Source organism: Stenotrophomonas sp. SMYL86 (genome assembly GCF_036320025.1).
Classification (GTDB): Bacteria; Pseudomonadota; Gammaproteobacteria; order Xanthomonadales; family Xanthomonadaceae; genus Stenotrophomonas; species Stenotrophomonas maltophilia_A.
This window is the reverse complement of the sequence record NZ_JAWIRU010000020.1, coordinates 43056-87545: the sequence shown is the minus strand read 5'-3', so window position 1 is coordinate 87545 and position 44490 is coordinate 43056. Positions and strand designations below refer to the sequence as shown.

Sequence of the window (44490 nt, the reverse complement as noted above, 5' to 3'; positions counted from 1 at the left end):
TACATGGGTGAGGGCGCTTTGCTTGCGAAGCACTGCTTCGCAAGCGCCCGAACGCACAGCCGCCAGCGGCTGGGCCGGGCCCCGGAGGGGGACTTGCAGCGTCCCCCGCAACCGGACCCACCCCGCCTACCCACGGATAGTCAGCTGTTGCTGTTGCTCCGGCTGTTGCCTTGCCTTGGCTTGGAGCAGGTGCAGGGCGCAGCCCTGCCGAATTCCCCTCTCATGCTGCGCCGCAGAATGCATTCGGCTGAACCTGCATGCTCTACTTGAATCGATCTAAATCCACGGTCTGGTGGGTCGGGCGTCATTCCAGGGGGAGCTCTCTGCAGGTCAGGGCAGGGCTCAGCGGAACGGTGCCGGACGGCCCCGGCCGTCTGCCTCCGCCTCATCGACTACAGGAACCCGACATGCGTCCAGTGCCGTCCGCTCCCGCCGTCCCAGTGTCCTCGCGCCCGCTGCTGCGCCTGGCCTGCCTGCTCGCACTGTCGTCAGTGCCGGTGCTGCTGCAGGCCGCGCCGGCTGCGCTGGAGCGCGAGGTCAACACCTTCATCGGCAGCAAGGACGACGGCAACACGTTCCCGGGCGCGTCGGCACCGTTCGGCCTGATCCAGGTCAGCCCGATCGGCAGCCACTATTCGGGCTGGCGCTACGACGACGAGAAGATCCGCGGTTTCGGCCACTCCTTCATCTCCGGCGCAGGTTGCTGGGAGCAGGGTGGCCAGGTGTCGGTGCTGCCGGTGACCGGTTCGATCGGTCCCGGCGGCGATTTCGATACCGGCAACGCGAAGAAGTTTGACCACAAGGCCTATGCCGCGTCGTACACGCATGACGGCGAGATCGGCCAGGCGGGCTATTACAAGGTGCGGCTGACCAGCTACGGCGGCATCGATGCCGAGACCACCGCGCGTACGCGTGCCGCGGCCGAGCGCTACACCTTCAGCCAGCGCAGTGGCGATGGCCACGTGCTGGTCAATGTCGGCCAGGCGAACGAGCGCCACTCGGTGATCGGCAGCGTGGTCGATGTGGTCGGCGACCGCGTGGTGGAAGGCAAGCTGGTCACCAAGAGTTTCTGCGGCGGCCATCAGTACACCACCTGGTTCCGCATCGAGTTCGACCGCCCGTTCAAGGCGCATGGCACCTGGGGTGAGGGCGGTGGCCTGCCCGGCGCGCGCCACAGCATGGAAGGCGAGCAGAAGCCGAACGGCGCCTGGCTCAGCTTCGACCTGGCCAAGGGCCAGTCGGTGACGGCGGTCAGCGCGATCTCGCATGTGGACGCCGAAGGCGCGCGCATCAATCTGCGCGCGGACGGCATGCAGGGTGGGGCGCTTCTCGGTTTCGACCGCATGCGCACACTGTCCCAGCAGGCGTGGCGTGAGCAGCTGGGTCGGGTGCGTGTGCAGGGCGGTACGTCCGATGACCGCACCGTGTTCTACAGTGCGGCCTACCACGCGCTGCTGCAGCCGATGACCGGCAACGATGCCGACGGCCGCTATCGCGGCTATGACGATGGCATCCACCGTGCCGATGGCTGGACCTATTACGAGTACTTCTCGCTGTGGGATACCTACCGCGCGCAGAACCAGTGGCTGGCACTGACCCGCCCGGACGTGGCGCGTGACATCGGCCGTACCCTGCTGGCGATCGACGAGCAGGGTGGCTGGCTGCCGCGCTGGGGCTATGCCAACTTCGAGACCAACATCATGACCGGCGATCCGGTCACGCCGTTCATGGTCGACCTGTGGCGCTTCGGTGCGCTCAAGGGCCGTGAATCGCAGGCGTGGGATGCGCTGCGCCGCAACGCGTTCGGCACGCCGCCGCTGAACTCGCGGATGGCCGGCCGTTCCGGCAACCCGACCTACCTGGACAAGGGCTACGTGGTCTACGACCGCGCATTCCCATCCAAGGGCATGGACGTCGATCCGCACCACGGCGGTTCGGCCACGTTGGAATACGCGCTGGCCGACTGTGCGCTTTCGCAGATGGCCGATGGCCTCGGCCACGCGCAGGACGCGGCGACGCTGCGTGAGCGCGGCCGCAACTGGCGCAAGGTGTGGGACCCGCAGGTGCGCGATGCCGAGACCGGCTTCACCAGTTTCCCGCGCCCGCGTACCGAGGACGGCCAGTGGTACACGCCGGCCGATGGCCATTACAGCCCGCGCTCGCACCATGGTTTCCATGAAGGCACGGCGTGGCAGTACCAGTGGCTGGCGCAGCAGGACGTGCCGGGCCTGGTCGAAGCGATGGATGGCCGCGAGCAGGCCGGTCGCCGCCTCGATGCGTTCTTCGCGATGGACGCGCTGCAGGCCGATCCGCTCAATGCCGCCCGCAAGGAGTGGGTGGTCGGGCCGTACAGCTACTACAACCAGTTCCGCTACAACCCGAACAACGAGCCGGACCTGCACTCGCCGTGGCTGTACACGCTGATCGGCCAGCCGTGGAAGACCGCCGCCGTGGTGCGTGCCGCGCAGCAGTTGTTCACCAATGCGCCGAATGGCGTGACCGGCAATGATGACCTCGGCACGATGTCGGCCTGGTACCTGTTCAGTGCCATCGGCGTGTATCCGGCGGTGCCCGGCAGCGGCCAGTTCCTGCTGCACACCCCGCGTTTCAGCAAGGTGGAAGTGGACATGGGCAATGGCCGCACCCTGCGCATCGACGCGCCGGGGGCCGATGGCCGCCGCCTGCAGTACGTGCAGGGTGTGAAGGTCGATGGCCAGGCGCATGCGCCGGTGTGGCTGGATTGGAACCAGCTCCAGCAGGGCCCGCGCCTGCAGTTCGCGCTCGATGCGAAGGCGCCGGAGCAGGGCTGGGGCACGGCGGTGAAGGACCTGCCGGTGTCCTGGTGTGCGGCACCGGGTAGCCAGCTGCGCTGAGACGGACTGTGCCGTTCGCGGTGACCCAGCGAACGGCACGGCACGACAGGGCCCTGATCCATTAGGCTTGAGCCTCCAGCGGAGTCCGGGAAGACGATGAACGACAACGGCAGCAGTCCCAGCAAGCGCGCCGGCAAGGCGGTGACGGTGACCGACATCGCGCGTGCCATCGGCGTGTCACGGGCAACCGTATCGCTGGTGCTGCGCGGCAGCCCGCTGGTCAACGTCGATACCCGCGCCAAGGTCGAGGCCGAACTGCGCCGCCAGCGCTATGTCTACAACCGCGCGGCGGCCAACCTGCGCCGGCGGACCTCGTCGAGCATCGCGCTGGTGATCAACGATCTGTCCAACCCGTTCTTCGCCGAATTCGCATCGGGCGTGGACGAGGCGCTGGGCGGACGCGGTTACGTGACCCTGCTCGGCAGTACCGGTGAATCGCCGGAGCGGCAGCAGGCGGTGCTGTCCACGTTGATGGAGCACACGCCGGCCGGCCTGATCCTGTCGCCGGCCGAGGGCAGCGATACCGCGCTGCTGCGGCAGGCACTAGGTGCCAATGCCAACGTGCTGCTGTTCAACCGCGAGCTGGACGGGGCCGACTGGGATTTCCTGACCCTGGACAACCAGCACGGCGCCTATCTGGCCACGCGCCACCTGATCGAACGCGGCCATCGCCAGATTGCCTTCTTTGGCGGCCACGCTGCATCGAGCTCGTGCCACCAGCGCCGTGCCGGTTTCCAGCAGGCGCTGGCCGAGGCCGGTCTGTCGCTGCCGCCAGGCTGGATGATCGAGTCGGCACCGAACCGCCTGGAAGCCGCAGCGCGCACCGATGAGCTGTTTGCCGATGGCCATCGGCCGAGTGCAGCGGTCTGCTACAACGACACCGTCGCGCTGGGCCTGATGCTGGGCTTGAACTCGCGTGGCATCCGTCCGGGTGGCGACTTTGCCGTTACCGGTTTCGACGACATTTCCGAGGCGTCGGTCGCGGTGCCGCCGTTGACCACGCTCACTGCCGATCCGCGCGAGCGGGGCCGGCAAGCTGCCGCGCTGTTGCTGCAACGACTGGACGAGCCGGATGCGCCGCCACGGCGCACGGTTGCGCCGGTGCAGCTGCGCATCCGCGAAAGCAGTGCCTCACGACCGAACTGATTCCTCCGTACACCCCTTCCACGCAACAACGACCTTCCGCGCATCGAGGCGCGTACCGCATGCCGATCTCCGCAACGCCCCGTCCATCGGGTACCTCCAGCAGCCAGGCGCCGGTCATGAATGTCCGTGCTGCTCTGGCGGTTGCCACCACCATATTCTTCATGTGGGGCTTCCTGACCAGCCTCAACGACGTGCTGATTCCGCACCTGAAGGCGGTGTTCGAACTGAATTACACCCGCGCGATGCTGGTGCAGTTCACCTTCTTCGGCGCGTACTTCCTGATGTCGGTGCCGGCCGGTCGGCTGGTGGCCCACCTGGGCTACAAGAAGGGCATCATCGCCGGCCTGCTGATCGCCGGCGTGGGCGCGCTGGGCTTCTGGCCGTCGGCTGCATTGCGCACCTATGAAGCGTTCCTTGGTTCGCTGTTCGTACTTGCCACCGGCATTACCGTGCTGCAGGTGGCAGCCAATCCCTACGTCGCGCTGCTGGGCCCGGAACAGACCGCATCGAGCCGTCTGACCCTGGCGCAGGCACTCAACTCGTTGGGTACCACGCTGGCGCCGCTGTTTGGTGGTTTCCTGATTCTGAGCACCGCAGTGAAGAGCGGCGACGAGATCAACGCGCTGCCCGTGGCCGAACAGATTGCCTACCGTACCGCCGAAGCGCAGTCGGTGCAGGGCCCGTACGTGGGCCTGGCCATCGCACTGGTGCTGCTGGCAGTGTTCGTCTACCTGTTCCGCCTGCCCAGCCTGACCGAGACAACCGAGCAGGCCGACAGCGGCCACCACACGCTGCTGGATGCACTCAAGCATCCGCACGTACTTTTCGGCGTGCTGGCTATTTTCTTCTACGTCGGTGCTGAGGTGTCCATCGGCAGCCTGATGGTGAACTACCTGGCACTGCCGGAGATCGGCGGCATGACTGAACAGCAGGCCACGCACTATGTGTCGGCCTACTGGGGCTGCGCCATGGTTGGTCGCTTTGCAGGTGCGTGGCTGCTGGCCAAGTACTCGCCGCGCGGCCTGCTGGCCGGATTCGCAGTGGCCAATGTGGTGCTGCTGGGCGTCACGCTGGCGTCGGGTGGCAAGGTCGCGCTGTACGGCATCGTGGCGACCGGTCTGTTCAATTCCATCATGTTCCCGACCATCTTCTCGCTGGCCATCGAACGCCTGGGCCCGCTGACCAACAAGGCGTCCAGCCTGTTGATCATGGCCATCGTCGGCGGCGCGATCATCCCGCTGCTGCAGGGCATGCTGGCCGACCGCATCGGTCTGCACCTCAGCTTCGTGCTGCCGGTGGTCTGCTACGTCTACATCATCTTCTACGGTCTGGTGGGTTCGCGCCCGCCGGCTTCCGCAACGCAGGGAGGCTGAGTCGGAAATGGGTGCCATTGTCTGCTTCGGCGAAATTTTGATCGATCTACTAGCGCAGCCGCCGGCCTCGGCCGATACCCCGCGCGCGTTCCTGCAGTACGCCGGCGGTGCGCCGGCCAACGTCGCGGTGGCGGCTGCGCGGCTGGGGGCGAAGACCCAGTTCGTCGGCATGCTTGGCCGCGACATGTTCGGTGACTTCCTGGCCGACAGTCTGGTCGAGCACGGCGTGGGCACGGATTACATCGTGCGCACCGACGCCGCCAAGACTGCGCTGGCCTTCGTCGCGCTGGATGCCAGTGGCGAGCGCAGCTTCAGTTTCTACCGCCCGCCGGCGGCTGACCTGCTGTTCCGTGACAGTGACTTCCAGGCGGAGTGCCTCGACAGCGCGCAGTGCTTCCACGTCTGTTCCAACAGCCTGACCGAGCCGGCCATCGCCGAGGCGACCTTCGCCGGCATGGAGCGCGCCCGTGCCGCCGGTGCGGTGGTCAGCCTGGACCTCAACCTGCGCCCGGCTCTGTGGCCAGCCAACGAAGATCCGACGCCGCGCCTGTGGCAGGCGCTGGAGCGCGCCGACCTGGTCAAGCTGTCGCGCGAGGAGCTGGATTACCTGGCGGCACCGCTGGGTGCCGATGGCGAGTCAGTGGTGCTCAAGCGCCTTCTGGCCGCGCAGGCGCGCTGGGTCATCGTTACCGATGGTGCGGCCACGCTGCACTGGTACACGCGCGACAACCACGGCACGGTCACCAGCTTCCGCGTGGCCACCGTCGATACCACGGCCGCCGGCGATGCCTTCGTCGGTGGCGTGCTGGTCGGCCTGCTGGAGCGTGGTGGGGCGGGCGCAGGCTTTGCCGCGTTCTGCCAGGACCCGGAGGCGATCACCGCCACGCTGCGCTTCGGCGCCGCCGTGGGTGCGCTGGCTGTTACCCGCAAGGGCGCGTTCGCCGCGATGCCCTCGCTCGATGAAGTGCAGCAGCTGCTGCAGGCCCAGGACATTACCGCATGAGCACCTCGCCCGATTTCCGTTCGCCCGCGTTCCTGCGCGCGCATATCGCCGACACGATGGCGTTCTACCACCCGCGCTGCATCGATCCGGACGGCGGTTTCTTCCACTACTTCCGTGATGACGGCAGCATCTACGATGCCAGCCACCGCCACCTGGTGAGCAGCACCCGCTTCGTCTTCAACTATGCGATGGCCTACCGCGAGTTCGGCAATGCCGAATACCGGGAGGCTGTCGAGCATGGCGTGCGCTATCTGCGCGAGGTGCACCGTAACCCGGCCACCGGCGGTTATGCCTGGACCCTGCGCGACGGCAAGGTCGAGGACGATATGAACCACTGCTACGGCGTGGCCTTCGTGCTGCTGGCCTACAGTTGCGCGCTGAAGGCCGGCATCGAGCAGGCGCGCGACTGGATGGACGAGGCCTGGCAGCTGCTGGAAGCGCGCTTCTGGGAGCCGCAGCACGGTCTGTACAAGGACGAGGCTGACGGCCAGTGGAACTTCACCGGCTACCGCGGCCAGAACGCCAACATGCACATGTGCGAGGCGATGCTGGCCGCGTTCGAGGCCAGTGGCGAGCAGCGCTATGTCGAGCGCGCGCTGCAGCTGGCCGACAACATGACCCGCCGCCAGGCCGCCAAGGCCGGTGGCCTGGTCTGGGAACATTACGATGTGAACTGGGAAATCGACTGGGACTACAACCTGGACGATCCCAAGCACCTGTTCCGCCCGTGGGGCTTCCAGCCGGGGCATCAGACCGAGTGGGCCAAACTGCTGCTGATCCTCGATCGCCACGTGCAGGCCGACTGGCTGGTGCCGACCGCGCAGCATCTGTTCGACGTCGCCATCGCACGCAGTTGGGACGACACCCGTGGTGGCCTGTACTACGGCTTCGCACCGGAATCGCGCCGGCAGCCCGGTATGGACGGCGCCCCGATCGGCGGCGACAGCTTCGTCTGCGACGACGACAAGTATTTCTGGGTGCAGGCCGAAACGCTGGCGACCGCCGCGCTGATGGCCAAGCGTACCGGCGATGACCGCTACTGGCAGTGGTACGAACGCATCTGGGCGTATTCGTGGGAGCACTTCGTCGACTACCAGTACGGTGCATGGTTCCGCATTCTCGATGCCGACAACCGCAAGTACAGCGACGAGAAAAGCCCTGCCGGCAAGGTGGATTACCACACCATGGGCGCGTGCTACGAAGTGTTGAACGTCGTGCGTTGAAGATCGTTCGAATGCAGTAGTGCCAGGCCATGCCTGGCAATCCGAAATCGGTAGCGCCGGGTCACGCCCGGCGGAAAAACAGGAGCGCCACGTGCATCGCCTTTCCCTCGTTGTCCGTCTGCTCCTGCTGCTGATCGCAGCGTCCGCTTTCCCGGCAACTGCGGCGCCTCTGCAGGCACAGTGGGAGTTCCGCATGCTGCCCGGCGACGCCGAGGGTGCAGCCCACCCAGGCCTGCAGCAATGGCGGGCGGCGAAGGTGCCGGGCAGCATACACACCGACCTGCTGGCGCATGGGCTGATCCGCGATCCCTATGTCGGTGCACCCGAGGCCGAGCTGCAATGGATCGGCCTGGCTGCCTGGGAGTACCGCGCCCGCTTTGACGTGGATGCGGCGACGCTGGCCAAGCCGAACGCCGAGCTGCGTTTCGACGGGCTGGATACCTACGCCGAGGTCAGCCTCAACGGCAAGCCGCTGCTGCGCGCGGACAACGCGCACCGCACGTGGCATGCACGTGTGGACGGGCGCCTGCGCGCGAACGGCAACGAACTGCAGATCGTGTTCCGCTCACCGATCCGCACGCTGCTGCCGGGCGTGCAGGCAATGCCGCACAAGATCGCTGGCAATTACCCGTCGCCCTATGGCGATGAGCCGAAGGAGGCGATGGTCGGCAACTTCGCGCGCAAGCCGGCCTACCACTTCGGCTGGGACTGGGGCCCGCGTTATGTCACCGCCGGGGTCTGGCGCGGGGTCGACCTGCAGGCCTGGGACGCGCACCGCCTGACCGATCTTGCCGTGCGTACCGATGCATTGAGCGCGGAGCAGGCGAAGCTGGCGGTGTTGCTGCAGGTGGAGCAGGGCAGCACTGCCGGTTCTGCGATGGTCACTGTGGATGTGCAGGATCCGGAAGGCCGCAACGTGGCCCAGGTGCAACGCACGGTGTTGCTGAAGCCGGGCCAGAATACGGTTGAGCTGCCGGTTGAGCTGGCCACGCCGCGGCGCTGGTGGCCGGTGGGCCATGGTGCGCAGGATCGCTATACCGTGAAGGCTGGCCTGGATGGTGGCGGCGATGCAACGCTGGCGCGCGAGCAGCGCATCGGCCTGCGCACGGTCGAACTGCGCCGCGAGGAAGACGGCAAGGGAGGGCAGGGCTTCGCCTTCGTCATCAATGGTGTGGAGATCTTTGCCAAGGGCGCCAACGTCATTCCGTTCGATGCCTTCCCCGCACGCGTCGATGCCGCACGCCTGCGCCAGGTGCTGACCGCCGCGCGCGATGCCAACATGAACATGCTGCGCAACTGGGGCGGTGGCTACTACGAGGACGACGCGTTCTTCGACATCGCCGACGAGCTGGGCCTGCTGGTCTGGCAGGATTTCATGTTCGGCGGCGGCATGCAGCCGGGCTACGATCCGGCATTCCGTACCAGCGTGGTGGCCGAGGCGCGCGACAACGTGCGCCGGCTGCGCCATCACCCCAGCATCGTGCTGTGGTGTGGCAACAACGAGGAGGAAACCGCCTGGAAGGACTGGGGTCACGGCCGCGACCTGAAGGCAGCTGACCCGGCATTTGCGGCGAAGGTCTGGCAGGGCTACGTCGACCTGTTCGGCAACGACCTGCGTCAGCTGGTGGGCGAGGAAGGGCTGGGCGTGCCGTACTGGTCCAGCTCGCCCAGCAACGACCTTGACGAGAAGGCCAACGATTCAACGCGTGGCGACAAGCACTACTGGCAGGTCTGGGGCAATCCGGCGTTGCCGGTGCAGGCCTACCTGCGCGAGACCCCGCGCTTCATGTCCGAGTACGGGCTGCAGGCGTGGCCGTCGGTGGCGACGGTGGACCAGATCGCCACCCGCGCCGAGCAGCGCATCGACAGCCCGGTGATCCGCGCGCACCAGAAATTCATGGCCGGCGAGGGCAACAGCCGCCTGCTGCACTACATCGAACTGGGCTACGGCACGCCGAAGGACTTCGAGGACTTCGTCTACCTCAGCCAGGTGATGCAGGCCGATGGCATCGCACTGGCGGCGCTGCATCATCGCGCCTCGCGGCCGTACACGATGGGCTCGCTGTACTGGCAGCTCAACGACGTCTGGCCAGGTGCTTCATGGTCCAGCGTGGACTACTTCGGTCGCTGGAAGGCGCTGCACTTCGCCGCGCGGCGTTTCTTCGCGCCGGTGGCGGTGGCGGCGTTGCGCGACGAGGGCAGTACGCGGGTGCGCCTGATCAACGACGGTGCCGCGCTGGATGCACGCTGGCGGTTGCGGGTGATGGATGTAGACGGCAAGGTGCTTCGCCGCCGCGAGGAAGCGGTGACCCTGGCCGCTGCCGGTGTCACCTCGATCGGTGATTTCCGCGACGCCGAATTGCTGGCCGGTGCCGATCCAAAGCGCACGGTGGCCGTGTTCGAACTGCTGCAGAACGGGGCGGTGAGTGCCCGCCAGGTTGTCGGCTTCGTTGAGGCCAAGGATCAGATCCTGCCGCGGCAGAAGCTCAAGGCCAGCCTGTCCATTGAAGGCGACCACTACCGTCTGCGATTGGAAAGCGCGGCCTACATGCGTTCGGCGTGGATCGACTTCGGTGAATTGGACGTGCAGGTGGAAGACAACCTGCTGGATCTGCTGCCGGGCGAAACCCGCGATATCGCGGTGCGCGGTCCGGTGGATCTGACGACGCTGCGCGAAGCGCTGAAGGTAAAAACCCTCAACGATCGTTGAGGGCGGCGCATCCTGTTTTGGTAGGTGCCAACCTTGGTTGGCACACCCCGAACATGCCAACCAAGGTTGGCATCTACCAGAAGCGGAGACGGGTAGGTGCGGACCGTTGGTCCGCACACATCTTTTCTTTACAGCTGGATCTGCTGGAAATTCTCGACGCGCTCGTGGCCGTTGACGGCCTGGCCGGTGCGCGGCAGCGGGTAGTCGTCCAGGCGGTCGATCAGGCGGGTCTGCAGGCCGGCTTCGCGGGCAGCATCCAGTTCTTCCACTACATCCGACAGGAACAGGATCTCGCCGGCCGGCACGCCAATGGCCTGCACGATGCGGCGGTAGCTCTCGGCCTCGCGCTTGCCGCCGATCTCGGTGTCGAACCAGCCCGACACCAGCGGGCTGAGGTCACCTGCGTCGCTGAAGCCGAAGAACAGTTTCTGGGCCGGCACCGAACCGGAGGAGTACACGTAGAGCGGCAGGCCGGAGGCGTGCCAGCCGTTCAGTACCGGCGCCACCTCCGGGTAGAAATGCGCGGTGTAATCGCCGCGGCGGTAGCCTTCGTCCCAGATCAGGCCCTGCAGCGCCTTCAGTGCAGTGTGCTTGCGGTCCTGGTCGATCCAGCCCTGCAGCGTCTCGGCCACCAGGCTGTCCTGGCAGGCGCCGCCGATCTCGGTGGCCACCGCATCCAGCCAGCGGCGGACTTCCGGCTGCTGGCCGTGCTCGGCGACGAACGCGGGCAGCGCCTTGCGGGCATAGGGGAACAGCACGTTCTTGACGAACGAGATGCTGCTGGTGGTGCCTTCGATATCGGTCAGGATGACGCGGGGCTGCATGGATCAGGACGCCTGGGTAGGTACGTAACGGGGGAATTTCTGCGCGATGTCGGTGCCGGTGAAGTGACCGACCCAGCCATCCGGCTCGGTGAAGAAGCGGATCGCGACGAAGCTGGGCTCGTCGCCCATGTCGAACCAGTGGGTGGTGCCATCGGGTACGGCGATCAGGTCGTCCTTCACGCACTCGATCTCATAGACCTTGTCACCCACGTGCAGGGTGAACAGGCCGGAGCCTGCCACGAAGAAGCGCACCTCGTCTTCCTTGTGGAAGTGTTCGTCGAGGAACTTCCTGCGCAGCTCGGCGCGGTTCGGGTTGTCCGGGGCGATCGAGGCCACGTCCACGCTCTTGAAGCCGCGCTCGGCAACCAGGCGGTCGATGTCGGCGCGGTAAGCGGCGAATACTTCATCCTGGCTGGCGCCCGGTGCGACCGGTGCGGTGGCCTGCCAGCGCTCGAAGGTGACGCCGATCTTCTGCAGCTCGGCAGCGATGATCGCGCCGTCCTGGGTATCCAGCAGCGGCGATTCGGGGCGGGTGTCGTCGTAGATGCGCAGTCGGCTCATGGCGGCAGCTTGAACGTCTCGGGGGGAAGACAGGGTAGCAGGGTGGGCACGAGGTGCAGATTCCGGATCGGCATCTGCACCTGCGTGCGGGTTCAGCCGCGCAGCTTGCGCAGTTCCAGCTCGCAGTGGAACAGGAACTCGAACGCTTCCAGGTGGCGGCGTGCCTCGGCCATGTCGCGGCCCCAGGCATACAGGCCGTGGCCGTCGATCAGGTAGCCCCACAGGTTCTGACGGTCGAGCAGGTCATCGACCTGCTTCGAAAGCACGTTCATGTCCTGGGTGTTGGCGAACACCGGCACGTCGATGGCCATCTCGTGGGTGCTGTTGCCGGCGAAGGCCTTCAGCAGCTCGTAGCCTTCCAGGCGGATGTGGCCCTGCGGCGCGTACAGGCGTGAGGCGACGGTCTGCACCGGCGAGTGGGTGTGCAGCACGCAGCCGATTTCCGGGAAGCGGCGATACAGCTGGGTGTGCAGCAGGGTTTCGGCGGACGGGCGCAGCGGGCGGCCGACGGCCAGGCCGTCGAAGTCCACCACCATGATGTCGTCCTCGATCAGGCGGCCCTTGTCCTTGCCGGAGACGGTGATCGCGGCGTGGCGGTCGTCCAGGCGGTGGGAGAAGTTGCTGCTGGTGGCCGGGGTCCAGCCGGCGTGGGCCAGTTCGCGGACGTTGTCGATCAGCAGCTGGGCCAGTTCGCTCAGGCGCGCGGTGTCGTACGGGAAGGTGGGGGCGTTCATGCCGTCGATTTTACTGGATTCGGCCAACGGCTGAGCCCCTCGTGGCTGTCTCGCCGGGCTGGATTTCTTGCTTTGGCCGGGCGGGTGGGCTGTGCCGGGCACGAGGTACACCCGTCGATGGGGGCTTGGCCGCGGCATCCATGCCGCGGACACCCCTGCACAACCCACCCGCCCGACCACGGACAGGTTCCGTGCGCGTCAGCCACGGAGTGAAGAAGGAAAGGCAGAAGCGGGTCGCGGCGCTGCGCTTGCTCGGAGCCGAGCATGGCTCGGCTCTACAGAGAATTCATTTCCCAGACCGAATTCATCCACGCATGGCGTGGATCCACCGGACGCGCCGGGAGAGTGTCAGGGGTGGGGAGGCATGGGTTCGCGGGGGTGTCCGCGGCATGGATGCCGCGGCCAAGCCTCCAGGGATGGATTCACGGCGTCCCCCGCGAACCCATGCCTCCCCGCCAAACCCTCAGCCCAGCTCTTGTCGTTGCTCCGGCTTCAAAGGCGGGTGCAGGGCAGCAGGCCCTGCAATCCCTTTACTTACCCCGCAGGCGGCTGTGCCTGAAGCCGTAGCAGAAATAGATCACGAAGCCGACGAACGTCCACACCCCCATCAGCATCCAGTTGTGCATCGTCATCGCCGACAGCAGGGCAAGGCAACTCAGCACGCCCAGGCTGCAGATCAGCCACGCCATCGGCATGCGGAACGGACGCGGCAGGTCCGGCTGGGTGCGGCGCAGGATCAGCACGCCGGCGCACACGGCAGCGAACGCGATCAGCGTGCCCATCGAGGTCAGCTCACCGAGGATATCCAGCGGGAACAGCGCCGCCAGCAGCGCGATGCCGATACCGGTGATCACGGTGTTGATGTGCGGGGTGCGGTACTTCGGGTGGATCTTGGTGAACACCGGCGGCAGCAGGCCGTCGCGCCCCATGATCATGAAGATGCGCGGCTGGCCGATGATCATCACCAGCACCACCGAAGACAGGCCGACCAGCGCGCCGACCTCGACCACCCAGCGCAGCCAGCCCAGCTGCGGATGCGCGGCCACCGCGGTCACCACCGGCTCGTCGGTGCCCAGCAGCTGGAACGGCACCAGGCCGGTCATCACTGCGGCCATCGCGATGTACAGCACGGTGCAGATCACCAGCGACAGCATCATGCCGAACGGCATGTCGCGCTGTGGATTCTTCGATTCCTGCGCCGCCACCGACACCGCCTCGAAGCCGATGTAGGCGAAGAACACCATCGCCGCACCGCGCAGCACGCCTTCCATGCCGTACTTGCCGGGGCCTTCGTTGGCCGGAATGAACGGGGTCCAGTTGCTGGTGTCCACGTACTTCCAGCCGACCACGATGACGAGCACGATCAGGCCGGTCTTGAGCACGACCATCGCCATGTTCATCGCCGAGGACTTGCTGATGCCGACGTAGCACAGCCAGGTCAGCAGCAGCACCAGTGCGGCGGCGGGCAGGTTGGCGATCGCGCCGGTCGGGCGCAGCTGTGCATCGAGTGGGGCACTGACCAGCGCCGCCGGTAGATGGATGTCGAACTGGCTGAGCAGGCTGAGGAAATAGCCGGTCCAGCTGACCGCGACCGCCGAGGCGGAGACGCCGTACTCGAGCACCAGCATCCAGCCGATGAACCAGGCCGAGAGCTCGCCGAAGGTGGCGTAGGTGTAGGTGTAGGCGCTGCCGGAGACCGGCACCATCGAGGCGAATTCGGCGTAGGCCAGCGCGCAGAAGGCGCAGCAGATGGCGGCCAGTACGAAGGACAGCATGATGGCCGGGCCGGCGTGGTTGGCGGCGGCCTGGCCGGTGATGACGAAGATGCCGCCGCCGATCACCGCGCCGATACCCAGGGCAGTCAGCCCCCAGGGGCCGAGGTGGCGGCGCAGGCTCAGGCCGTTGGCGTCTTCATGGGCGGCATGCGGGTGCTTGGTGGCCCACAGTTGCTTGAACATGTGTGGTGGTCTTGTCGAAGCGCGCCATGACCGGCGCGCGGGGAAAACGGACGGGCCGGCGCGAGGCCGGCCCGTAGGCGGATCAGGGCGACTTGGCCAGCTTGCTGTTGCGGATGCCGTAGCCCAGGTAGATCAGGAGGCCGAGCAGCGTCCAGCCAACGAACAGGTGCCAGTGCACCACGAACGCCTGCCAGAACAGGAACAGGCAGGTGGCTGCGCCGAGCGGGCAGATGATCCACACCGCCGGCACGCGGAACGGGCGGTGGATCTCCGGCTTGGTATAGCGCAGCACCAGCACGCCGATGCAGACCGTGGCGAAGGCCAGCAGGGTGCCCATCGAGACCAGTTCGCCCAGCACGTTCAGCGGTACCAGGCCGGCCAGTGCCGCGGCGATCACGCCGACCACGATGGTGGCGACGTACGGGGTGCGGAAGCGGGCGTGGACCCTGCCGAAGAACTTCGGCAGCAGGCCGTCGCGGGAGATGGTGTAGGCGATGCGGGTCTGGCCCATCATCATCACAAGCACCACCGAGGACAGGCCGGCGATGGCGCCGATCTCAACCAGGGTCTTCAGCCAGGACAGGGTCGGGTAGGGTTCCAGCGCGGTGGCCACCGGCTTGTCGGTGCCCAGCAGGTGGTACGGCATCATGCCGGTCAGCACCGCGCAGACGATGATGTAGACGATGGTGCACACCGCCAGCGAGCCGAGCAGGCCGATCGGCATGTTGCGCTGCGGGTCCTTGGTTTCGCCTGCGGCGGTGGAGACCGCATCGAAGCCGATGTAGGCGAAGAACACGATGGTGGCCGCACGGAACACGCCGCTCCAGCCGAACTCACCCGCCACGCCGGTGTTTTCCGGGATGAACGGCTGCCAGTTGGCCGGGTCGATGTGGGCCGCGCCGATGCCGATGAACAGGCAGATGACGGTGACCTTGATCGCCACGATGATCGCGTTGACAAAGGCCGACTGGGTCACGCCCACGTACAGCAGGCCGGACACCGCCGCCACGATCAGTACTGCCGGCAGGTTGAACAGCTTGCCCGAGGCGATGAACTCGCTGCCGGTCCAGGCGATCGGGGCTGCGCTGAGCGCATCCGGGAACGGCATGTGCAGCGTGGTGGTGATGAAGCTGATCAGGTATGCCGACCAGCCCACCGCGACCGAGGCCGAGGCGAACAGGTATTCCAGCACCAGGCACCAGCCGATGAACCAGGCCATGCCCTCGCCGAGGGTGGCGTAGGAGTAGGAGTAGGCGCTGCCGGAGACCGGCATCATCGCCGCGAATTCGGCGTAGCACAGGCCCGCCAGGGCGCAGGCGAAACCGGCGATGACGAACGACAGCATCACTGCCGGGCCAGCGTGGTTGGCCGCAGCCTGGCCGGTCAGCACGAAGATACCTGCGCCGATCACCGCACCCACGCCAAGCAGGATGAGGTGTTTAGCCGTGAGGGTCCGTTTCAACGTGGCTTCGCCGTCCAGGCTGCCTTCGATGGGTTCGCCAGCATCGACGTGCCCGGCCGGTTCAACCGGCTTGACCCTCAACAGAGCTTTCAGCATGCAGTACTTCCTAGTGATCGGATTGGGTGGGCCGCCGATACGTTGCCGGCAACCCTGGAATGGTGAAGGCCGCGCGAACGGCCCGCTGTACCTTAGCCAAAGCTGAAGCCAACGCACAAGCGCAATCGCAACAATGAACGGCGATAATGAGCAGTATTTTTCCAAACGCCGCCCATTCATGAGCCAGACCGCCGAAACCCTTGCCGTGCTTGACGATCGCCTGCGTGGCCTGCTGCGGGACTACGCCCGCCGCGAGCCCGCCCACGACGCATTGGCTGCCGAATTCGGCACATTGTTGGACGATCCGGAAGATCCGTTCCGGCGCGAGCGGCTGGCCGGCCACTTCACCGCCAGCTGCTGGCTGGTCAGTGCCGACGGCCAGCGCCTGCTGCTGACCCATCACCGCAAGCTGCAGCGCTGGCTGCAGCTGGGCGGCCACGCCGACGGCGACCGCGACCTGGCCCAGGTGGCACTGAAGGAAGCCGAAGAAGAATCGGGACTGAGCGGCCTGGTGTTGGAAGACCCGGGCATCTTCGATATCGACAAGCACTGGATTCCGGAGCGCAAGGAGGTGCCGGGCCACTGGCACTACGACGTGCGTTTCGTGATCCGCGCGCTGGGTGGCGAGGCCTTCGTGCTCAGCGAGGAGTCGCTGGAACTGGCCTGGCGGCCGGTGACCGAGGTCGCGGCCGATCCGGAATCGGACGAATCCATGCAGCGCATGGCGCGCCGGTGGCTGACGCGCTGAAGAAAAAGGGGACGGAGGGGATTAAGTCGTTTACGCCGCATGTGCCGCAAACGACTTAATCCCCTCCGTCCCCTTTTTTCAGTACAGGATGCGCGTGCGCAGCGTGCCCGGAATCGCGGCCAGCTCGTCGCGCACGGCGGCGGCTTGTTCCTCGCTGGCGGTGATGTCGATCACCACGTAGCCCACCTTCGGGTCGGTGCGCAGGAACTGGCCGTCGATGTTGACGTTGTGGCGCGAGAAGATCTCGTTGACCTTGGACAGCACGCCCGGCACGTTCTGGTGGATGTGCAGCAGGCGCAGGCTGTCGGCGTGCTCGGGCAGGGTCACTTCCGGGAAATTGACCGCCGACAGGGTGCTGCCGTTGTCGCTGTAGCGCACCAGCTTGGCGGCCACTTCAACGCCGATGTTGTCCTGCGCCTCCAGCGTGCTGCCGCCCACGTGCGGGGTCAGGATCACGTTGTCGTGGCGGGTCAGCGGCGATTCGAAGATATCGCCATTGCCCTTCGGTTCGACCGGGAACACGTCCAGCGCGGCGCCGCCGACGTGGCCGCTGGCCAGGGCCGCGTCCAGCGCATCGATGTCGACCACGGTGCCGCGCGCGGCGTTGATCAGGTGCGCACCCTTGCGCATCTTCGCCAGCTCGGTGCTGCCGATCATCCACTGCGTGGACGGGGTCTCCGGCACGTGCAGGGTGACGATGTCGGCGCGCGCCAGCAGGTCGTCCAGGCTGGCCGCCGCACGGGCATTGCCCAGTGCCAGCTTGGTTTCCACGTCGTGGAAGATCACCTGCATGCCCAGCGATTCGGCCAGCACGCCGACCTGGGTGCCGATGTGGCCGTAACCGATGATGCCCAGCGTCTTGCCCCGCACTTCATGGCTGCCGCTGGCCGACTTCGACCAGCCGCCGCGATGGCATTCGGCGTTCTTCTGCGGAATGCCACGGGTCAGCATGATCGCTTCGGCGATGACCAGCTCGGCCACGCTGCGGGTGTTGGAGTACGGCGCGTTGAACACCGGGATGCCGGCCAGCTCGGCCGCGTCCAGGTCGACCTGGTTGGTGCCGATGCAGAAGCAGCCCACCGCGATCAGGCGCTTGGCCTCGGCCAGCACTTCGGCGCTGAGCTGGGTGCGCGAACGGATGCCGACGATATGCGCCTCGGCGATGCGCGCCTTCAGTTCGTCCTCGGGCAGCGCCTTGGTGTGCGCTTCGATCTGGCTGTAGCCGGCGGCGCTGAATACCTCCACGGCGGTCTGGCTGACCCCCTCCAGCAACAGCACGCGGATATCCTGCTTCGGGAACGAGGTCTTCTTCGGCGACATGGGGCGACACGGCCAGTGGGACAGGGGCTGACCACTATGCCAGATCGCAGCGACCATGGTGCAGTGCGTAATTGGTTGCATCCGTAGCTATCTGCACGGCTGCGGGGCTGGACGCTGGCGCGTGCCGCTGGCACGCTTGCCCGTTCTTCACGCACCGCGCTGGACCGTCATGACCGATTCCCGCATTGCCTCGCTGCAACAAGCCTGCCCCGGCCTGAAGCTGAAGACCGATCCGTCCGACCTGGAGCATTACGGGCGCGACTGGACCCGGCGCTGGACGCCGGCGCCGCTGGCGATCGCACTGCCGGCCACGGTCGAGGAAGTGCAGGCGGTGATGCGCTGGAGCGCAGGCGAGGGCGTGGCCGTGGTGCCGTCCGGTGGCCGCACCGGCCTCTCGGGTGGCGCGGTGGCCGCCAACGGCGAGCTGGTGCTCAGCCTGGAACGGATGAACAAGGCACTGGCCTACGACGCGGTCGATCGCACCCTGGTGGTGCAGGCCGGCATGCCGCTGGAAGCCGTGCACAATGCCGCGCTGGACCATGGCTTGATCTACCCGGTGGATTTCGCCGCGCGCGGGTCCTGCTCGATCGGCGGCAACATCGCCACCAATGCCGGTGGCATCCGCGTGATCCGTTACGGCAACACCCGCGAGTGGATCGCAGGGCTGAAGGTGGTCACCGCTGACGGCGAGTTGCTGGAACTCAACAAGGGGCTGATCAAGAACTCCAGCGGCTATGACTTCCGCCAGCTGCTGATCGGCTCGGAGGGCACGCTGGGTGTGATCGTCGAAGCCACAGTGAAATTGACCGACCCGCCGCCGGCCAGCAACGTGATGCTGCTGGCAGTGCCGAGCTTTGAAGTGCTGATGCAGGTATTCGCCGCGTTCCGCGCGCGCCTGCAGCTGCAGGCCTTCGAATTCTTCACCGACCGGGCGCTGGAGCACGTGCTGGCGCATGGCGCGCAGGCACCGTTCGACGAAGTGCACCCGTATTACGTGGTCACCGAGTTCGCGGCCGGCGACGAGGCCCAGGAAGCGGCTGCGATGGCCGCGTTCGAGGACTGCATGGGCAATGGCTGGGTCAGCGATGGCGTGATCAGTGCCAGCGACGCGCAGGCCGCGCAGCTGTGGCGCCTGCGCGAAGGCATCACTGAGTCGCTTGCCCGTTACAAGCCCTACAAGAACGATGTTTCGGTGCGGATCTCGTCGATGCCGGCGTTCCTGGCCGAGACCCAGGCGCTGATCGGGCAGGCCTACCCGCATTTCGATGTGGTGTGGTTCGGCCACATCGGCGACGGCAATCTGCACATCAACGTGCTCAAGCCGGACGACACCAGTGACGCTGATTTCGTGGCGCAATGCGAGCACGTAACCAAGCTGCTGGCGCAGGTGCTGGCCCGCTTCGACGGCAGCATCTCGGCCGAGCACGGCATCGGTCTGGTCAAGAAGGGCTACCTGGACAGCACCCGCGGCCCGGCCGAGATCGCGCTGATGAAGGCGGTCAAACGCGCGTTCGATCCCCAAGCGCGGCTGAATCCCGGCAAGCTGTTCGACGTTTGAGCCGGGCAAATCCTTCACGCACCCGTTACGCTCCACGCTTCCTAACAACCGGCTTCGAACCGATGACCCGTCCGCTTCTGCTGCTTGCCCTGCTGTCCCTGCCGCTGGCCGGCTTCGCTTCCAGCTTCGCCGGCACCTCGGCCGGCTCGGCCACCGGTGCGTCCTCCGGTTCCTCGGGCAGCAGCTCGGGCGATGACAAGGTGGTACTGGCTGCGCGCGACGATGCCGCCGCGTTCGTCGCCAGCGACGGCCAGATCCGTGGTGCCCGCCTGCAAGCCGCGCTGGTCCACCTGCGTGAGCAGAGCACTGCCGCACAGCAGCAGAGCGATCTGGAACTGGCCCGCGCGCTGCTGGCGCGTTGATCCTGCCTTCGGGTAGTGCCGGCCGCTGGCCGGCAACGCCATGACATCTGCACGGAACGCAGCCACGCACGGCGTGGCTCTACTGCTGATCGCTCATGTCGCGCACGCGGCTGATCGCCTGCAGCTCGATCCTGCAGGGCTGAGCCCTGCACAGCAGCAGGTGGCGACGCAGACCCTGGCCGACGTGCAGTCATTGTTGCCAGATGGCCTGCTGCGCGCCCTGCCGGCGCAGGTGCAGGTGCGCTGGAGTGATGGCCTTCCCGCCGAGGTGCATGGCCGCGCCTTCGCCGGCCGCATCACGTTGCGCCGCGATCTTCTGGATGACGGCATGCCCGGCGCCCGGCGCGCACGCCGCAGCGCGCTGGTACACGAACTGAGCCATGTTGCCGACCGTACGGGGGCGAACTGGTCGCGCAGTATGCGCTGGCGTGATCTGGCCGGATGGCAGCGCAAGCCCTGGCATCTCGGCCGTGGCGGCAATGACTTCCGAGACCGTAGTCCCGATGCGTATGAACTGAAAGATCCGGCCGAGTACCTGGCAGTGAACGCCGAGCATTTCGTGCTCGACAGCGAGTTTGCCTGCCGGCGCCCGGCACTGGCGCAGTGGTACCAGGCCCATTTCGGAACACCGCCGTCGCTGCCACAGCCGCAGTGCGCTACGACGCTGCCCTTGCTCCAGGCCGAATCGGAAGAGGGTGCGGCGTCGTTGCTGCACCTCGACCCGGCACGCGTCTACGCGGTGGATTACCTGTTTGCCGAAGGCAGCGCGCAGCCGATGAGCCGCTGGGGCCACAGCATGCTGCGGCTGGTGATCTGCCGGCCGGGCCGTGCGCCGGGGCCGGACTGTCGCCTGGACCTGGAATACCACCGTGTGCTTTCGTTCCGTGCCTTCGTTGGTGACGTGCAGATTTCCAACTGGCGTGGCCTTACCGGTGGCTACCCGTCGCGACTGTTCGTGCTGCCGCTGCAGCAGGTAGTGGACGAGTACACCAAGGTCGAGCTGCGCGGGTTGCAGTCGCTGCCGTTGCAGTTGTCGCCCGGCGAGATCGCCAGCCTGCTCGAGCGCACTGCGCAGGTGCACTGGAGCTATGACGGGCGCTATTACTTCGTCAGCAACAACTGCGCGGTGGAAACCGCCAAGCTGCTGCAGGCGGGTGTGCCGCGGCTGGGCGAGGCCGGGCTGGCCCAGCTGAGTCCGCGTGGTTTGAAGCGTCGGCTGTCGCAGCTGCATGTGCTGGACGAGCAGGTACTCACGGACCGCAATGCAGCACAGGCGCAGGGTTACTACTTCGCCTCGGCACGCGATCACTACCAGCAGTTGTTCGGCGTGGCGGCAGCCCAGCTGGCATTGCCCGCACGCGACGTACGCGGCTGGTTGAAGCTGCCCGCACAGCAGCGTGCGCTGTGGTTGCTGCAGGGCGACCTGCGCGCAAGCGCCGGCCTGCTGCTGCTGGAACAGGCTGCGCAACGCCGCGCCGAGCTGCGCGCGCGCGATGTGCTGAAACGGCGCCTGCTGGCCGCACCGGACAGTGCCGAGACCCGGGGCCTGCGCCAGTTGCTGGAGCAGGGTGGGCAATGGCTGCGCCCGGGTACGCTGCTGGCGGACGGCGGCTACGGGTTGCCGCTGGCCGATGAGCAGGCGGTGCTGGCCGAAGCGGTTGCCACCGCCAGCGCACAGGCGGTGCCGGCCTGGCAGGCGCTGCGCGTACAGCTGCGTCAGCAGCTGCCGGAGAAGCAGCGCAACGAAATGGATGCGATCGACGCCAACCTCGCTGCGCTCGGTGCCCGCCTGCGGGAACAGGCAGCCACGCCGGCTATTGGCGCGGCAGCTCGATAACGAAACGGCTGCCACCAGCGTTGCCCGCCGTGCAGTAGACGCGGCCGCCGTGCGCGTCGGCGATGGCCTTGACCACCGCCAGGCCGAGCCCGCTACCGCCACCCTGGCGCGAACGCGAACCGTCGGCACGCATGAACGGAGAGAAGATGTCGGCGTGCAGCTCAGGGTCGATGCCCGGGCCCTCATCCTCGATCGCTACCTGCACATGGCCCGGTGTGTCATGCACGGCAATCCGCACTTTGCCCGGGCTGGCATAGCGGCGCGCGTTCTCCAGCAGCGCCAGCAGCGCCTGGCGCAGGCGGGTCGGGTCGCAGTGCGCGTTGTGTTCTTCGCGGCTGGTTTCCAGCTCCAGCACGAAGCCGGCGACGCGGAACTGGGGATCGACCAGGGTCATCACCGAATGCACTTCGGCCACCACGTCGGTACGTGCGCGGCGCACGTCCAGCCGCGCATTGTCGGACAGGCTCAGCACGCGCAGATCCTCGATCAGTCGTGACAGGCCCTCGACCTGGGCGAGCAGGCTGCGGAACTGTGATTCGTCCGGCTGGAAGACGCCCTCGGCCAGGCCCTGCAGGCGGCCGCGCAGGATCGTCACCGGTGTGCGCAGTTCATGGGCGATGGCCGCATGCCACATCGCACGCTCGCTCTCCACGTGCTGCAGCCGCCGCGCCATGGCATTGAAGTCCTCGACCAAGGTGGCCACTTCGCCCGGCGAGTTTTCCTCGACGCTGGCACGGGCACCGAGGTCGCCGCCCGCGAGCGCGCGCACGCTGTCCACCAGCGAATTCAACGGCGACAGGATGCGATGGGCAAGACGGAACGAGGCGGCGATGGCCAGCGCCAGGCCGGTCAGGATCACGCCGACCATCCATGCCAGTTCAGGGCCGGTCGGCAGCCAGCTTTCCGGCTCCTCGGTAGTGCCGGGGAAGAATTCGACCAGGACCGCATACAGCAGCCACGATGACAGGATCATCATCACGATGACGCCGATCACCATCAGCGACATCGAGACGATGATGTGGCGGCTGAGCCCGGAGCGGCGCAGGCGGGCCATCAGCGGTCGGCCATCAACCGGTAGCCGACGCCACGCACGCTGGCCGGCACATTGACCATGCCCACTTCATCCAGCTTGCGGCGCAGCTTGCTGACATGGCTGTCGACCGTGCGCTCCAGCGCCTCGCTTTCCGGCAGGCATTCGTGCATCAGTTCACTGCGGCTGAAGATGCGGGTCGGCGCCAGCGCCATGCAGTGCAGCAGCTTGAACTCGGTGAGCGTGAGCAGCACTTCGTGGCTGTAGCCTTCGCCTTCCACGTGTACGGCGTGGGTGGCCGAGTCGATCAGCAGCGGGCCCGCCCGCAGCGCGGTCGGGGCGTCCACGCGCGAGGCGCGCAACGTACGCCGCAGCACGGCGCGCACGCGCGCCGCCACTTCGGCCGGATTGAATGGTTTGACCACGTAGTCATCAGCGCCCATGCGCAGTGCGGTCAGCTTGTCCAGGTCCTGGTCCAGTGCGGTCAGCATGATCACCGGCGTCTCGCCGCGCTGGCGCAGCTGGGTCAGCACGCTCCAGCCATCCAGCCGCGGCAGCTGCACATCGAGCAGGACCAGGTCGGGGCGGGCGCTGCGATGCAGGTCCAGTGCGCTGTGGCCGTCGGCGGCGCGCAGCGTACGCAGTCCTTCGCGTTCCAGATAGGCGGTGAGAATGTCGGCGATCTCGGCCTCATCCTCGACGATCAGGACGAGGGCGGCGAGGGCAGGGGAGGCATGCATGCAGGGGCGGGGCCTTAAGGTGCTTGCCTCCATCGTATCTCCACAGTTCCTCCATCGAAACCCCATCATCGCCACGCACACTCTGCGCTTCAGAACCTATCAGCCGCCCGCGCGGCATTGTGCACAGCAATGAGAACCTTCAGGACTCCGGTCGCGTTGATCGCGGCCCTCGCCCTGGCCATGACGGCCTGCTCCACCCCCGAAGCCACGCCCGAAGCCGCACCCCGCGTGAGCGTGGTTACCGTCGGCCCGCAGGTGGTGCAGCGTGACGACGAACTGCCTGGCCGCGTGGCCGCCGTGCGCACTGCGCAGATCCGAGCGCAGGTGGGTGGCATCGTGCAGCGCCGGCTGTTTGACCAGGGCGCGGAAGTAGACGCCGGCCAGGCCCTGTTCCAGATCGATCCGGCGGCCTTCCGTGCCGATGTCGATTCGGCACTGGCCGCGCTGCAGCGCAGTGAGGCCGCCCTGGGCCGCAGTCGCGTGCAGTCGCAGCGCCTGCATGCACTGGCCGCGGCACAGGCCGTCAGCCAGCAGCATCGCGACGATGCCAGCGCCGAGTACGAACAGGCCCGTGCCGCGGTGAATGAAGCGCGCGCGATCCTGGCCCGTCGCCAGCTCGACCTGCGCTATGCCACGGTCAGCGCGCCGATTGCCGGCCGCATCGATCAGGCGCTGGTGACCGAAGGCGCACTGGTCGGCGTGGCCGATGCCGAGCCGATGGCGGTGGTACAGCAGATCGACCAGGTCTACGTCGATGTGCGCCAGCCGGCGGCCCAGCTGGAATCGCTGCAGCGCAGTGCTGCCGGTGGTGGCGAGCTGCCGGTGACGATCATCGGTGCCGCCGGCAAGCCGCTGTCCGAGCGTGGCCAGATGCTGTTCTCCGGCATCAACGTCGATGCGCGTACCGGTGATGTGATCCTCCGCATCCTGGTCGACAACCCGCAGCGCCAGCTGCTACCCGGCATGTATGTGCGCGCGAAAGTGCCGCGGGGTGCGCCGGCCAGTGCACTGACCGTGCCGCAGCAGGCCGTGCTGCGCAGCGCCGGTGGTCAGGCCTATGCCTGGGTGATCGGTGGCGATGGCAAGGCGGTGATCCGCACGCTGGAGGTCGACGGCAGCGTTGATCGCCAGTGGCTGGTGCGCACCGGTCTGAAGGCGGGCGAAAAGGTGGTGGTCGAGGGCCAGGAACGCCTGCAGGAAGGCGTGGTGGTCGATGCGCGCGACTGGCAGATGCCGGTCGCCAGCGCCGGCGCGGTGCAGGCCGGCAGCAAGGGCTGAGCCTTTCCCGGGCCAGCCCCTCCAGGAAAATCCAACATGGCACGTTTCTTCATCGATCGCCCGGTGTTCGCCTGGGTGCTGGCGATCTTCATCATCCTGGCCGGCGTACTGGCCATTCCGCGCTTGGCCGTGGAGCGCTATCCGGTGGTCGCGCCGCCCAGTGTCAGCATCTATGCCAGCTACCCGGGTGCCAGCCCGCAGACGCTGAATGATGCGGTGGTCGGGCTGATCGAGCGCGAGCTGTCCAGCGTCAAGCACCTGCTGTACTTCGAATCGTCGGTGGACACCTCCGGCGAAGCCTCGATCACTGCGACCTTCAAGCCCGGTACCAACCCGGAGCTGGCGCAGGTGGACGTGCAGAACCGGATCAAGGCGATCGAGCCGCGCCTGCCGCGCAGCGTGCGCCAGAACGGCCTGTTCGTGGAGGCCGCCGATTCCGGCTTCCTGATGCTGGTCGGCCTGCGTTCGCCGGATGCCAGCGTCAGCGAAGCTGCGCTGGGCGATTTCATGGCGCGCAACATCATCGAAGAGCTGCGCCGCATCGATGGCGTCGGCCGCGTGCAGCTGTTCGGTGCCGAACAGGCGATGCGCGTTTGGCTGGACCCGACCCGGTTGACCGGCTACGGCCTGACCATGGGCGATGTGGCCACCGCCATCGAGCAGCAGAACCTGGAGATCTCGCCGGGACGCATCGGTGATTCGCCGGGTGTTCCGGGCCAGCGCATCACCGTGCCGCTCAGCGCCGATGGGCAGCTGTCCACGCCGGAGCAGTTCGCAGCCATCGTGCTGCGCGCCGGGGCAGACGGTTCACGGGTGGTGCTGGGCGATGTCGCCCGCGTCGAACTGGGCGCGCAGAGCTATGCGTGGGGCACCCGCGAGGATGGCCACCCGGCCACCGCCGCCGGCGTGCAGTTGCGTCCTGGCGCGAACGCAGTGCGCACCGCGTCGGCGGTCCGTGAGCGCATGGCCGAACTGGCGCCGCTGCTGCCGCGCGGCGTGGAGTCGAGCATTCCGTTCGACACCGCACCGTTCGTGAAGATCTCGATCCAGAAGGTGGTGCAGACGCTGCTGGAGGCCATGCTGCTGGTGTTCGCGGTGATGTACCTGTTCCTGCAGAACTGGCGCTACACGCTGATTCCGGCGCTGGTCGCACCGATCGCGCTGCTCGGCACCTTCGCGGTGATGCTGGCACTGGGCTTCTCGATCAACGTGCTGACCATGTTCGGCATGGTGCTGGCGATCGGCATCATCGTCGACGACGCCATCGTGGTGGTCGAGGGCGTGGAACGGATCATGGCCGAGGAAGGACTGCCGCCGCGCGAGGCCACCATCAAGGCGATGCGCGAGCTGACCGGTGCGGTGATCGGCATCACCCTGGTGCTGACCGCCGTGTTCATTCCGATGGCGTTGGCCAGCGGCTCGGTGGGCGCGATCTACCGCCAGTTCACCGTGGCGATGGCGGTGTCGATCCTGTTCTCTGCGCTGCTGGCATTGAGCCTGACGCCGGCGCTGTGCGCGACCCTGCTGCGCACGAATACCCATGGCCATCATGGTCGTGTCGGGCTGTTCGGTGCCTTCAATCGTGGCTTCGAGAAGATGACCGGGCGCTACCAGCGTGGCGTGGCCTCGGTGCTGCAGCGCAGTGGGCGGGTGATGGGCGTGTTCGCCGCACTGGTGGTGGCGCTGCTGCTGGGCCTGCACTGGTTGCCGGGCGCATTCCTGCCGGAAGAAGACCAGGGCTATTTCATGACTTCGATCCAGCTGCCGGCCGAAGCCACCGCCGAGCGCACGCTGGCCGTGGTCGAAGCCTACGAGCGGCACGTGGCCTCGCGTCCGGGCATCGGCTCCAACCAGTCGATCCTCGGCTACAGCTTCTCCGGCTCCGGCCCGAGCGCGGCGCTGACCTACACCATGCTCAAGGACTGGAGCGAGCGTGCAGGCGCCACCGCGGCCGGCGAGGTGGAGGCCGCGCAGAAGGCGATGTCCACGATTGCCGAGGGCGAGGTGATGAGCGTGATGCCGCCGGCGATCGACAGCCTGGGCCGTTCGTCCGGCTTCTCGCTCGCCCTGCAGGCGCGTACTGGGCAGAGCCAGGCCGAACTACGCGCGGCCCTGCAGCAGCTGCTGAAGCTGGCCGAGGCCAGCCCGCTGCTGTCCGAGGTGCATGCCGATGGCCTGCCGGCCGGCACCAGCGTGCGGCTGGACATCGACCGGCCCAAGGCCGAGGCGATGGGCGTGGGCTTCGAACACATCAGCAGCACGCTGTCGGCTGCGATGGGCTCGCAGTACGTCAATGACTTCCCCAACAAGGGCCGGTTGCAGCAGGTGATCCTGCAGGCAGACGCCTCGCACCGGATGGAACTGGAGGACGTGCTGAAGCTGTACGTGCGCAACAGCGAGGGCGGCATGGTGGCGCTGTCCGAACTGGTGACCCCGCACTGGACCGAGGCGCCGCTGCAGCTGCAGCGCTATCTCGGCTTCCCGGCGCTGAATCTGTCCGGCGCCCCGGCCTCCGGCGTGTCGACCGGGCAGGCGATGGCGGAGATGGAGCGGTTGGCGGAGAAGCTGCCGTCCGGCTTCGCTCTGCAATGGACCAGCCAGTCGCTGCAGGAGCGCGAATCCGGTGCGCAGGCGCCGTGGCTTTTGCTGCTGTCGATGTTGGTGGTGTTCCTGGTGCTGGCGGCGCTGTACGAGAGCTGGTCGATTCCGCTGGCGGTGATGCTGGTGGTGCCGCTGGGCCTGCTCGGCGCGGTCGCCGCCGTGTTGTTGCGCGGCATGCCCAACGACGTGTTCTTCAAGGTCGGCATGATCACGGTGATCGGGCTGTCGGCGAAGAACGCGATCCTCATCGTCGAGTTCGCACGCCAGCTGCAGCAGCAGGGCCGTGGCCTGGTCGAAGCGGCCTTGGAGGCGGCACGGCTGCGCCTGCGGCCGATCGTGATGACCTCGCTGGCGTTCGCGCTGGGCGTGGTGCCGCTGATGCTGGCGCAGGGCGCATCGAAGGAAACCCAGCAGGCGATCGGAACCGGCGTGTTCGGCGGCATGGTCAGTGCGACCGTGCTGGCGGTGTTCTTCGTGCCGGTCTTCTATGTAGTAGTGCAGGGCGCGCGGCAGTGGATCGCGCAACGCCTGCGCAGGCGCCGGCCGATGCCGGAAGGATCCGTGGATGGAACGGGACATCGTTGAAGACCTGCATGAGCGGCAGCTGGCAGCGCTGGAACAGCGCCTGCGGCAGGCATTGCTGGATGACGACCACGATGCGCTGACCGCGCTGGTATCGCCGGCCTTGTTCATGATGGATGGGCAGGGCGGGCGCATGCTCGATCTGCCCTGGCTGGGCGACTGGCTGGCCGGGAACCTGCGGGTGAGCAGCCTGCAATCGTACGCGGTGGAAACGCTGCTGTGCGGACGCCTGGCATTGTTGTCCAGTGACGTGCGCTTGTCGGTGCGCGGGCAGGGCCAGGAGCGCGAGCTGAAACTGCGCCTGCTGCGGGTCTGGACCTGCAGTTCCGGCGACAGTGGCGCACAGCTGCTGTCGATGGCGGTGCTGGCCGCGTGAGTGCGGTCAGGCCGCTTTCAGGCCCCGCTCACCGGCAGGTGGTAGGGTCGAAGATCTCTGTAGTGTCGACAAGGAGTCGAGCCATGCGTGTAGTCCCCAGTCTGTTGGCAGCCTCCCTCGGGTTGGTCCTGGCCGCGTGCCAGCCGGCACAGCCACCCGCTGCGGGCGGCACTGATGCCGCGCCGCCGGCCGCGCCCGAGCCGGCTGCCAGCACCGGCGCCGGTACCGGCAGCGAGACCATGTACCGGTGTGGTGATCTGAACGTGCGCGCGACCTTCAATGGCGAGGATGCGGCGACGGTAGTGATCGGCGAACGTACCTTCGCCATGACTTCCGAGCGTGCGGCGTCGGGCGCGAAGTATGGCGATGGCCAGGGCAACAGCTTCTGGACCAAGGGCAGCGATGACGGCCTGTTGAGCCTGAAGGGCGAAGCCGATCGCGAGTGCCATGCGGTCGAAGCCACCGAAGGCGATGGCAGCGCCGGCAATGCCGCGTTCCGTGCCACCGGCAATGAACCCGGCTGGCTTGCAGTCGTTGACGGCGATGCGCCCGGCCTGCAGGTGGAAGTCGATTACGGCGAGCGCCGCTTCGATGTGGCCATGCCCACCGAGGGGGCCGACGGATGGAGTGGCAAGGCGTCCGACGGTACCGACGTCAAGCTCAGCTTCCAGCGCACCACCTGCCAGGACGACATGAGTGGTGAGGCGTTCGAGGCCAGGGTGAACCTGACCATCGGCACCCGCCAGTACCACGGCTGCGGCAACTTCGGCGCGAAGTAACGCCCGATTCCGCGGATCGGTGACGCCGGGCCATGCCCGGCGTGCATCGATCAGCCCCCGCAGGGCTTCAGGTCGAGATCGAAGTCCAGGTCATAGCGGCCGTTGATCCCGATCAGCGCTGCGCGGATCGCACAGTCACCGCGATAGCGCGCGACCAGATCGGTGAAGATCTTCTCGCGGCCCTCACAGTACTTCGCGCTGGCCTCTTCCAGTTCACGGCGACGCTCGTCGTCGTACGGCTCTTCGCCCGCGAAATGCTGGCAGGTGTTCTCGCGTGCGAGGAAGGCCTGCACGTCGGCCGGCATCGCGCAGTAGATGCGCACGTCGTCGACGTCATACACATCCTCCGGGACCGGACAGCCTGCGGCTGCACGTACCTTGTCCAGGTCTTCATCGCCCGAGGGCTGCTCGGTAGCGGGCTCCGCTTCGGCGATGGCCTCCACGGCGGCCGGTGCTTCCACCGCTGGTGCGGCGGTCACGGCCGGTTCGGCTGGCGTGGCGTCGGCAGCATTGTCCGCTGCCTGCGGCGAACATGCCGCAAGCAGGGACAGGCAACCGATCAGCGCAAGGCGCTTAGTCGGCACGGCCAGCGAATTCGCCGGTGGCGGTGTTCACCAGCACGCGCTCGCCGTTGACGATGTACTCCGGCACCATGATTTCGATGCCGGTGTTGAGCTTGGCCGGCTTCGGGCGCTTGGTGGCGGTGCCGCCCTTCAGTTCCGGCGGGGTTTCAATCACTTCCAGCACCACCGAGGCCGGCAGCTGGATCGCCACCGGCTGCTCGTCGATCACCTGCACGTAGATGCCGGTCAGGCCGTCGGTGATGTAGCCGGCGTCGTCGCCGATCACGTCCGCGTCCAAGGTGTACGGGGTGTAGTCCTCGTCATCGAGGAACACGAACGCATCGCCGTCCTTGTACGAATAGGTGGACTGGCGGCGCAGCAGTTCGACCTCGACCAGGTTGTCGTCGGCATCGAAGCTGGCATCGAGCTTGTTGCCGCCCGGCACGCTGTACATGATGAAGCGGAAGCGGACGTTGCCGCCGCGACCCTGCGGCGAGCTGCGCTCGATGTCGCGGATCTGGTACACGCCGTTGTTGTACTCGACGACGTTGCCCTTCTTGATGTCGTTGGCTTTCATGGTGATCTAGGTCGTTGGGGGAGGGCGCCGTCCCGGCGCCCGGGGGGAATCACTTCGGAGCGAGGCGGGTAGCGCCGTCCAGGCGGATGGTCTCGCCATTGAGGTAGGTGTTGCCGAGGATGAAGCCAACCAGGCTGGCGAAGTCTTCCGGCTTGCCCAGGCGTGACGGGAACGGGATCGACGCGGCCAGTGACTGCTGCACCGCCTCGGGCATGCCGTCGACCATCGGCGTCCAGAACACGCCTGGAGCAATCGTATTGACGCGGATGCCGAAGCGCGACAGTTCGCGCGCCATCGGCAGCGTCATCGACACCACGCCGCCCTTGCTGGCGGCATACGCGGCCTGGCCGATCTGGCCTTCGTAGGCGGCGATGCTGGCGGTATTGATGATCACGCCGCGCTCGCCGTCGGTGCCGGCTTCGTTGTGCTGCATGCGGTTGGCCGCGGCCTTTGCAACGTTGAAGCTGCCGACCAGGTTGACCATCACCGTGCCCTGGAAGCCGGCCAGCGGCATCGGACCTTCCTTGCCCAGCACGCGGCCAGCGCCGAGGATGCCGGCGCAGTTCATCGCCACGTTCAGGCCGCCGAGGAAATCGTGGGCCTGGTCGATGGCTGCCGAAACGGCCGCTTCATCGCTGACGTTGACGTTGAAATAGCGGGCCTTGTCGGCACCCAGCCCGGCAACGGCGGCTGCGCCCTTGTCGTCGTTGAGGTCGAACAGGGCCACCTTGCCGCCCTGGGCGACGAGGTGCTGGGCCACGGCCAGGCCGAGGCCGGAGACGCCGCCAGTGATCACGGCACGTACGGAAGACAGCTGCATTGAACGGTCCTGCAGGTTCGAGAACCGCCGATTCTAACGGAAGCCGTGACCGCCGCTGTTGTGCACTGCGCCGCCGGTGCAGGGCGGCGCAGTGCAGCGGTCAGCCGGCGGCGGCCAGTGCCTGGCCGGTGCGGCTGGCAGTGGCGCGGCCGAGCAGGCCGGCCAGCCAGCGGCCGGTCTCGGCCAGTGCCGGCAGGTCCACGCCGCTGTCCAGGCCCAGGCCCTGCAGCAGGTAGACCACATCCTCGCTGGCGACGTTGCCGCTGGCGCCCTTGGCATACGGGCAGCCACCGGCGCCAGACACCGCGCTGTCGACCACGCGCACGCCTTCTTCCAGGCAGGTGGCGATGTTGGCGATGGCCTGGCCATAGGTGTCATGGAAGTGCACGGCCAGTGCGGCCATCGGAATCTCGGCGGCAACCGCCTGCAGCATCGCCCGGGCCTTGCGCGGGGTGCCGACGCCTATGGTGTCGCCCAGCGAGATTTCGTAACAGCCCATCTGATGCAGGGCACGCGCCACCCGCACCACGTCGGCCAGCGGTACGTCGCCCTGGTAAGGGCAGCCGAGCACGGTGGAGACGTAGCCACGCACGCGCACGCCATCGGCGGCGGCGCGGCGCAGGATCGGCTCGAACCGGGCCAGCGATTCGTCGATGCCTGCATTGGTGTTGGTGCGGTTGAACGCCTCCGAAGCAGCGGTGAACACCGCCACTTCCTCCACGCCCACCGCACGGGCGCGGTCGTAGCCCTGTTCGTTCGGTACCAGCACCGGGTAGTGGATGCCGGCCCGGCGCTGGATGCCGGCGTAGACCTCGGCGGCATCGGCCAGCTGCGGGATCCACTTCGGGCTGACGAAGCTGGTCGCCTCGATGCTGCGCAGGCCGGTGGCCGACAGGCGGTTGATCAGTTCGATCTTGTCGGCGGTGGACACCAACTGCTTTTCGTTCTGCAGACCGTCACGCGGGCCGACCTCGACGATGCGGACGTAGTCGCTCATGCGGCCACCTCGCTGACGGGGCGATGGCAGACCGCCTCGATGTTGTTGCCATCCGGGTCGAGCACGAAGGCGCCGTAGTAGTCGGGGTGGTACCACGGGCGCAGGCCCGGCGCGCCGTTGTCGCGACCGCCGGCGGCGAGGGCAGCGGCATGGAAGGCGTCCACCTGGGTGCGGCTGGCGCAGGCGAAGGCCACGTGCACACCGTGGCTGGCGGTGCCGCCATTGCCGAGCCAGAAGAACGGCTTGCCCTCGCTGCCGAAGCCGATGTGGTCGTGCGCGCCGGTCTGTTCGGCGGTGACTTCCATCACCACGCCGATCTGCAGCGGCGCCAGCGCCTGCAGGAAGAAGGTCTTGCTGCGCGCCAGGTCGGCGCTGGTCAAACCAAGATGATCGAGCATGTTCAGGCTTCCGTGACCCAGTGGGGCGCGCGCTTGTCGAGGAAGGCGCCCAGGCCTTCCTGGCCCTCGGCGGACACCCGCAGGCGCGCGATCAGGGCGGCATTATCGCGATCCAGGGCATCGCGGTCATGGCTGTCACGCACCTGCCGCACCAGCTGCTTGGCGCTGGAAGAAGCGATCGGGCCGGCCTTGTCGAGCAGGGCCAGCTGGCGCTGCACGGCCTCGTCCAAGCGTTCCGGCTCGACCAGCTGGTGGACCAGGCCGATGCGCAGCGCAGTCTCGGCGTCGAAATGCTCGCCGGTGGCGAACCAGCGCCGCGCCTGGCGCGGGCCGATGGCCTCGATCACGTAGGGCGAGATCACCGCTGGCAGCAGGCCGAGGCGGCTTTCGGTCAGGCCGAAGCGGGCCGCGGTGCTGGCGATGGCGATGTCGCAGCAGGCGACCAGGCCGACGCCGCCACCGAAGGCCGCGCCGTGGACCCGGGCCAGGGTCGGCTTGGGCAGCTCGTCCAGGGTGCGCATCAGCCGCGCCAGGGCCAGCGAGTCCTCGCGGTTGTCGGCCTCGCTGGCGGCGGCCATGCCACGCATCCACTGCATGTCGGCGCCGGCCGAGAAGGAGGCGCCGTGGCCGGCCACCACTACCGCGCGCACCGCGTCGTCGCGTCCGGCGGCTTCGAGGGCGGCGGTCAGCCGCGCTATCAAGCCGGCGTCAAAGGCATTGTGCAGCTCGGGCCGGTTCAGCCAGAGGGTGAGGACGGCGCCGCTGCGCTCGATCTGCAAAGCATCGTTCATGGGATTCCAGGGTCACTCCATACCTGTATGGATCATAGCGGGCCATTGGTCATGGGCCATGACGCGACGCGGGAATGTTAGAATCGAGAACCATTTACATCCAGCAGAGAATGCGCTAGATGACGCTGTCCGAACTGCCGCTGCACGCCTCGGCCGTGGTCGAGTCCGTGCAGGACCTCCATGCCAACGATGCCATCGCCCGTCGCCTGCGCGAGCTGGGTTTCGTGAAGGGCGAGGAAGTGCGCCTGGTGGCCAAGGGCCCGGTCGGTGGCGAGCCGCTGCTGGTGCAGGTCGGGTTTACCCGGTTTGCGCTGCGTATCAGTGAAGCCAAGCGCGTCGTGGTCGACGCCAACCGCCAGGAGCGTCGCGCATGACCGCTGCAACTTCTACCGCGCCCCTGCGCATTGCGCTGGTCGGTAACCCCAACAGTGGCAAGACCGCGCTGTTCAACCAGCTGACCGGCAGCCGGCAGAAGGTTGCCAACTACACCGGCGTCACCGTTGAGCGCAAGGAAGGCCGCCTGCGCGCGCCGTCCGGCCGCGAGTTCGCCGTACTCGACCTGCCCGGTGCCTACAGCCTGCACCCGGCCAGCCTGGACGAGGCGATCACCCGTGACCTGTGCCGGGGCTTCTACCCGGGCGAGGCTGCACCGGACGTGCTGCTGTGCGTGATCGACGCCACCAACCTGCGTCTGCACCTGCGCTTCGCGCTGGAACTGCGCGAGCTGGGCAAGCCGATGGTGGTTGCGCTGAACATGGTCGATGCGGCCCAGCGCCGTGGCATCCAGGTGGACGTGGCCGCGCTGGAGCGCGAGCTGGGCGTGCCGGTGGTGGAAACCGTGGCGGTGCGCAAGCAGGGCGCCAAGGCCCTGGTCGAGCGCCTGGACACCATGGTGCCGCACCTGGATGCACCGGTGCCGGGCCCGGAGGGTGGCATCGACTACCACGCCAAGGTGCGCGAGATCCTGTCGGTGGCCGTGCGCATGCCGGCACGGACCGCCAAAGTCGACGACGCGCTGGACCGCTGGCTGCTGCACCCGGTGTTCGGCCTGATCAGCCTGGCGGTGGTGATGTTCCTGATCTTCCAGGCGGTGTATGCCTGGGCGACACCGTTGATGGACGGCATCGAGGCCGGTTTCGCCTGGCTTGGTGCCTTCGTTGGCAGCGTGCTGCCGGAAGGCCCGTTGGCCAGCCTGCTGACTGACGGCATCATCGCCGGTGTGGGTGGCGTGGTGGTGTTCCTGCCGCAGATCCTGATCCTGTTCTTCTTCATCCTGGTGCTGGAGGAATCCGGCTACCTGCCGCGTGCGGCGTTCCTGCTCGACCGCATGATGGCCGCCGCCGGCCTGTCCGGCCGCTCGTTCATCCCGCTGCTGTCCAGCTTCGCCTGCGCGGTGCCGGGCATCATGTCCACGCGCAGCATCCAGGACCCGCGTGACCGCCTGGCCACGATCCTGGTCGCGCCGCTGATGACCTGCTCGGCACGCCTGCCGGTGTATGCGCTGCTGATCGGTGCGTTCATCCCGCAGAAGACGGTGTGGGGCGTGTTCAACCAGCAGGGCCTGGTGCTGTTCGGCCTGTATGCGGCGGGCATCCTCAGTGCGCTGGCGATGTCGTGGATCATGAAGAAGTGGCGCCGCGACAAGAGCGAGCACCCGCTGATGCTGGAGCTGCCGTCGTACCGGCTGCCGCATGTGCGCGATCTGGCGGTGGGCCTGTACGAGCGCGGCATGATCTTCCTCAAGCGCGTCGGCGGCATCATCCTGGCGCTGACCATCCTGCTGTGGGTGCTGCTGTCGTTCCCGGCGGCACCGGTCGGCGCCACCATGCCGGCCATCGATTACAGCTACGCCGGCCAGATCGGCCATGCGATGGCGGTGTTCTTTGCGCCGCTGGGGTTCAACTGGCAGATCTGCATCGCGCTGATTCCGGGCCTGGCCGCGCGCGAAGTGGCGGTGTCCTCGCTGGCCACCGTGTACGCGCTGTCGGCGGCCGATGACGATGCCGCCAGCCAGGCGCTGACCCCGCTGATCAGCGACGGCTGGTCACTGGCCACCGCGCTGTCGCTGCTGGTCTGGTACATCTACGCCCCGATGTGCATCTCGACGCTGGCCACCATCAAGCGCGAGACCAATTCGTGGAAGACGATGGCCTTCTCGGCGTTCTACCTGTTTGCTGCGGCCTACGTGGCGGCGCTGATCACCTACCAGGTGACCAAGGCGCTGGGAGGCGGCTGATGGATACCGGCCTGCTGATCCAGTACCTGATCATCGCGGTGGCCGTGCTGGTCAGTGCCTGGGTGGTGCTGAAGAAGCAGTTCCCCGGCACCGTGCGCAAGCTGCGCGGGGCGCTGGCGTTGGCCCTGCTGAAACCCAGCCGCGCCTCCTGGCTGCAGGCGCTGGGGCGGAAGATCGCACCGCCGGTGAGCGGAGGCGGTGGTGCCTGTGGCGGTTGCGACAGCTGCGGACCGACGCCGCCCAAACAGCACTGAATGTGTCCTGGTAGGTGCGAACCTTGGTTCGCACGCTCCTGGAGTCCATCCACGCATGGCGTGGATCTACTAGACCTCTCTGCGGATGATCGCCCGGAAGTTCCCGTCCTGATTCAATCGCCGCACCGACTCGCGGTTTCCATGGGTTGCCGCGAAGCCCGCCACGTCGGCAAGGGCACCGAGCAGCAGGCATTTCATCCCATCGCGGTTGCCGGCCTCCAGCAGATCATCCAGATCCTGCTGGATGAAAGCCCGGCGCAGGCCGGGCGTCTCTTCGATCCGCCAGTCGACATGGGGTGTGGGAATGCTGGAGCGGTACCGGAAAGCCGTTTCAAGATCGTCAGGCGCAAGGGGATGCTCGAGCAGTTCTGGAAAGTAGAGCCCGGCATTCACATAGAAGCCCCGGCTTTCGCTGGTGCGCTGGTGATTGACGACAAGCAGGGCGGCATCCAGCAAGCGGTAGCGGGTCGTCGACGTGCCGGAAAAGCCGGTCTTCCTGGCGCACTTGCTGAAGACAGTCGAGGATTTCATGGGCTTTGCCTGGGCCGTAAGAAGGGCCCACAGCCTTGAGGCACGGTGCCTGGCGGTCAATTGGCAAACGCGACACATGGAATGTGGCCGGCATTTCATCCACGCATGGCGTGGATCTACCTGGCGCGTGAACCCAGCTCTGCTGCCAACGCCAGCCACTTGCTGCGTTGTGCTGGGGTACTGCTGCGCACTGCACCGAGACGGCTGACCCGCACCGGGCGGATGCCGCAGAAGTCCAGAATGGTGGCGCGGATCTGGGTGATGCCCGGGTCGCGGTAGATCCAGCGGTAGTACCAGGGCGGCGTATCCAGCGTGGTGATCACCCGCGCGCTGCGCCCGGCCAGCAGCCGGTCCCACCACACCGAATCGCGCCGGTAGCGGAAGGCGTACCCCGGCAACAGCACGCGATCGAAGAAGCCCTTCAGCAGCGCCGGCATCGCACCCCACCAGGTGGGATAGACCAGCACCAGGTGATCGCAGGCCTCGATCGCTTCCGCCGCGTCCTGCAGGTCGGCTTCCAGCGGCTGGATCTGGCGGTAGCCATGCCGCAGCACCGGATCGAACTCGAGTTCACCCAATGCGATCAGGCGCACCCGGTGGCCGGCATTCTCGGCGGCGGTGGCGTAGCGCTGGGCGAGGGCGCCGCACAGGCTGTCGCGGTCGGGATGGCCGAGCAGGATCAGGATGGAACGGGACACGGCAACCTCGGGCAATGGAAAGTGCGCGAGGCTGCGGTCTGCCCCAAGGGCAGAGTCAAGCCTGGGTCGTGCAGCCGCTGGGTTCCAGCACGCAGTCATTGCTGCCGGAGAGCAGCCACTGCTGCAGTTCGTCGCTGACCTGCTGCAGGTCGAGCTCGACCTGCGCCAGCCGTGCCCGCTCGCTGGCAATGCGGCTGCGCTGCTGCTCAAGCAGGGTCAGCACCGCCTGCCAGTCGAGCTGCCCGTCGCGGCCCTGCAGGCGCGAGATTGCCGCCAGCGTGATACCCAGCCCCAGCGCCTGGCGGATCAGCTGCACCCAGGCCACGTCCTGTTCGCTGTAGTCGCGGTAGCGGTTCAGTCGTGGCACCGGCGGCAGCAGGCCGCGCGCCTCGTACAGTCGGATGGCCTTGGCGCTGGCACCGGTCAGGCGGCTGACCTCGGAGATGCGCATCGGCTCAGTCCCGCACCAATCCGCCATCCACCACCAGGTTCTGGCCGGTCACCGCGCGTGACCACGGGCTGGCGAAGAACAGCGCGGCATCGGCGAATTCGGCCGGGGTGGTGACGCTGCGCAGCGGGGTGTTGGCGGCGATGTAGTCGAACACCGCTTCGGGCGTGGCGGAACTGGCATCGGTGGTGCGCAGCAGGCCGCCGGACAGCATGTTGACGGTGATGCCGTGCGGGCCGAGGTCGCCGGCCAGTGTGCGGGTCAGCGACAGCAGTGCGGCCTTGGCGGCGGTGTAGTCGTGGTAGGGCACCACCGGGTTCTGGAACAGGTTGGTGCCGATGTTGATCACACGGCCGAAGCGGCGGGCCTGCATACCGGGCAGGGCGGCCTGCACGGTGTTCAGTGCGCCACGCACGCTGCCCTCGAACTGCGCCTGGAAGGCCGGCCAACCGATTTCCGCGGCGCCGTCGCGGGCATCGCCATTGAACGAGAAAGCGGCCAGCGCGTTGTTGACCACGGTGGTGACACCTTGGCCGAAGTGGGCCAGCGCGTGCTGCAGCATCGCATCGACCTGGGCGCGGTCGGTGACGTCGGCCGGCAGCGCGATCGCCTGTCCGCCCAGCTCAGTGGCCAGCGTACGTGCGGCGCCTTCGCTGCGGTGGTAGTTGATGATGACGCGGGCGCCCTGGGCGGCGAAGGCGCGGGCAATGTGCTTGCCAAGGCCGCGGCCGGCGCCGGTGACCAGCACCAGCTGTTCGCTGATCTGCATGGTGGAACTGCCATCCATTGCATGAAAGGGCATGCAGCGTAGCAGCGATGGTGCTTGCCGGAGCGGGTGTGCTGCCGCTAGCCTGCGAGCATGAACCAGACTCCCCTGCGATTGCTCATTCATGGCGCTTCCGGGCGCATGGGCCAGGCCCTGCTGCGGCTGGCCGCCGAACATCCCGAATCCCTGCAGATCGTGGCCGCGGTGACCGGCCGTGGCCCGGCCCAGCGCGTGGTCGACGGCGTGCCGTTCTTTGCTGCCAGCGAGCTGCCCGGTGCGCCGGCGTTCGACGTGGCGATCGACTTCAGCCTGCCGGAGGGCTTCGACCCGCTGCTGGCGCTATGCGTGGAGCGGGGTGCGGGCCTGGTTTCAGGCACCACCGGCATCTCCAGCAGCCAGCGGCAGGCGCTGGAGGCCGCGGCGGCGTCCATCCCGCTGGTCTGGGCGTCGAATTTCAGCCTGGGCGTGGCGGTACTGGACGAGCTGGTCGAGCGCGCGGCGCAGGCGCTGGCCGGCTGGGACTGTGACATCGTCGAATCGCACCACACGCAGAAGAAGGACGCGCCGTCGGGCACCGCGCTGACCCTGGGCGCGGCCGCGCAGCGGGGCGGGGCGGAGCCGCATTACGCCAGCCTGCGTGCCGGTGACATCGTCGGCGAGCATCTGGTGCAGTTCACAGGACTGGGTGAGCGCATCGAGCTGGTGCACCGGGCCACCAACCGCGACATCTTCGCCCGCGGCGCCCTGTTTGCCGCCCGCCAGCTGCAGGGCCGCGCCCCGGGCAGCTATCGGGTGCGGGACCTGCTGGACGGCCCCCGGTAACGGTCCAGGCCGATGGTAGATGCCAACCTTGGTTGGCAGGCTTTCCGGGAAGCGCCAACCAAGGTTGGCGTCTACCAGGGTCATGGCGGCCCGCATACGCCGCCGGATTGAAATGAATGCGCAATCGCCTGTTCATGAAGTGCGATAACCGCTGGCGCGAGCGCCCCGGCAGCGCTACAATTCGCACTCGCCGAATCACGAAAGCCGGACCGGTCCCAGACCGCACGTCCGCGCTTTTTTGCAACCGGATTTCCGTGAAGCGCAGGCGTGACTTCGGCAGCCCCCTCGGTAGCCAAAGTGAGATTCCCGTGACCCAAGCCGCAATCCTCGTCCTCGAAGACGGCACCGTATTCGAGGGCGAATCCGTAGGCGCGCCCGGCCTGTCCGTCGGTGAGGTGGTGTTCAACACCGCCATGACCGGCTACCAGGAAGTGCTGACCGACCCGTCCTACGCCCGGCAGATGGTCACGCTGACCTATCCGCATATCGGTAACACCGGCATGACCGACCAGGACAATGAAGCGTCCAAGGTGTGGTCGGCCGGCCTGATCGTGCGCGATGTTCCCCGCCGTCCCAGCAACTGGCGCAGCCAGGTGTCGCTGCAGGACTGGCTGATCCAGCGCGGCGTGGTCGCCATCGCCGGTATCGACACCCGCAAGCTGACCCGCATCCTGCGCGAGAAGGGCGCGCAGAACGGTGCGCTGATGGCCGGTGACATCGACGTGGAAAAGGCACTGGAAGCTGCCCGCAAGTTCCCGGGGCTGAAGGGCATGGATCTGGCCAAGGTCGTCACTACCGAGAAGACCTACACCTGGACCGAGGGCCAGCTGGACCTGGACGCCAACGCCTTCGTCAGCGTGCCGGCGAAGTTCAAGGTCGTGGCCTACGACTTCGGCGTGAAGACCAACATCCTGCGCATGCTGGCCGAGCGCGGCTGCGAAGTGACCGTGGTGCCGGCACAGACCCCGGCCGCCGAAGTGCTGGCACTGAAGCCGGACGGCGTGTTCCTGTCCAACGGCCCGGGTGACCCGGAACCGTGCGACTACGCCATCGAAGCGATCAGGACCTTCATCGACGTGAAGATCCCGACCTTCGGCATCTGCCTGGGCCACCAGCTGCTGGGCCTGGCCTCGGGCGCGCAGACCATGAAGATGGGCCACGGCCACCATGGTGCCAACCACCCGGTGCAGGACCTGGACAGCGGCCGGGTGATGATCACCTCGCAGAACCACGGCTTCGCGATCGATGAAGCGACCCTGCCGGCGACCCTGCGCGTGACCCACCGCTCGCTGTTCGATGGCACCAACCAGGGTGTCGCCCGCACCGACGTGCCGGCGTTCTCGTTCCAGGGCCACCCGGAAGCGTCGCCGGGCCCGACCGATGTCGGTCCGCTGTTCGACCGCTTCGTGGTGCTGATGGAGCAGGCCAAGGCGTGATCAGTACGCCGCCGGCCCCCCGGTGGCGTCGCGATGGACCGTAAACCCCGCAACGCTGCTGCCGCTGGCGCGGCGCTGCGGATCAAGATTCCTGATCGACAGCGTGCGATCACCCCCCTTGTCACGCTGTACTGACTTAGAGAAGAAAATGCCCAAGCGCACTGACCTCAAGACCATCCTCATCATCGGTGCTGGCCCGATCGTCATCGGCCAGGCCTGCGAGTTCGACTACTCCGGCGCCCAGGCCTGCAAGGCCCTGCGTGACGAGGGTTACCGCGTGGTGCTGGTCAACAGCAACCCGGCCACGATCATGACCGACCCGGAGATGGCCGACGCCGTCTACATCGAGCCGATCAACTGGCAGACGGTCGAGAAGATCATCGCCAAGGAAAAGCCCGATGCGCTGCTGCCGACCATGGGTGGCCAGACCGCGTTGAACTGCGCGCTGGACCTGGCCGACAACGGCGTGCTGGAGAAGTACAACGTCGAGCTGATCGGCGCCAAACGCGAAGCGATCCGCATGGCCGAAGACCGCGAGCTGTTCCGCGTCGCCATGGGTGAGATCGGCCTGGAATGCCCGACCGCCGCCGTCGCCCACACCCTGGACGAAGCGCTGGAGATCCAGACCCGCGTCGGTTACCCGACCATCATCCGCCCCAGCTTCACCCTGGGCGGCAGCGGTGGCGGCATCGCCTACAACCGCGAAGAGCTGGTCGAGATCGTCAGCCGCGGCCTGGAACTGTCGCCGACCACCGAAGTGCTGGTGGAAGAGTCGGTGCTGGGCTGGAAGGAGTTCGAGATGGAAGTGGTCCGCGATACCGCGGACAACTGCATCATCGTCTGCTCGATCGAAAACCTGGACCCGATGGGCGTGCACACCGGTGACTCGATCACCGTGGCCCCGGCGCAGACCCTGACCGACAAGGAATACCAGCGCCTGCGCGACGCCTCCATCGCCGTGCTGCGCAAGATCGGCGTCGATACCGGTGGCTCGAACGTGCAGTTCGGCATCAACCCGAAGACCGGCCGCGTGGTCGTCATCGAGATGAACCCGCGCGTGTCGCGTTCCTCGGCGCTGGCCTCCAAGGCCACCGGCTTCCCGATCGCCAAGGTCGCCGCCAAGCTGGCCGTGGGATACACCCTGGACGAACTGAAGAACGAAATCACCGGTGGCCTGACCCCGGCCTCGTTCGAACCGTCGATCGACTACGTCGTCACCAAGATCCCGCGTTTCGCCTTCGAGAAGTTCCCGGCCGCCGATGCCCGCCTGACCACCCAGATGAAGTCGGTGGGCGAGGTGATGGCAATGGGCCGTACCTTCCAGGAGTCGGTGCAGAAGGCGCTGCGTGGCCTGGAAACCGGCAAGGTCGGCTTCGACCCGACCGGCCTGGACCTGAGCAACGAAGAAGACCTGCAGACCCTGCGCCGCGAGCTGAAGGCCCCGGGCCCGGAGCGCCTGTTCTACGTCGCTGATGCGTTCCGCGCCGGCATGAGCGTGGAAGAAATCTACGCGCTGTCGTTCATCGATCACTGGTTCCTGGACCAGATCGAGGAAATCATCGCGGCCGAGGCTGAAGTCGCTGCTGGTGGCATCGACGCGCTGGACGCCGCACGCCTGCGCAAGCTGAAGCGCGCCGGTTTCTCCGACGCACGCCTGGCGCAGCTGACTGGTACCAACGAAGCCGCCATCCGCGCGCTGCGTCGTGCGCACAAGGTGCGCCCGGTCTACAAGCGCGTGGATTCCTGCGCCGGTGAGTTCTCCACCGGCACCGCCTACCTGTACTCGACCTACGAGGACGAGTGCGAGGCCGCGCCGAGCAACCGCGACAAGATCATGATCCTGGGTGGTGGCCCGAACCGCATCGGCCAGGGCATCGAGTTCGACTACTGCTGCGTGCACGCGGCACTGGCGCTGCGCGAGGATGGCTATGAAACCATCATGGTCAACTGCAACCCGGAAACCGTGTCGACCGACTACGACACCTCCGACCGCCTGTACTTCGAACCGCTGACCCTGGAAGACGTGCTGGAAATCGTCGAACTGGAACAGCCGAAGGGCGTGATCGTGCAGTACGGCGGCCAGACCCCGCTGAAGCTGGCGCGCGCGCTGGAAGCCAACGGCGTGCCGGTGATCGGCACCAGCCCGGACTCCATCGACCTGGCCGAAGACCGTGAGCGCTTCCAGCAGCTGGTCGACAAGCTGGGCCTGAAGCAGCCGCCGAACCGCATCGCCCGCAACGACCAGGAAGCCCTGCTGCTGGCCCGCGAGATCGGCTACCCGCTGGTGGTGCGCCCGAGCTACGTGCTGGGCGGCCGTGCGATGGAAATCGTCTACGGCGAAGCCGACCTGGCCCGCTACGTGCGCGACGCGGTGAAGGTGTCCAACGATTCGCCGGTGCTGCTGGACCGCTTCCTCGACAATGCCGTGGAGTGCGACGTCGACATCATTGCCGATGCCCAGGGCAACGTCCTGATCGGCGGCGTGATGGAGCACATCGAAGAAGCCGGCGTGCACTCGGGCGATTCCTCGTGCTCGCTGCCGCCGTACTCGCTGTCGGCTGAAACCCAGGCCGAGCTACGTCGCCAGGTGGTGGAACTGGCCAAGGCCCTGAACGTGGTCGGCCTGATGAACACCCAGTTCGCGATCCAGACCAGCGATGAAGGTGCCGATACCATCTACCTGCTGGAAGTGAACCCGCGTGCCTCGCGCACCGTGCCGTTCGTGTCCAAGGCCACCGGCATGCCGCTGGCCAAGATCGCCGCCCGCTGCATGGCCGGCAAGACGCTGGCCGAGCAGGGCGCGACCAAGGAAATCGTGCCGGACTACTACTCGGTGAAGGAAGCGATCTTCCCGTTCGCCAAGTTCCAGGGCGTCGACCCGATCCTCGGGCCGGAGATGCGCTCCACCGGTGAGGTGATGGGCGTCGGTCGCACCTTCAACGCTGCCTTCGCGCGTGCGCAGGAAGCCGGTGGCATCAAGGCACCGCCGGTCGGCAAGGCCTTCGTCTCGGTCCGCGATCCGGACAAGAAGCGCGTTCTGCCGGTGGCCAAGGCGCTGCTGGCGCGTGGCTACAGCCTGGTCGCCACCCGTGGCACCGCCGCGTGGCTGCAGCAGCACGGCATGGACTGCGAGATCATCAACAAGGTGGTCGAAGGCCGTCCGCACATCGTCGACTCGATCAAGAACGGCGAGATCGTCTACATCGTCAACACGACCGAAGGTCGTTCGGCGATCAACGACTCGTTCTCGATCCGTCGCGAGGCGCTGCAACATCGCGTCACCTACTCGACCACCATTGCCGGCGCCAAGGCGCTGGTGGATTCACTGGAATTCCGCGGCACCGGCCCCGTCTGGTCGCTGCAGGAGCTGCACAAGGAGTTGAATGCATGAGAGCCCCCATCACGATGAAGGGCGCGCAGAAGCTGCGCGACGAACTGGATCACCTGAAGTCGGTCAAGCGCCCGAAGGTGATCGCTGCCATCGCCGAAGCGCGTGAGCATGGCGACCTGAAGGAGAACGCCGAGTACCACGCCGCGCGCGAGGAACAGGGCTTCATCGAAGGCCGCATCAAGCAGCTGGAAGGCGAGCTGTCGCACGCCGAGATCATCGACGTGAGCAAGCTCAACGCCGGTTCCAAGGTGGTGTTCGGCGCCAGCGTGACCCTGGCCGACGTGGAAACCGACGAAGAGAAGAAGTACCAGATCGTCGGTGACCTGGAAGCGGACATCAAGCTGGGCCTGATCGCGATTTCCTCGCCGGTGGCGCGCGCGATGATCGGCAAGCTGGAAGGCGATTCGATCGTGATCGACGCCCCGGCCGGCCAGCGCGAGTACGAGATCGTCAGCGTCAGCTACGTGGACTGACCCAGTGGCAACGGCGACCCTGCTGTTGCCGGCGCGGGGGCGCGGGGGGGGGGGGGGGGGGGCGGGCGCTGGGGGGCGGGGGCGCGGGCGCGCCCCGGGGGGGGGGGGCGGGGCG

General features: G+C 67.1%; 39 protein-coding genes. 21 read left to right on the top strand and 18 right to left on the bottom strand.

Annotated elements, in window-relative coordinates; translation table 11 throughout:
* Positions 1-407 precede the first annotated feature (407 nt).
* From V3B64_RS18390 to V3B64_RS18365, 6 genes are all read left to right on the top strand, one after another.
* Entirely contained in the window at positions 408-2873 is a 2466-nt protein-coding gene (locus V3B64_RS18390) for a GH92 family glycosyl hydrolase (RefSeq protein WP_329914662.1), read from the top strand.
* Between the two features lie 96 nt (positions 2874-2969).
* Positions 2970-4019 (top strand): LacI family DNA-binding transcriptional regulator, encoded by a 1050-nt coding sequence (locus tag V3B64_RS18385; protein ID WP_032130346.1) that lies wholly within the window; start codon positions 2970-2972, stop codon positions 4017-4019.
* A gap of 59 nt (positions 4020-4078) precedes the next feature.
* A complete protein-coding gene (gene fucP / locus V3B64_RS18380) occupies positions 4079-5392 on the top strand; it encodes an L-fucose:H+ symporter permease (protein WP_049398498.1) in 1314 nt (437 codons plus the stop codon).
* A 7-nt stretch (positions 5393-5399) separates the two neighbouring features.
* Complete coding sequence (locus V3B64_RS18375) at positions 5400-6395, top strand: carbohydrate kinase (RefSeq protein WP_032130344.1); 996 nt, start codon at positions 5400-5402, stop codon at positions 6393-6395.
* Positions 6392-7618 (top strand): AGE family epimerase/isomerase, encoded by a 1227-nt coding sequence (locus V3B64_RS18370; RefSeq protein WP_329914661.1) that lies wholly within the window; start codon positions 6392-6394, stop codon positions 7616-7618. The genes V3B64_RS18375 and V3B64_RS18370 overlap by 4 nt, the downstream gene beginning before the upstream one ends.
* A gap of 91 nt (positions 7619-7709) precedes the next feature.
* Positions 7710-10328 carry a glycoside hydrolase family 2 protein gene (locus V3B64_RS18365; protein WP_329914660.1) on the top strand — a complete coding sequence of 873 codons (2619 nt, stop codon included), beginning with the start codon at positions 7710-7712 and terminating at the stop codon, positions 10326-10328.
* A 128-nt stretch (positions 10329-10456) separates the two neighbouring features.
* On the opposite strand, the gene mtnC is transcribed toward V3B64_RS18365, so the two are convergent.
* The 5 genes from mtnC to V3B64_RS18340 all read right to left on the bottom strand — a co-directional run bounded on the left by mtnC (position 10457) and on the right by V3B64_RS18340 (position 15963).
* Positions 10457-11152, bottom strand: coding sequence for an acireductone synthase (gene mtnC / locus V3B64_RS18360; RefSeq protein ID WP_329914659.1), 696 nt, complete (start codon positions 11150-11152; stop codon positions 10457-10459).
* A gap of 3 nt (positions 11153-11155) precedes the next feature.
* Positions 11156-11713 (bottom strand): acireductone dioxygenase, encoded by a 558-nt coding sequence (locus V3B64_RS18355; RefSeq protein ID WP_153854912.1) that lies wholly within the window; start codon positions 11711-11713, stop codon positions 11156-11158.
* A gap of 92 nt (positions 11714-11805) precedes the next feature.
* The gene (locus tag V3B64_RS18350; protein WP_032130340.1) at positions 11806-12447 is read right to left on the bottom strand and encodes a methylthioribulose 1-phosphate dehydratase; all 642 of its coding nucleotides are present in this window, start codon (positions 12445-12447) and stop codon (positions 11806-11808) included.
* A gap of 530 nt (positions 12448-12977) precedes the next feature.
* Positions 12978-14405 carry an amino acid permease gene (locus tag V3B64_RS18345; protein WP_032128776.1) on the bottom strand — a complete coding sequence of 476 codons (1428 nt, stop codon included), beginning with the start codon at positions 14403-14405 and terminating at the stop codon, positions 12978-12980.
* Between the two features lie 82 nt (positions 14406-14487).
* On the bottom strand, positions 14488-15963 hold the full coding sequence (locus V3B64_RS18340; protein WP_121503164.1) for an amino acid permease: 1476 nt from the start codon (positions 15961-15963) through the stop codon (positions 14488-14490).
* A 133-nt stretch (positions 15964-16096) separates the two neighbouring features.
* On the opposite strand from V3B64_RS18340, the gene V3B64_RS18335 reads away from it, so the two are divergent.
* Entirely contained in the window at positions 16097-16711 is a 615-nt protein-coding gene (locus V3B64_RS18335) for an NUDIX hydrolase (RefSeq protein WP_121503165.1), read from the top strand.
* Between the two features lie 78 nt (positions 16712-16789).
* Here the strand turns inward: V3B64_RS18335 and serA are convergent, their stop codons facing one another.
* Positions 16790-18031 carry a phosphoglycerate dehydrogenase gene (gene serA, locus V3B64_RS18330; protein ID WP_014037034.1) on the bottom strand — a complete coding sequence of 414 codons (1242 nt, stop codon included), beginning with the start codon at positions 18029-18031 and terminating at the stop codon, positions 16790-16792.
* A 169-nt stretch (positions 18032-18200) separates the two neighbouring features.
* Between serA and V3B64_RS18325 the strand changes: the two genes are divergently transcribed.
* The 3 genes from V3B64_RS18325 (at position 18201) to V3B64_RS18315 (ending at position 21788) form a co-directional block, all read left to right on the top strand.
* Positions 18201-19589, top strand: coding sequence for an FAD-binding oxidoreductase (locus V3B64_RS18325; RefSeq protein ID WP_049400143.1), 1389 nt, complete (start codon positions 18201-18203; stop codon positions 19587-19589).
* A 62-nt stretch (positions 19590-19651) separates the two neighbouring features.
* A complete protein-coding gene (locus tag V3B64_RS18320) occupies positions 19652-19951 on the top strand; it encodes a DUF2388 domain-containing protein (protein WP_014037036.1) in 300 nt (99 codons plus the stop codon).
* 40 nt (positions 19952-19991) lie between these two features.
* The gene (locus V3B64_RS18315) at positions 19992-21788 is read left to right on the top strand and encodes a DUF4105 domain-containing protein (RefSeq protein ID WP_329914658.1); all 1797 of its coding nucleotides are present in this window, start codon (positions 19992-19994) and stop codon (positions 21786-21788) included.
* Here the strand turns inward: V3B64_RS18315 and V3B64_RS18310 are convergent.
* Together V3B64_RS18310 and V3B64_RS18305 are read right to left on the bottom strand one after the other, a co-directional pair.
* Positions 21766-22842, bottom strand: coding sequence for an ATP-binding protein (locus tag V3B64_RS18310; protein WP_329914657.1), 1077 nt, complete (start codon positions 22840-22842; stop codon positions 21766-21768). The two genes, V3B64_RS18315 and V3B64_RS18310, sit on opposite strands and share 23 nt — an antisense overlap.
* On the bottom strand, positions 22842-23558 hold the full coding sequence (locus V3B64_RS18305; protein WP_185959206.1) for a response regulator: 717 nt from the start codon (positions 23556-23558) through the stop codon (positions 22842-22844). Before V3B64_RS18305 ends, V3B64_RS18310 begins: the two co-directional genes overlap by 1 nt.
* 129 nt (positions 23559-23687) lie before the next feature.
* Here V3B64_RS18305 and V3B64_RS18300 point away from each other — a divergent pair, with 129 nt between their 5' ends.
* The 4 genes from V3B64_RS18300 to V3B64_RS18285 all read left to right on the top strand — a co-directional run bounded on the left by V3B64_RS18300 (position 23688) and on the right by V3B64_RS18285 (position 29174).
* Complete coding sequence (locus V3B64_RS18300) at positions 23688-24836, top strand: efflux RND transporter periplasmic adaptor subunit (RefSeq protein WP_329914656.1); 1149 nt, start codon at positions 23688-23690, stop codon at positions 24834-24836.
* A gap of 36 nt (positions 24837-24872) precedes the next feature.
* Positions 24873-28022, top strand: a complete 3150-nt coding sequence (locus V3B64_RS18295) for a multidrug efflux RND transporter permease subunit (RefSeq protein ID WP_329914655.1) — start codon at positions 24873-24875, stop codon at positions 28020-28022.
* Complete coding sequence (locus V3B64_RS18290; RefSeq protein ID WP_032128783.1) at positions 28003-28395, top strand: nuclear transport factor 2 family protein; 393 nt, start codon at positions 28003-28005, stop codon at positions 28393-28395. The genes V3B64_RS18295 and V3B64_RS18290 overlap by 20 nt, the downstream gene beginning before the upstream one ends.
* A gap of 83 nt (positions 28396-28478) precedes the next feature.
* Positions 28479-29174, top strand: coding sequence for an MliC family protein (locus V3B64_RS18285; RefSeq protein ID WP_121503169.1), 696 nt, complete (start codon positions 28479-28481; stop codon positions 29172-29174).
* Between the two features lie 50 nt (positions 29175-29224).
* On the opposite strand, the gene V3B64_RS18280 is transcribed toward V3B64_RS18285, so the two are convergent.
* From V3B64_RS18280 to V3B64_RS18255, 6 genes are all read right to left on the bottom strand, one after another.
* Entirely contained in the window at positions 29225-29758 is a 534-nt protein-coding gene (locus tag V3B64_RS18280; RefSeq protein WP_121503170.1) for a hypothetical protein, read from the bottom strand.
* Positions 29748-30314, bottom strand: coding sequence for an elongation factor P-like protein YeiP (gene yeiP / locus V3B64_RS18275; protein ID WP_005409468.1), 567 nt, complete (start codon positions 30312-30314; stop codon positions 29748-29750). The genes V3B64_RS18280 and yeiP overlap by 11 nt, the downstream gene beginning before the upstream one ends.
* Before the next feature lie 49 nt (positions 30315-30363).
* Positions 30364-31134 carry an SDR family NAD(P)-dependent oxidoreductase gene (locus V3B64_RS18270; RefSeq protein WP_049457458.1) on the bottom strand — a complete coding sequence of 257 codons (771 nt, stop codon included), beginning with the start codon at positions 31132-31134 and terminating at the stop codon, positions 30364-30366.
* Positions 31135-31234: 100 nt separating this feature from the next.
* Positions 31235-32131 carry a hydroxymethylglutaryl-CoA lyase gene (locus tag V3B64_RS18265; RefSeq protein ID WP_329914654.1) on the bottom strand — a complete coding sequence of 299 codons (897 nt, stop codon included), beginning with the start codon at positions 32129-32131 and terminating at the stop codon, positions 31235-31237.
* Positions 32128-32529: a VOC family protein gene (locus V3B64_RS18260; RefSeq protein ID WP_329914653.1), complete on the bottom strand. Its 402-nt coding sequence runs from the start codon at positions 32527-32529 to the stop codon at positions 32128-32130. The genes V3B64_RS18265 and V3B64_RS18260 overlap by 4 nt, the downstream gene beginning before the upstream one ends.
* Before the next feature lie 2 nt (positions 32530-32531).
* Complete coding sequence (locus V3B64_RS18255; protein WP_107432688.1) at positions 32532-33320, bottom strand: enoyl-CoA hydratase-related protein; 789 nt, start codon at positions 33318-33320, stop codon at positions 32532-32534.
* A gap of 119 nt (positions 33321-33439) precedes the next feature.
* Between V3B64_RS18255 and V3B64_RS18250 the strand changes: the two genes are divergently transcribed.
* From V3B64_RS18250 to V3B64_RS18240, 3 genes are read left to right on the top strand one after another with little or no spacing between them, the layout of a single operon-like run.
* A complete protein-coding gene (locus tag V3B64_RS18250; protein ID WP_032128790.1) occupies positions 33440-33694 on the top strand; it encodes a FeoA family protein in 255 nt (84 codons plus the stop codon).
* Positions 33691-35556 (top strand): ferrous iron transporter B, encoded by a 1866-nt coding sequence (locus tag V3B64_RS18245; protein ID WP_329914652.1) that lies wholly within the window; start codon positions 33691-33693, stop codon positions 35554-35556. The genes V3B64_RS18250 and V3B64_RS18245 overlap by 4 nt, the downstream gene beginning before the upstream one ends.
* On the top strand, positions 35556-35810 hold the full coding sequence (locus V3B64_RS18240; RefSeq protein ID WP_329914651.1) for a DUF6587 family protein: 255 nt from the start codon (positions 35556-35558) through the stop codon (positions 35808-35810). Before V3B64_RS18245 ends, V3B64_RS18240 begins: the two co-directional genes overlap by 1 nt.
* Positions 35811-35879: 69 nt before the next feature.
* Here V3B64_RS18240 and V3B64_RS18235 read toward each other — a convergent pair whose 3' ends face one another.
* The 4 genes from V3B64_RS18235 to V3B64_RS18220 all read right to left on the bottom strand — a co-directional run bounded on the left by V3B64_RS18235 (position 35880) and on the right by V3B64_RS18220 (position 38274).
* Positions 35880-36341 (bottom strand): DUF4304 domain-containing protein, encoded by a 462-nt coding sequence (locus V3B64_RS18235; protein ID WP_329914650.1) that lies wholly within the window; start codon positions 36339-36341, stop codon positions 35880-35882.
* Positions 36342-36457: 116 nt separating this feature from the next.
* Positions 36458-37039 (bottom strand): NAD(P)H-dependent oxidoreductase, encoded by a 582-nt coding sequence (locus tag V3B64_RS18230; RefSeq protein ID WP_329914649.1) that lies wholly within the window; start codon positions 37037-37039, stop codon positions 36458-36460.
* Positions 37040-37094: 55 nt separating this feature from the next.
* On the bottom strand, positions 37095-37490 hold the full coding sequence (locus tag V3B64_RS18225; RefSeq protein WP_329914648.1) for a MerR family transcriptional regulator: 396 nt from the start codon (positions 37488-37490) through the stop codon (positions 37095-37097).
* 4 nt (positions 37491-37494) lie between these two features.
* Positions 37495-38274 (bottom strand): 3-oxoacyl-ACP reductase, encoded by a 780-nt coding sequence (locus tag V3B64_RS18220; protein ID WP_329914664.1) that lies wholly within the window; start codon positions 38272-38274, stop codon positions 37495-37497.
* A gap of 72 nt (positions 38275-38346) precedes the next feature.
* Here V3B64_RS18220 and dapB point away from each other — a divergent pair, with 72 nt between their 5' ends.
* The 4 genes from dapB (at position 38347) to greA (ending at position 44375) form a co-directional block, all read left to right on the top strand.
* Positions 38347-39075, top strand: coding sequence for a 4-hydroxy-tetrahydrodipicolinate reductase (dapB, locus tag V3B64_RS18215; RefSeq protein ID WP_329914647.1), 729 nt, complete (start codon positions 38347-38349; stop codon positions 39073-39075).
* Between the two features lie 308 nt (positions 39076-39383).
* Positions 39384-40511, top strand: coding sequence for a glutamine-hydrolyzing carbamoyl-phosphate synthase small subunit (gene carA / locus V3B64_RS18210; protein WP_088025847.1), 1128 nt, complete (start codon positions 39384-39386; stop codon positions 40509-40511).
* A 148-nt stretch (positions 40512-40659) separates the two neighbouring features.
* Entirely contained in the window at positions 40660-43902 is a 3243-nt protein-coding gene (carB, locus tag V3B64_RS18205; protein WP_182267744.1) for a carbamoyl-phosphate synthase large subunit, read from the top strand.
* 8 nt (positions 43903-43910) lie between these two features.
* The gene (gene greA, locus V3B64_RS18200) at positions 43911-44375 is read left to right on the top strand and encodes a transcription elongation factor GreA (RefSeq protein ID WP_026347191.1); all 465 of its coding nucleotides are present in this window, start codon (positions 43911-43913) and stop codon (positions 44373-44375) included.
* Positions 44376-44490: the final 115 nt, after the last annotated feature.

What these genes read in the sequence shown, in the direction of transcription:
- V3B64_RS18390 (WP_329914662.1), top strand. Translation starts at nt 408, where the DNA reads ATGCGTCCAGTGCCGTCCGCTCCCGCCGTCCCAGTGTCCTCGCGCCCG.
- V3B64_RS18385 (WP_032130346.1), top strand. Translation starts at nt 2,970, where the DNA reads ATGAACGACAACGGCAGCAGTCCCAGCAAGCGCGCCGGCAAGGCGGTG.
- fucP (WP_049398498.1), top strand. Translation starts at nt 4,079, where the DNA reads ATGCCGATCTCCGCAACGCCCCGTCCATCGGGTACCTCCAGCAGCCAG.
- V3B64_RS18375 (WP_032130344.1), top strand. Translation starts at nt 5,400, where the DNA reads ATGGGTGCCATTGTCTGCTTCGGCGAAATTTTGATCGATCTACTAGCG.
- V3B64_RS18370 (WP_329914661.1), top strand. Translation starts at nt 6,392, where the DNA reads ATGAGCACCTCGCCCGATTTCCGTTCGCCCGCGTTCCTGCGCGCGCAT.
- mtnC (WP_329914659.1), bottom strand. Translation starts at nt 11,152, where the DNA reads ATGCAGCCCCGCGTCATCCTGACCGATATCGAAGGCACCACCAGCAGC.
- V3B64_RS18355 (WP_153854912.1), bottom strand. Translation starts at nt 11,713, where the DNA reads ATGAGCCGACTGCGCATCTACGACGACACCCGCCCCGAATCGCCGCTG.
- V3B64_RS18350 (WP_032130340.1), bottom strand. Translation starts at nt 12,447, where the DNA reads ATGAACGCCCCCACCTTCCCGTACGACACCGCGCGCCTGAGCGAACTG.
- V3B64_RS18345 (WP_032128776.1), bottom strand. Translation starts at nt 14,405, where the DNA reads ATGTTCAAGCAACTGTGGGCCACCAAGCACCCGCATGCCGCCCATGAA.
- V3B64_RS18340 (WP_121503164.1), bottom strand. Translation starts at nt 15,963, where the DNA reads ATGCTGAAAGCTCTGTTGAGGGTCAAGCCGGTTGAACCGGCCGGGCAC.
- V3B64_RS18335 (WP_121503165.1), top strand. Translation starts at nt 16,097, where the DNA reads ATGAACGGCGATAATGAGCAGTATTTTTCCAAACGCCGCCCATTCATG.
- serA (WP_014037034.1), bottom strand. Translation starts at nt 18,031, where the DNA reads ATGTCGCCGAAGAAGACCTCGTTCCCGAAGCAGGATATCCGCGTGCTG.
- V3B64_RS18325 (WP_049400143.1), top strand. Translation starts at nt 18,201, where the DNA reads ATGACCGATTCCCGCATTGCCTCGCTGCAACAAGCCTGCCCCGGCCTG.
- V3B64_RS18320 (WP_014037036.1), top strand. Translation starts at nt 19,652, where the DNA reads ATGACCCGTCCGCTTCTGCTGCTTGCCCTGCTGTCCCTGCCGCTGGCC.
- V3B64_RS18315 (WP_329914658.1), top strand. Translation starts at nt 19,992, where the DNA reads ATGACATCTGCACGGAACGCAGCCACGCACGGCGTGGCTCTACTGCTG.
- V3B64_RS18310 (WP_329914657.1), bottom strand. Translation starts at nt 22,842, where the DNA reads ATGGCCCGCCTGCGCCGCTCCGGGCTCAGCCGCCACATCATCGTCTCG.
- V3B64_RS18305 (WP_185959206.1), bottom strand. Translation starts at nt 23,558, where the DNA reads ATGCATGCCTCCCCTGCCCTCGCCGCCCTCGTCCTGATCGTCGAGGAT.
- V3B64_RS18300 (WP_329914656.1), top strand. Translation starts at nt 23,688, where the DNA reads ATGAGAACCTTCAGGACTCCGGTCGCGTTGATCGCGGCCCTCGCCCTG.
- V3B64_RS18295 (WP_329914655.1), top strand. Translation starts at nt 24,873, where the DNA reads ATGGCACGTTTCTTCATCGATCGCCCGGTGTTCGCCTGGGTGCTGGCG.
- V3B64_RS18290 (WP_032128783.1), top strand. Translation starts at nt 28,003, where the DNA reads ATGGAACGGGACATCGTTGAAGACCTGCATGAGCGGCAGCTGGCAGCG.
- V3B64_RS18285 (WP_121503169.1), top strand. Translation starts at nt 28,479, where the DNA reads ATGCGTGTAGTCCCCAGTCTGTTGGCAGCCTCCCTCGGGTTGGTCCTG.
- yeiP (WP_005409468.1), bottom strand. Translation starts at nt 30,314, where the DNA reads ATGAAAGCCAACGACATCAAGAAGGGCAACGTCGTCGAGTACAACAAC.
- V3B64_RS18270 (WP_049457458.1), bottom strand. Translation starts at nt 31,134, where the DNA reads ATGCAGCTGTCTTCCGTACGTGCCGTGATCACTGGCGGCGTCTCCGGC.
- V3B64_RS18265 (WP_329914654.1), bottom strand. Translation starts at nt 32,131, where the DNA reads ATGAGCGACTACGTCCGCATCGTCGAGGTCGGCCCGCGTGACGGTCTG.
- V3B64_RS18260 (WP_329914653.1), bottom strand. Translation starts at nt 32,529, where the DNA reads ATGCTCGATCATCTTGGTTTGACCAGCGCCGACCTGGCGCGCAGCAAG.
- V3B64_RS18255 (WP_107432688.1), bottom strand. Translation starts at nt 33,320, where the DNA reads ATGAACGATGCTTTGCAGATCGAGCGCAGCGGCGCCGTCCTCACCCTC.
- V3B64_RS18250 (WP_032128790.1), top strand. Translation starts at nt 33,440, where the DNA reads ATGACGCTGTCCGAACTGCCGCTGCACGCCTCGGCCGTGGTCGAGTCC.
- V3B64_RS18245 (WP_329914652.1), top strand. Translation starts at nt 33,691, where the DNA reads ATGACCGCTGCAACTTCTACCGCGCCCCTGCGCATTGCGCTGGTCGGT.
- V3B64_RS18240 (WP_329914651.1), top strand. Translation starts at nt 35,556, where the DNA reads ATGGATACCGGCCTGCTGATCCAGTACCTGATCATCGCGGTGGCCGTG.
- V3B64_RS18235 (WP_329914650.1), bottom strand. Translation starts at nt 36,341, where the DNA reads ATGAAATCCTCGACTGTCTTCAGCAAGTGCGCCAGGAAGACCGGCTTT.
- V3B64_RS18225 (WP_329914648.1), bottom strand. Translation starts at nt 37,490, where the DNA reads ATGCGCATCTCCGAGGTCAGCCGCCTGACCGGTGCCAGCGCCAAGGCC.
- V3B64_RS18220 (WP_329914664.1), bottom strand. Translation starts at nt 38,274, where the DNA reads ATGGATGGCAGTTCCACCATGCAGATCAGCGAACAGCTGGTGCTGGTC.
- dapB (WP_329914647.1), top strand. Translation starts at nt 38,347, where the DNA reads ATGAACCAGACTCCCCTGCGATTGCTCATTCATGGCGCTTCCGGGCGC.
- carB (WP_182267744.1), top strand. Translation starts at nt 40,660, where the DNA reads ATGCCCAAGCGCACTGACCTCAAGACCATCCTCATCATCGGTGCTGGC.